This window comes from Vibrio sp. 704, assembly GCF_033339295.1.
Genome location: NZ_JAWOUH010000029.1, coordinates 1 through 48,896, shown reverse-complemented (window position 1 = coordinate 48,896; position 48,896 = coordinate 1). Strand labels below are relative to the sequence as shown.

46 protein-coding genes are annotated in these 48,896 nt (G+C 45.9%); 12 read left to right on the top strand and 34 right to left on the bottom strand.

Features of this window, described 5'->3' with window-relative positions; all coding sequences use genetic code 11:
* Positions 1–231 precede the first annotated feature (231 nt).
* The 8 genes from fusA to fkpA all read right to left on the bottom strand — a co-directional run bounded on the left by fusA (position 232) and on the right by fkpA (position 6,207).
* Positions 232–2,331 carry an elongation factor G gene (gene fusA / locus R7R24_RS23005; protein ID WP_005382794.1) on the bottom strand — a complete coding sequence of 700 codons (2,100 nt, stop codon included), beginning with the start codon at positions 2,329–2,331 and terminating at the stop codon, positions 232–234.
* A 75-nt stretch (positions 2,332–2,406) separates the two neighbouring features.
* Positions 2,407–2,877, bottom strand: coding sequence for a 30S ribosomal protein S7 (gene rpsG / locus R7R24_RS23000; RefSeq protein WP_005382796.1), 471 nt, complete (start codon positions 2,875–2,877; stop codon positions 2,407–2,409).
* 101 nt (positions 2,878–2,978) lie between these two features.
* A complete protein-coding gene (gene rpsL, locus R7R24_RS22995; protein WP_004399892.1) occupies positions 2,979–3,353 on the bottom strand; it encodes a 30S ribosomal protein S12 in 375 nt (124 codons plus the stop codon).
* Between the two features lie 177 nt (positions 3,354–3,530).
* Complete coding sequence (tusB, locus tag R7R24_RS22990) at positions 3,531–3,806, bottom strand: sulfurtransferase complex subunit TusB (protein ID WP_005382799.1); 276 nt, start codon at positions 3,804–3,806, stop codon at positions 3,531–3,533.
* 7 nt (positions 3,807–3,813) lie between these two features.
* Positions 3,814–4,170 carry a sulfurtransferase complex subunit TusC gene (gene tusC, locus R7R24_RS22985; protein ID WP_005382801.1) on the bottom strand — a complete coding sequence of 119 codons (357 nt, stop codon included), beginning with the start codon at positions 4,168–4,170 and terminating at the stop codon, positions 3,814–3,816.
* Entirely contained in the window at positions 4,167–4,562 is a 396-nt protein-coding gene (gene tusD, locus R7R24_RS22980) for a sulfurtransferase complex subunit TusD (protein ID WP_017633744.1), read from the bottom strand. Before tusD ends, tusC begins: the two co-directional genes overlap by 4 nt.
* A complete protein-coding gene (locus R7R24_RS22975) occupies positions 4,559–5,281 on the bottom strand; it encodes a transcriptional regulator (RefSeq protein ID WP_005382804.1) in 723 nt (240 codons plus the stop codon). The genes tusD and R7R24_RS22975 overlap by 4 nt, the downstream gene beginning before the upstream one ends.
* A gap of 143 nt (positions 5,282–5,424) precedes the next feature.
* Positions 5,425–6,207 carry an FKBP-type peptidyl-prolyl cis-trans isomerase gene (fkpA, locus tag R7R24_RS22970; RefSeq protein ID WP_017821751.1) on the bottom strand — a complete coding sequence of 261 codons (783 nt, stop codon included), beginning with the start codon at positions 6,205–6,207 and terminating at the stop codon, positions 5,425–5,427.
* A gap of 128 nt (positions 6,208–6,335) precedes the next feature.
* Between fkpA and R7R24_RS22965 the strand changes: the two genes are divergently transcribed.
* Both R7R24_RS22965 and R7R24_RS22960 read left to right on the top strand, forming a co-directional pair.
* Positions 6,336–7,322, top strand: a complete 987-nt coding sequence (locus tag R7R24_RS22965; protein ID WP_017633742.1) for a WD40 repeat domain-containing protein — start codon at positions 6,336–6,338, stop codon at positions 7,320–7,322.
* Positions 7,319–7,546, top strand: a complete 228-nt coding sequence (locus tag R7R24_RS22960; RefSeq protein ID WP_005381455.1) for a SlyX family protein — start codon at positions 7,319–7,321, stop codon at positions 7,544–7,546. Before R7R24_RS22965 ends, R7R24_RS22960 begins: the two co-directional genes overlap by 4 nt.
* A gap of 83 nt (positions 7,547–7,629) precedes the next feature.
* On the opposite strand, the gene R7R24_RS22955 is transcribed toward R7R24_RS22960, so the two are convergent.
* From R7R24_RS22955 to kefG, 5 genes are all read right to left on the bottom strand, one after another.
* Positions 7,630–8,571: an isoaspartyl peptidase/L-asparaginase family protein gene (locus tag R7R24_RS22955; protein ID WP_054579335.1), complete on the bottom strand. Its 942-nt coding sequence runs from the start codon at positions 8,569–8,571 to the stop codon at positions 7,630–7,632.
* Positions 8,572–8,702: 131 nt separating this feature from the next.
* Positions 8,703–9,254 (bottom strand): peptidylprolyl isomerase, encoded by a 552-nt coding sequence (slyD, locus tag R7R24_RS22950; protein WP_005381451.1) that lies wholly within the window; start codon positions 9,252–9,254, stop codon positions 8,703–8,705.
* Positions 9,255–9,346: 92 nt separating this feature from the next.
* A complete protein-coding gene (locus tag R7R24_RS22945) occupies positions 9,347–9,547 on the bottom strand; it encodes a YheV family putative zinc ribbon protein (RefSeq protein WP_005381449.1) in 201 nt (66 codons plus the stop codon).
* A 33-nt stretch (positions 9,548–9,580) separates the two neighbouring features.
* Entirely contained in the window at positions 9,581–11,377 is a 1,797-nt protein-coding gene (kefB, locus tag R7R24_RS22940; protein ID WP_318119652.1) for a glutathione-regulated potassium-efflux system protein KefB, read from the bottom strand.
* Positions 11,361–11,954: a glutathione-regulated potassium-efflux system ancillary protein KefG gene (kefG, locus tag R7R24_RS22935; protein ID WP_054579313.1), complete on the bottom strand. Its 594-nt coding sequence runs from the start codon at positions 11,952–11,954 to the stop codon at positions 11,361–11,363. The genes kefB and kefG overlap by 17 nt, the downstream gene beginning before the upstream one ends.
* A gap of 209 nt (positions 11,955–12,163) precedes the next feature.
* Between kefG and R7R24_RS22930 the strand changes: the two genes are divergently transcribed.
* From R7R24_RS22930 to crp, 6 genes are all read left to right on the top strand, one after another.
* Positions 12,164–14,083 carry an ABC transporter ATP-binding protein gene (locus tag R7R24_RS22930; protein ID WP_318119653.1) on the top strand — a complete coding sequence of 640 codons (1,920 nt, stop codon included), beginning with the start codon at positions 12,164–12,166 and terminating at the stop codon, positions 14,081–14,083.
* Positions 14,080–14,568 carry a TIGR02444 family protein gene (locus R7R24_RS22925; RefSeq protein ID WP_033907158.1) on the top strand — a complete coding sequence of 163 codons (489 nt, stop codon included), beginning with the start codon at positions 14,080–14,082 and terminating at the stop codon, positions 14,566–14,568. Before R7R24_RS22930 ends, R7R24_RS22925 begins: the two co-directional genes overlap by 4 nt.
* An 87-nt stretch (positions 14,569–14,655) precedes the next feature.
* Positions 14,656–15,663, top strand: a complete 1,008-nt coding sequence (locus R7R24_RS22920; protein WP_054579315.1) for a hydrolase — start codon at positions 14,656–14,658, stop codon at positions 15,661–15,663.
* Between the two features lie 33 nt (positions 15,664–15,696).
* Positions 15,697–15,909 carry a YheU family protein gene (locus R7R24_RS22915; protein WP_054579316.1) on the top strand — a complete coding sequence of 71 codons (213 nt, stop codon included), beginning with the start codon at positions 15,697–15,699 and terminating at the stop codon, positions 15,907–15,909.
* 125 nt (positions 15,910–16,034) lie between these two features.
* Entirely contained in the window at positions 16,035–16,904 is an 870-nt protein-coding gene (locus tag R7R24_RS22910) for a phosphoribulokinase (protein WP_005381434.1), read from the top strand.
* 240 nt (positions 16,905–17,144) lie between these two features.
* Positions 17,145–17,777 carry a cAMP-activated global transcriptional regulator CRP gene (gene crp, locus R7R24_RS22905; protein WP_005381432.1) on the top strand — a complete coding sequence of 211 codons (633 nt, stop codon included), beginning with the start codon at positions 17,145–17,147 and terminating at the stop codon, positions 17,775–17,777.
* A gap of 136 nt (positions 17,778–17,913) precedes the next feature.
* On the opposite strand, the gene R7R24_RS22900 is transcribed toward crp, so the two are convergent.
* The 6 genes from R7R24_RS22900 to R7R24_RS22875 all read right to left on the bottom strand — a co-directional run bounded on the left by R7R24_RS22900 (position 17,914) and on the right by R7R24_RS22875 (position 26,870).
* Complete coding sequence (locus R7R24_RS22900; RefSeq protein WP_054579317.1) at positions 17,914–18,705, bottom strand: DUF1338 domain-containing protein; 792 nt, start codon at positions 18,703–18,705, stop codon at positions 17,914–17,916.
* 248 nt (positions 18,706–18,953) lie between these two features.
* Positions 18,954–20,411 (bottom strand): succinylglutamate-semialdehyde dehydrogenase, encoded by a 1,458-nt coding sequence (astD, locus tag R7R24_RS22895; RefSeq protein ID WP_054579318.1) that lies wholly within the window; start codon positions 20,409–20,411, stop codon positions 18,954–18,956.
* Positions 20,412–20,439: 28 nt separating this feature from the next.
* Positions 20,440–21,459, bottom strand: a complete 1,020-nt coding sequence (astA, locus tag R7R24_RS22890; RefSeq protein WP_005381422.1) for an arginine N-succinyltransferase — start codon at positions 21,457–21,459, stop codon at positions 20,440–20,442.
* 109 nt (positions 21,460–21,568) lie between these two features.
* Entirely contained in the window at positions 21,569–22,780 is a 1,212-nt protein-coding gene (locus tag R7R24_RS22885; RefSeq protein ID WP_005381420.1) for an aspartate aminotransferase family protein, read from the bottom strand.
* Positions 22,781–23,141: 361 nt separating this feature from the next.
* Positions 23,142–23,729 (bottom strand): aminodeoxychorismate/anthranilate synthase component II, encoded by a 588-nt coding sequence (locus R7R24_RS22880; RefSeq protein ID WP_053303043.1) that lies wholly within the window; start codon positions 23,727–23,729, stop codon positions 23,142–23,144.
* A 189-nt stretch (positions 23,730–23,918) separates the two neighbouring features.
* Positions 23,919–26,870: an ExeM/NucH family extracellular endonuclease gene (locus tag R7R24_RS22875; RefSeq protein WP_206947095.1), complete on the bottom strand. Its 2,952-nt coding sequence runs from the start codon at positions 26,868–26,870 to the stop codon at positions 23,919–23,921.
* 544 nt (positions 26,871–27,414) lie between these two features.
* Between R7R24_RS22875 and R7R24_RS22870 the strand changes: the two genes are divergently transcribed.
* Positions 27,415–27,789: a hypothetical protein gene (locus R7R24_RS22870; protein ID WP_042523632.1), complete on the top strand. Its 375-nt coding sequence runs from the start codon at positions 27,415–27,417 to the stop codon at positions 27,787–27,789.
* A gap of 57 nt (positions 27,790–27,846) precedes the next feature.
* Here R7R24_RS22870 and trpS read toward each other — a convergent pair whose 3' ends face one another.
* From trpS to nsrR, 5 genes are all read right to left on the bottom strand, one after another.
* Positions 27,847–28,863, bottom strand: a complete 1,017-nt coding sequence (trpS, locus tag R7R24_RS22865; protein ID WP_042523630.1) for a tryptophan--tRNA ligase — start codon at positions 28,861–28,863, stop codon at positions 27,847–27,849.
* A 116-nt stretch (positions 28,864–28,979) separates the two neighbouring features.
* Positions 28,980–29,666 carry a phosphoglycolate phosphatase gene (locus tag R7R24_RS22860; protein WP_005382834.1) on the bottom strand — a complete coding sequence of 229 codons (687 nt, stop codon included), beginning with the start codon at positions 29,664–29,666 and terminating at the stop codon, positions 28,980–28,982.
* Positions 29,667–29,776: 110 nt separating this feature from the next.
* The gene (gene rlmB, locus R7R24_RS22855) at positions 29,777–30,520 is read right to left on the bottom strand and encodes a 23S rRNA (guanosine(2251)-2'-O)-methyltransferase RlmB (RefSeq protein WP_025768791.1); all 744 of its coding nucleotides are present in this window, start codon (positions 30,518–30,520) and stop codon (positions 29,777–29,779) included.
* A 67-nt stretch (positions 30,521–30,587) separates the two neighbouring features.
* Positions 30,588–33,095 (bottom strand): ribonuclease R, encoded by a 2,508-nt coding sequence (rnr, locus tag R7R24_RS22850; protein ID WP_017821742.1) that lies wholly within the window; start codon positions 33,093–33,095, stop codon positions 30,588–30,590.
* A gap of 115 nt (positions 33,096–33,210) precedes the next feature.
* On the bottom strand, positions 33,211–33,636 hold the full coding sequence (gene nsrR / locus R7R24_RS22845; RefSeq protein WP_005381392.1) for a nitric oxide-sensing transcriptional repressor NsrR: 426 nt from the start codon (positions 33,634–33,636) through the stop codon (positions 33,211–33,213).
* 157 nt (positions 33,637–33,793) lie between these two features.
* Here nsrR and hmpA point away from each other — a divergent pair, with 157 nt between their 5' ends.
* The gene (gene hmpA / locus R7R24_RS22840) at positions 33,794–34,978 is read left to right on the top strand and encodes an NO-inducible flavohemoprotein (protein WP_005381390.1); all 1,185 of its coding nucleotides are present in this window, start codon (positions 33,794–33,796) and stop codon (positions 34,976–34,978) included.
* A gap of 80 nt (positions 34,979–35,058) precedes the next feature.
* On the opposite strand, the gene motX is transcribed toward hmpA, so the two are convergent.
* Together motX and R7R24_RS22830 are read right to left on the bottom strand one after the other, a co-directional pair.
* Entirely contained in the window at positions 35,059–35,694 is a 636-nt protein-coding gene (motX, locus tag R7R24_RS22835) for a flagellar protein MotX (protein ID WP_005381388.1), read from the bottom strand.
* 216 nt (positions 35,695–35,910) lie between these two features.
* Positions 35,911–37,227, bottom strand: a complete 1,317-nt coding sequence (locus R7R24_RS22830; protein ID WP_005381385.1) for an adenylosuccinate synthase — start codon at positions 37,225–37,227, stop codon at positions 35,911–35,913.
* Positions 37,228–37,399: 172 nt separating this feature from the next.
* On the opposite strand from R7R24_RS22830, the gene R7R24_RS22825 reads away from it, so the two are divergent.
* Positions 37,400–37,585, top strand: a complete 186-nt coding sequence (locus tag R7R24_RS22825) for a DUF2065 domain-containing protein (RefSeq protein WP_005381383.1) — start codon at positions 37,400–37,402, stop codon at positions 37,583–37,585.
* A 63-nt stretch (positions 37,586–37,648) separates the two neighbouring features.
* On the opposite strand, the gene hflC is transcribed toward R7R24_RS22825, so the two are convergent.
* The 8 genes from hflC to tsaE all read right to left on the bottom strand — a co-directional run bounded on the left by hflC (position 37,649) and on the right by tsaE (position 46,796).
* Complete coding sequence (gene hflC / locus R7R24_RS22820; RefSeq protein ID WP_005381382.1) at positions 37,649–38,629, bottom strand: protease modulator HflC; 981 nt, start codon at positions 38,627–38,629, stop codon at positions 37,649–37,651.
* Between the two features lie 2 nt (positions 38,630–38,631).
* Complete coding sequence (hflK, locus tag R7R24_RS22815; RefSeq protein WP_005381381.1) at positions 38,632–39,837, bottom strand: FtsH protease activity modulator HflK; 1,206 nt, start codon at positions 39,835–39,837, stop codon at positions 38,632–38,634.
* A 45-nt stretch (positions 39,838–39,882) separates the two neighbouring features.
* A complete protein-coding gene (gene hflX, locus R7R24_RS22810; protein ID WP_005381380.1) occupies positions 39,883–41,172 on the bottom strand; it encodes a ribosome rescue GTPase HflX in 1,290 nt (429 codons plus the stop codon).
* 38 nt (positions 41,173–41,210) lie between these two features.
* Positions 41,211–41,474 (bottom strand): RNA chaperone Hfq, encoded by a 264-nt coding sequence (hfq, locus tag R7R24_RS22805; protein WP_005381379.1) that lies wholly within the window; start codon positions 41,472–41,474, stop codon positions 41,211–41,213.
* A 194-nt stretch (positions 41,475–41,668) separates the two neighbouring features.
* Complete coding sequence (miaA, locus tag R7R24_RS22800) at positions 41,669–42,601, bottom strand: tRNA (adenosine(37)-N6)-dimethylallyltransferase MiaA (RefSeq protein ID WP_005381378.1); 933 nt, start codon at positions 42,599–42,601, stop codon at positions 41,669–41,671.
* Positions 42,598–44,610: a DNA mismatch repair endonuclease MutL gene (gene mutL, locus R7R24_RS22795; protein ID WP_005381376.1), complete on the bottom strand. Its 2,013-nt coding sequence runs from the start codon at positions 44,608–44,610 to the stop codon at positions 42,598–42,600. Before mutL ends, miaA begins: the two co-directional genes overlap by 4 nt.
* A gap of 18 nt (positions 44,611–44,628) precedes the next feature.
* Positions 44,629–46,338, bottom strand: a complete 1,710-nt coding sequence (locus R7R24_RS22790) for an N-acetylmuramoyl-L-alanine amidase (RefSeq protein ID WP_005381374.1) — start codon at positions 46,336–46,338, stop codon at positions 44,629–44,631.
* Positions 46,332–46,796 (bottom strand): tRNA (adenosine(37)-N6)-threonylcarbamoyltransferase complex ATPase subunit type 1 TsaE, encoded by a 465-nt coding sequence (tsaE, locus tag R7R24_RS22785; RefSeq protein WP_005381372.1) that lies wholly within the window; start codon positions 46,794–46,796, stop codon positions 46,332–46,334. The genes R7R24_RS22790 and tsaE overlap by 7 nt, the downstream gene beginning before the upstream one ends.
* A 276-nt stretch (positions 46,797–47,072) precedes the next feature.
* Here tsaE and queG point away from each other — a divergent pair, with 276 nt between their 5' ends.
* Positions 47,073–48,200: a tRNA epoxyqueuosine(34) reductase QueG gene (gene queG, locus R7R24_RS22780; protein WP_005381370.1), complete on the top strand. Its 1,128-nt coding sequence runs from the start codon at positions 47,073–47,075 to the stop codon at positions 48,198–48,200.
* The last annotated feature ends 696 nt before the right edge of the window (positions 48,201–48,896 follow it).

The following is a 48,896-nucleotide window of genomic DNA, read 5'->3' as shown; positions in this document are numbered from 1 at the left end:
TGTTTTACCGTGGTCAACGTGGCCGATAGTACCAACGTTAACGTGCGGTTTCGTACGTTCAAATTTTTCTTTAGACACGATCGTGTTCCTTCCTAGTTATGATTCGTCGTGATCATTATTGATCGACGACGCGCCAGAAATTGTTATTTTATGCGCCAACGCCCGTTAGCGCAATATTTGGACGCCCTGATCTCGCAAAAAGTCGTAAACTTTTTGCAGTTCAATCGTCAATTAGTAACCACGCTCTGCAATAATTTTATCTGCGAAGTTTTTCGGCACTTCAGCGTACTCGTGAAACTCCATAGAGTAAGACGCACGGCCTTGAGTTGCAGAACGTAGATCAGTTGCGTAACCGAACATTTCGGATAGTGGTACTTGAGCACGGATGATCTTAAGACCAGCCACACCTTCGTCCATGCCTTCAATGATACCGCGACGACGGTTTAGGTCACCAACAACGTCACCCATCCAGTCTTCCGGAGTGGTTACTTCGACATTCATCATAGGTTCTAGAATCACAGGTTGTGCTTCTAGTGCACCTTTCTTGAATGCCATCGAGCCAGCGATCTTAAACGCCATCTCGCTTGAGTCTACATCGTGGTAAGAACCATCAAATAGTGTAGCTTTAATATCTAGTACAGGGTAACCCGCTAGAACACCACTATTCATTTGCTCTTCGATACCTTTCGATACCGAACTGATGTATTCCTTAGGAATCACACCGCCCACGATTTCGTCTACGAATACGAAACCTTCACCAGGCTCAGAAGGCTCAAGTTTGACCCAAACATGACCGTATTGACCACGACCACCTGATTGACGAACAAACTTACCTTCAACTTCCGCTTTACCACGAATGGTTTCACGGTAAGCAACCTGAGGTTTACCAACGTTACAATCAACGCTGAATTCACGCTTCATACGATCAACGATAATGTCTAGGTGAAGTTCACCCATACCTGAGATCAGAGTCTGACCTGATTCGTCGTCCGTTTCCACGCGGAATGATGGATCTTCCGCTGCTAGTTTACCTAGCGCGATAGCCATTTTCTCTTGGTCTGCCTTAGAACGAGGCTCTACAGCAATCTGAATAACTGGTTCAGGGAACTCCATGCGCTCTAGAATCACTTTGTGGTTCTGATCACACAGCGTGTCACCTGTGGTTACGTCTTTCAGACCGATAGCAGCTGCAATATCACCAGCGCGAACTTCTTTCACTTCTTCACGCTTATTCGCATGCATCTGAACGATACGACCGAAACGCTCTTTCTTCTCTTTTACTGAGTTGTAAACAGCGTCACCCGAGTTTACAACACCGGAGTAAACACGCATGAAAGTTAACGTGCCCACGAATGGGTCAGTCGCAATCTTAAACGCTAGCGCAGAGAAAGGTTCGTTGTCGTCAGCATGACGCTCAACTTCATTTTCTCTTTCGTCGACACCTTTAATTGCAGGTACGTCAACTGGCGATGGCAAGAACTCAACTACTGCATCCAGTACCGCTTGAACACCTTTGTTCTTAAACGCACTACCACAAGTAGCCAGTACGATTTCGTTATTTAGTGTGCGAGTACGTAAAGCTTGTTTGAGCTCAGCTTCAGTCAATTCACCTTCTTCAAGGTACTTGTCCATCAGCTCTTCGCTAGCTTCAGCAGCGGATTCAACCATGTGGTTGCGCCACTCTTCAGCAAGTTCAATCATGTCAGCTGGGATGTCTTCGTAAGTAAACGAAGTGCCTTGATCGGCATCATTCCAGTTGATCATTTTCATCTTGATAAGGTCGATGACACCTCTGAACTCATCTTCCGCACCAACGTTCAGCTGGATTGGAACAGGAGTCGCACCAAGACGATTCTTAATTTGGTTCACAACGCGTAGGAAGTCTGCGCCCGCACGGTCCATCTTGTTTACAAATACCAAACGTGGAACGTGGTATTTGTCTGCTTGACGCCATACAGTTTCAGACTGAGGTTCAACACCAGATGAGCCACAGAACACAACCACAGCACCATCAAGTACACGAAGAGAACGCTCTACTTCGATAGTAAAGTCAACGTGTCCAGGGGTATCAATGATGTTTACGCGATGCTCAGGGAACTGTGCTTCCATACCACGCCAGAATGTAGTAGTCGCAGCGGATGTGATAGTGATACCACGCTCCTGCTCCTGCTCCATCCAGTCCATGGTTGCTGCACCATCGTGAACTTCGCCGATTTTGTGAGAAAGGCCAGTGTAGAACAGAATACGCTCAGTTGTGGTTGTTTTTCCTGCATCTACGTGAGCACAGATACCGATATTACGGTAGAGCTCAATAGGAGTTTTACGAGCCACGATTGTATCCTCTTACTAAGGTGTACCTTAGAGTATAGAAAAGTGCTGCGAGAGAACCTCGCAGCACAGAAGGTATTACCAACGGTAATGAGCGAACGCTTTGTTTGCGTCAGCCATGCGGTGAACGTCTTCACGTTTCTTAACCGCAGTACCTTTGTTCTCAGACGCGTCTAGCATTTCAGCAGCTAGGCGTTGAGCCATAGATTTTTCACCACGCTTGCGCGCAGCTTCAACCAACCAACGCATAGCAAGTGCGTTACGGCGAACCGGACGTACTTCTACAGGTACTTGGTAAGTTGAACCACCAACACGGCGAGATTTAACCTCTACCGCTGGGCGAACGTTTTCAAGAGCTTCTTCAAAAATAGCTAAGTGGTCTTTACCAGACTTTTCAGCCATAGCATCTAGTGCAGTGTAAACGATTTTCTCTGCAGTAGATTTTTTACCGTCAACCATTAGGATGTTAACGAATTTTGCCAGCAATTCAGATTTGAATTTTGGATCTGGAAGGATCTTACGCTGACCAATGACGCGACGACGTGGCATGGATTTATCTCCGTTGTCTTCTTCAGGTTTTATCCAAAACTTTTCAGTTTTTTCAAAAAATTAAAAATAATTTAGTGTTTGGCCTTACTTAACGGAATCCATTAAGACTTAGGACGCTTCACACCGTACTTAGAACGACCTTGTTTACGGTCATTTACGCCAGCACAGTCTAGTGCGCCGCGAACAGTGTGGTAACGCACACCTGGAAGGTCTTTAACACGACCACCACGGATTAGAACAACTGAGTGCTCTTGAAGGTTGTGACCTTCACCGCCGATGTACGATGTAACTTCGAAGCCGTTTGTCAGACGTACACGACAAACTTTACGAAGTGCTGAGTTAGGTTTTTTAGGTGTAGTAGTGTAAACACGAGTACATACACCACGTTTTTGTGGGCACGCTTCTAGTGCAGGCACGTTGCTTTTAACAACTTGCTTTGCACGTGGCTTACGTACCAACTGGTTAATAGTTGCCATTAACTAGCTCCTGATTTACTTGAAAGTAAGCTTTGTGAAAAATCTATCCCCAACTGCCAATGCAGTTAGGGACGCAAAATTCTATGCAGCAGTGAGAGGTGTGTCAAGAAATATACGGATCTTTTTTGTTCAATTAGAACAATTCATCCGTAAAGCTTTGTCGACAGCAAATCTTGTTCAATCCCAAGTTAGGGATTTATCCTGTTTTGCTGTTAGTTCAACGAAGCCTGAATAATTCACAATCGTCAGCGATGGACTGATACGATTTGCAATACCGCGAGCTTGCGCATCGCTCTCTAACACAAATACGCTGCGGTTTTTTAGATGGGAAAATGCTTTATGTTGCGAGTTAGCAGCGTACACTGCATCTTCTATAAGTAAGATGTCATCCTGTTCACTGCATAAGGGCATGGCGTCTTCTAGAGCAGAGACTGTTTTTATGATGTGTAACATAACTTCCTCAAAAAGACAGTAGCTTGCCAGCGTGTTGTAACTTATCTTTGAGCTGTTCTGAGCTTAACGCTTGGGCTTCAATGACTAAATCCGCTTGCGCCAAACCTCGCTGGGTTAACGACTCTGAACACACAAAGACTTGTTCGATGTCGTATAAATCGAAAAGCTTTAACATCGGCGCGTAATCTTTACTCAAAATATTGTTGGGGTCTTGTCCGAGTAGAAGCTGGTATACCCCGTCCCCCATGAAAATGACGCTGATATCTTCACAGTAAGCCGACGCGGCTAACAGTGCATCCACACCTTCACGACCAGCTGCACTGCCATGTGGCGCACTACGAAATAGATAAGTTAACTGACTCAAAACTGTACCACTCTGTCTTGGGTTAACATCGCTTCAGCTAGGCTACCTAAGCCTGCTTGTTCAAAACCATCGGCTAGATTGTTCTGAACCAAACCATGTTGATTCGCTTCTTCTTCACTTACAATCCCGCGACGCAAAGCGGCCGCGACACAAGTTTCTAGGCGAACACCATGCTCTTTAGCCAAAGACTGCCACGCCTTATTGAGATCAAATTCATCGTTGGCTGGCACACTCAAAGCAGTACCATTAGTCACACCATCTTGATAAAAGAAGACGCTCACTAGCTGATGGCCTTGCTCTATCAACGCTTTGGCGAACTGATAAGCACTGCGCGCTGACTGGCTGCCATAAACGGGACCATTCACCACTAACGTGTAAGTCAGTTTACTCACCTTTCATCATCCTCGGTTTTACGTTGACGAATGTACAAGTAAACGGTGTGTTTTGAAATATTAAGGCGATCCGCAACACGGTTGATGGCATCTTTAATATCGAAGATACCTTTGTCGTACAACTCCATCACGATCTGGCGATTTTTGGTGTTGTTAGACACGGATTTATCCGCATTGATCTCTTCGATGGTGCGTTCAACAGTTTGGTCCACCAGCTCTTCTACGTCACTAGCAAAGTTGACCGAGGAAGCCGCTTCTTTCGCTTCTTGCGTCGGCATGAAAGACTGAAGAACTTGCGAGAAAGGCGCATCCAAGTTGACGTTGATACACAACAAACCAATCACGCGATTTTCGCCATTACGAATGGCGACAGTAATCGACTTCATCAACACGCCACCTTTTGCACGGGTAAAGTACGAACGTGAGAAGTTGCGCTCCGAGCCTTCGATGTCTTTTAGCATCTTAAGCGCTAAATCAGTGATTGGTGAGCCGACTTGGCGCCCCGTATTTTCACCGTTAGCGATTTTAATTGCAGAGGTATTTAAGTCTTCTAGAGAGTGAAGAACGATTTCACAAAATGGACCTATCAGGCTGGCGATACCATCCACGACCGCCTCATAAGATCTTAAAATGATTTTGTCGTGCTCGGTAAACGGCATCACGTTAACGGATTCCATTTCGAGCAACATCTCCGCGTTTATTGTTTCTGTAGTTGTCATAAGCCTTCGAGCGAAAAATCAACAAATTGGTGTAAGTTTATCAGAAAATTTGAAAAGCAACCTAGCAAACTCACCAACTAGTGACCTAGAACAAAAAAGGCCCGTTAAACGGACCTTTTTCAATAACTTATCGCAGCTTATTGTTATTGCTCTGCGTTGTCGTTCTCAACTTTTAGCAGCTCAACTTCAAATACTAGCGTTGAGTTAGCAGGAATGCTTGGTGTGTCTTGGTCACCGTATGCTAGCTCTGGCGGGATAACGAATTTGAATTTAGAACCCACAGGCATTAGCTGAACACCCTCTGTCCAACCTGGGATTACACGGTTAAGTGGGAACGTTGCAGGTTCACCACGATCGTATGAGCTGTCGAACTGAGTACCGTCGATCAGAGTACCTTTGTAGTGTACTTGAACCGTATCAGTGTCTTTTGGCTTCTCACCTTCAGCTGGTGTCATTACTTGGTATAGAAGACCTGTATCTGTCTTCACTACGCCTTCTTGCTTCTCAAACTCAGCACGGAAATCATCGCCAGCTTTTTTCGCTTCAGCTGCTTTCTCAGCCGCTTGTGCTTGCATCTTTTCTGCAACACGCTTGTCTAGAGATTCTAGTGCTGCACGTGTTTCTTCTTCATTCAATTCAGCATTGCCTTTGAAGACGTCTTCGATACCTTTTAGTACCAAATCTTTGTTAAGATTAATGCCGATTTCGCTTGGCTTGTCGATGCTTGTGCTTAGGTAGTTAGCAAATGAAACACCGATTGCGTATGCCGCTTTGTCGTCGTCGGTTTTAAAGTGAACCGCTTTACCGGTTTCTGCTTGAACTTGTTCTGCTTGAGGTGCGGTTTCTGTTTTAGTTTCTTCTTTCTGACAACCTACCGCTAGCATAACTGTTGCAGCAAGTAGCGACACTTTTAAAACTGATTTCATTAAATTCTCCCAATAATGGCTCTGCCATTGGTTGTTGTGCACAAATCTTCTATGAGACTAGTGAAGACAATCGTTATACCAATATACTAGCTATATGTCTTAAGACACAAACCGGATTATTAGATGTGATGCAAAGAATTTTTCATTTATTCCTATATTTAATTGTCATCACCACGTTAAATGGTTGCTTTTTCGCCGAGCGTGAAGTGCAGCGTTGGCCGATAGAACCTCAAGGTGCGACGAGCTTCGCACTTAGCAGAGATGGACGGTTTGCTCTGCTCTATTCTCAACAACGTCATTTGATGTTGTGGGACCTAGAGCAAAATGAACAACTAGCCAACCTGGGTGAACTCGATGCCGATGCCAATGTGGTTTCCCATATCCGCATATCTGACAATGGTCGCTACGCAATTACAGCAAGCCAAATGAACTTCGCAGTTTGGGACCTAGGCTGGACGCAATCCGAAGGCCTTTGGTCTATTTCTGATGCGCTCATTCGCGACGTTGATATCACCAGTAATGGTGAACAAGTTCTGCTTGGGTTATCCAACGGTAAAGCAATTTATGTCAACTTAGTCACCGGGCGTCGCATGGAGTTCCTTGCGCATCGTGAAAAAGTCAATTCCGTGGCCATTTCTCCTAATGGGCGCTTCGCCCTAACCGGAGGTAATGACTATAAAGCGTATCTGTGGGATACCGAAACCGGACAAGTACTACGAACCTTCGAACATGAACAACGAATTGTTCGCGTGGCCCTGCAAAGAGATGGAAAATTAGCAATGACATCTGATGGCGGAAACCAAGCGATTGTTTGGAATTTAAAAACTGGACAAGAAGTCACACAGTTGAGCAGTTGGTCACGCCAATTAATTTTCTCTACCGCACGATTTTCTGACGACGGGACTCAACTAGTCACAGGAAGCCCTTCTGGCCGTGTGTCGATATGGGATACTCAAACCGGAAAACGAATGAGTGGATTTGAAGTGGAGCCCAAAAAAGACACTCGCCCTCCCCGTGCGGTCGTGTATGATGCAGCCTTTGATTCAAAACAACGCGTAATTACTGCTACTTCAGCAGGTATTGCCCAAGCTTGGCAGTTAGAGAACGGATCATGACAGAAAAAATCATTCAGCAATTGGAAGCACGCATTAATGACTTAGAATGTCAGCTTGCGTTCCAAGAACAGACTATTGAAGATCTGAACGGAGCTTTATCGCAGCAACAACTGCAAATTACCAAGATGCTCGATCAGATGAAATATGTGGTAGGTAAAGTAAAAAATATGGACTCGTCGAATTTAGCCGATCCGTCAGAAGAAACCCCACCACCGCATTATTAAAATGCAGGCTCAAATAGCATAAAGCCCAGAACATGTTCTGGGCTTTGTTGTATTAATTACTTAAGAAGGTACTCAAGAGGAAGCTATTCGTCGGCGTAGATTTTAACGCTCAGCTCGCCTTGCGTATTAATGCCTGCTCGGTACATGCCAGAACTGTTCATCGCAAAGTGCATCTCACCTTTAGCATCAATGGCAATCAAACCGCCCTCTCCGCCCATCTGTTTGAGATCACCTTGGATAATGTGTTCACAAGCCGTATGAATATCTTCTTGTAAGTAACGCATACGTGCTGCAACGTCTTCCGCAACACGTTTACGAATAAAGAACTCGCCGACACCCGTAGTGGAAACTGCCACGACGCCATTTTCGGCCACCGTACCACAACCAATAAGAGCCGAATCTCCGACTCGGTTGTATTTCTTATTCGTCACGCCACCCGTACTGGTGGCAGCGGCTAAGTTGCCTTGTTGATCTAACGCTACCGCACCAACCGTACCGTGCTTACGGTCATCTGGGTAACGAGATTCCGACAAAGCAAACAGTCCTTTCTCACGCATAGACAGCAACTGCTCATAACGGCGATCAGTAAAGAAGTAATCTTGCTCGGTATACTCATGGTCTTGCTCAAAAGCAAACTTCTCTGCGCCCTCACCCACCAACAGCACATGATTGCTGTTTCGCATCACGTCACGAGCGAGCTCAATTGGGTTTCTGATATGACGAACCCCAGCGACCGCGCCTGCTGCAAGGTTTCGCCCATCCATCACAGAAGCGTCCATTTCAACCATTTCGTTGTTGGTCAGCACTGAGCCTTTACCCGCATTAAAGTTAGGAGAGTCTTCCAATACTTTCACTGCCGCTACGACGGCATCTAAGGCTTCACCGCCCGTGTCTAGAATTTGATGTCCCGCTTTTACCGCAGCTTCTAAATCCGCCAAGATGGATTGTTGCAGCTCATCGCTCATCTGTTCACGCAAGATGGTGCCCGCACCACCATGAATGGCAATCGAGAAAGGTTTCGTCATCACTTTGTCCAACTGTTATTCCTTGTATGGTTGGCACTACACCTTAGATAAACAAAAAGCGCAAGTTGAAAACTCAACTTGCGCTTTTCAAAGCTTTGCTAGATAAGATTATCTAGTGAAGGAGCTTATGATTAGTGAGAACCACAGCTACCGCCGCCACAGCAGCCGCCTTCTTCTTCGTGATCGTGGTCATGATCGTGACCACCACAACAGCCACCACCTTGGTGGATGTGACCGTGTTCGATCTCTTCTGCTGTTGCTTCACGTGTAGACATAACTTCTACTTCGAAAGTTAGTGTTTGACCAGCTAACATATGGTTACCGTCAACAACCACTTCGTTGCCGTCAACTTCTGTTACTTCAACAGGGATTGGACCTTGGTCAGTGTCAGCTAGGAAGCGCATGCCCACTTCGATTTGCTCAACGCCTTGGAACACGTCCGCAGGAACGCGCTGTACTAGCGCATCGTTGTGCTCACCGTAAGCTTCTTCAGGAGCTACCGTTACTGAGAACTTGTCGCCAGCCACTTTACCTTCAAGTTCTTTTTCAAGACCTGTGATTAGGTTGTTGTGACCGTGAAGGTAATCTAGAGGTGCTTCTGCTGTTGATTGATCAACAACGACACCATCTTCCATCATTACTTTGTATGCAAGGCTTGCAACAACGTTCTTTTCAATTTTCATACTAACTCCAGGGAGATTAATTGACTTAACCTGAATGGGGTTAAGTACTGAGATATCTGGGTGTATTATGGGGATCAATTATCGAAGTTCAATTACTCCGGCTTAAAAATTCCGATCATTTCCTGATCTGAGTGTTTATTTTTCTCTACAGATTGTGGTTTACGCTGCTCTGTAAACTCACACTCGACACACTCAACTAATTCGATGTTATTTTCAATCCACCAGCGCAGGGTATCTTGCTGGCTGCAATTTGGGCAGCTAGCGCCGGCAATAAAACGTTTCTTGATTTTCACGCTATTTCCTTAGCTTGAGTCTTGGCTCAAGTACTACTTCCAATGATTAGGTGACTGATGGTCGCTCTCCATTTCACGACCAAATATTTCTTCTAGCTCTTTGCGGGCCTCTTTCGCTCTTTGAGCTAATTTCTTATCTTCATTGTGTTGAGGCAATAAGTCCTTAAGCATAGCATTATCTAACTTGCGAAAATGTGCTTCTGCCCGCTTTGCTTGATAAGGATGCATACCCAGTTCTACGAGCGCTTGGCGACCGAGATCTAGCGCCCCTAAAAATGTTTCACGAGAGTAATTCTCTACACCATGACTCATTAACTGGTAAGCCTCGACACGGCTTCTTGCTCGGGCTAACAACTTAAGTTTCGGGAAGTGCACGCGACAAATGTCCACGATGGCCATCACCTCATCAGGTGAATTAGTACAAATAATCAATGCTTCCGCTTTATCAGCGCCAGCAGCCCTCAATAGGTCAATTTGTGTAGCATCGCCATAAAACACTTTGTAACCATACTTACGTAATAGGTGGATTTGGCTGGCATCACTTTCTAATACTGTCACTTTGATTTTATTGGCATACATTAAACGTCCGACGATCTGACCGAAACGTCCAAAGCCTGCAATGATAACGCGTGGTCGGCGATCCACGACTTTCGTGGTCATGCCCTCTTCTTCTTGATTCAGGGTATGAGCAAACCACTTCTTTTGTCCCATCAGCAAAAGAGGAGTCGTCACCATGGATAGACTGACCACCACCAACAGAAACGCCACTTGCTCTTTGGACAAAATGCCCTCTTGGCTCGCCGCGGTAAATATGACAAAGGCAAACTCACCGCCTTGGCTCAAAATTGCAGCCATACGGCTTCTCGCTTTGGCTCCGACACGGGCAGCTCTCGCCAATGCATACAAAACCAAACCCTTAACCACGACCAAAGCCACCACCGCACCGAGAATCTCTAAAGGATGTAATGCCAATAACCCCAAGTTTACCGCCATGCCCACCGCAATAAAGAATAACCCCAACAACAGACCTTTAAATGGCTCGATAGCGATTTCCAACTCATGGCGATACTCACTCTCTGCCAGCAAAACGCCTGCTAAAAAAGTCCCCAATGCCATCGAAAGGCCGAGCTTTTGCATCACGACCGAAATGCCAAGCACGACTAAAAGTGCAGCAACGGTAAAGAGCTCACGAACGCCGCTCATCACGACAAAACGAAATAGCGGACGTAGTAAAAAGTGACCACCAATCAACAGTGCTACCACACTGCCTAAAATAGTGAAGACATCCAACCAACTTCCACCACTATGCCCGCCTGCTAGCAAGGGCAACATCGCCAGCATCGGGATCACTGCAATATCTTGAAAGAGCAGCACCGCAAAACCAGATTGCCCCGTTTCGGTACCATTAAGCCCTTGCTCTTCAATGACTTTAAGCGCAATCGCCGTCGAGGATAGCGCCAACCCCATCCCGATCACTAAACTCACTTGCATGCTTACGCCAAACATACTGACGACACTACCAATCACGGCGGTCGTGACCACAACCTGCGCACCGCCTAAACCTAAAATCGGCCCTCGCATCTGCCACAATTTTTTAGGGTTTAATTCCAGCCCTATCAAAAACAGTAACAACACAACCCCAAGCTCGGCAAAATGCAAAATGGCATCAACGTCGCTAATTAAGCCAAGCCCCCATGGGCCAATCAACACACCAGCGAGTAAATAACCTAAAACCGAGCCAAGCCCAAGGCGCTGAGCAATCGGCACCGCAATAACCGCAGCCGAAAGAAAGACCACACTGCTTTGAAGAAACTCACTGGTGATCGCCATACTGACCTCCTCGCTCTGCCGCTTGCCAGTTTTCAAGTGGGTTACTCAGCCATCCACGGTATAACTCGGCATGTTCGTAGCGTTCAATATCCGAAACATTTCTTGACCAATACAACACCAGTGGTTCAATCCAGTGCATTTGACATAGGGCTGCCGTCAGTTCAAACGGTTGCAAGATTTGCTCAAGTGGGTATTTGTTGTACCCCTTCGCGCTGAAGGCTTCTTCTTTACCACCTGTTGTAATGACACTGCGCCAGTATTTTCCTTCTAGCGCCGCACCTCCGCCAAACGCAAAGCCTTTACCTAACACTCGGTCTAGCCACTCTTTTAATAGGGCTGGACATGAATACATATAAAGTGGGTGGTGAAATGCAATCACATCGTGAGCGAGCAACAACTCATGTTCGTAATTCACATCAATAAAGAAATCGGGGTAAACACCGTAAAGATCGTGCACAGTGACGTGATCAAGCGACTGAGCTTTTTTTATCATCACTTGATTGGCAATCGAGTTATGTGGCTCTGGATGAGCATAAATGACCAGAACTTTTGGGAGAATAGACGGTGCAACAGCCAAATGGTCGTCCTTGTGGTTATTTTTATCCGTTATCAAATTGTTATACTTTTTTGTACAGCATAATGCAATTAAAGCGAATCAATCGACTTTTCCGGCCAATACCCCTACTATTCACCGCTAGATATATACCCAAGTGGCTTTAAAAACGATTGAAACCACTTCGCTATGTAACCAAGCAACGCGCACTGCGCAAAGTGAATGAAAACTTTATGATTACCTTCTCTGATATTCAGTTACTGCGTGGCGGTAAACCTCTTTTAGACCAAGCATCTGCGACTATTCACCCTGGCGATAAAGTCGGTCTTGTGGGCAAAAACGGCTGCGGTAAATCAACGCTGTTTGCCCTACTGAAAGATGAACTGTCAATTGATGCAGGCTCATTTAGCCAACCTCAACATTGGGAGTTGGCCTGGGTCGCACAGGAAACGCCTGCGCTAGAGCGCACTGCACTGGAATACGTCATTGATGGTGATCGCGAATACCGCGCTCTCGAAAAGCAGTTAGCTGAAGCAGAAACACAAGACAACGGAACCCTAGTTGCCGAGATACACGGTAAAATTGAAACCATTGGTGGTTACAGCATTCGCGCTCGCGCGGCAGAACTGCTCGATGGTTTAGGGTTCAGCCAAGAGCAAATGAGTTGGAGTTTGACCCAATTCTCGGGTGGTTGGCGTATGCGTCTTAACTTGGCTCAAGCGCTATTGTGTCGTTCTGATCTACTGCTACTCGACGAACCAACCAACCACTTGGATTTGGACGCGGTAATGTGGCTTGAACGTTGGCTACAAAACTACCCTGGCACGCTGATTCTGATCTCGCACGACCGAGACTTCCTTGATCCAATTGTTGGTCGCATCATTCACATCGAGAATCAGCAGCTGAACGAATACACGGGTAACTACTCGTCATTCGAAAACCAACGTGCGCAAAAAATGGTGTTACAACAAGCGATGTTTGAAAAGCAACAGAAGCAGATGTCGCACATGCAAAGCTACATCGACCGCTTCCGTTACAAAGCATCAAAAGCACGCCAAGCCCAAAGCCGTATCAAAGCTTTGGAGCGCATGGAAAAAGTACTGCCAGCTCAATTCGATAACCCATTTAGCTTTCAATTCCGTGAGCCAGCTGCGCTGCCAAACCCAATCATGATGATGGATGAAGTATCTGCAGGTTACGGTGACAACCTCATCTTAGAGAAGATCCGCTTGAACTTGGTTCCTGGCAGTCGTATTGGTCTACTCGGCCGTAATGGTGCGGGTAAATCGACCTTAATCAAGCTGCTCTCTGGTGAACTTAACGCGCAAGGTGGTGACCTAACTTACTCACAAGACGTGAAAATTGGTTACTTCGCTCAGCACCAGTTAGAAACGCTTCACCCTGAAGAAACGCCGCTGCAACACATGATGCAAATCGCACCCGATCAAACCGAACAGCAGCTACGTGATTACCTAGGTAGCTTTGGCTTCCAAGGTGACAAAGCACTAGAAAGAGTTGCGCCGTTTTCTGGTGGCGAAAAAGCCCGTTTGGTATTGGCTTTAATTGTGTGGCAAAAGCCAAACCTGTTGCTACTTGATGAACCGACCAACCACTTAGACTTGGACATGCGCCAAGCATTGACGATGGCACTGCAAACATTCGAAGGTGCGATGGTGATTGTTTCACACGACCGCTATTTACTGCGCGCTACGACCGATGACTTGTATTTAGTGCATGATAGACAAGTTGCTCCGTTCGACGGTGACTTAAATGACTATTACAAATGGTTAACCGAACAACAAAGAGCGGAACGCAAAGAAGCACAAGCCGCACAGCCAGCCAAAGATAGCGCCAACAGCGCGGCAGCGAAAAAAGAGCAAAAACGTCGCGATGCAGAGTTTCGAAAACAGACAGCGCCAATTCGCAAAACGCTGACACAACTAGAAAATAAAATGGATAAGTTAGGTGCTGCACTGGCCGAAGCTGAAGAACAATTGGCGGACAACTCACTGTATGCGGCCGAAAATAAAGCTAAACTTAACCAAGTGCTGGCACTTCAAGCTTCTAGTAAGGCTGAGCTCGAAGAAATTGAAATGGAATGGATGTCTGCTCAAGAAACATTGGAGCAGATGGAGCTAGAGTTTAATCAATGAGTAATCAACACGCTGAATACACACTCACCCTAGAACACCTTTGGCAGTTCAGTCTGCAATTTTATGGTGTGCGAGAAGTGAAGGAAGCGTGCTTATCATTGCAAAACAACTACCACGGTAACGTGAACCTACTCCTGCTGCTCAGATGGCTCGATGAGCAGCAACTCATTTTCCAAGAAAAAGACTGGCCCTTGGTGCAAGACTGTCTAGGTAGGAGCGAAACTTTACTTCACTCCTTTCGCGACCTTCGTCGCCACCTTAAGTCTCAAGTCAATGACGCTTTGTATCGTGAGACCTTGCAGTTTGAGCTGCAACTAGAAAAGCAGCAACAAGCGGATTTGGTGGACTGCATTAACTCACTTGCACTACTCAAAAATGATGGTGACCCACTGACGTTGAGATACTGTCGTCAACTCGGTGGGGAACATTTGCAGCAAGCCTTTGCTATTCCGGTGCCAAACATTCAACCACCAAAACGCCCATAAATCTGTAGAATACCTATAATCTTTATAAAGGATTATATTAATAAGTTCTTCAACGGACACCGAAGGACCGCATAAGAGCAGTTAGGTATGACACAATTTTTCCCAGCCGCCGGGATCAAAAACCCGCATCTCCAAACGCTTTTACCGCGTTTTATTCGCAAAAAAGCGTTATTTACGCCGATTTGGCAAACCCTCGATACATCCGATGGCGACTTTCTCGATCTCGCGTGGAGCGAGGACCCAACCCAAGAGCCTGCACAAAAAAAGCCGATTTTTGTTTTATTTCATGGATTAGAGGGGTGCTTCTATAGCCCTTATGCCAATGGGCTAATGAATGCATTTGCTCAATCTGGATGGCTGTCGGTGATGATGCATTTTCGTGGCTGCAGCGGTAAACCAAACAAAAAAGCACGAGCTTACCACTCGGGTGAAGTGACGGATGCTCGTTACTTCCTAGAGCACCTTGAACAACGTTTTCCTGATAATCCCAAAGTTGCAGTTGGTATTTCTCTTGGTGGTAACATGTTGGCGAATTATTTAGCCCAGTATAAAAACCACCCTATTTTGAATGCAGCGACTATTATCTCAGCGCCTTTAGACCTAGCGGCGTGTGCAAACCGTATAGAACAAGGCTTTTCAAAAGTGTATCGCCGTTACCTGCTTTCTTCACTGAAACGTAACGCGTTACAAAAGCATCATCTATTGCACGGCGAGCTTGCGCTGTCCTACAACTCAATAAAACGTGTCACTCGATTGTATGAATTCGATGATTTGATCACGGCACCACTGCACGGTTTTAAAGACGCACAAGATTATTACGATCAATGTTCTGGCTTAAGTAAACTACAGCAAATCACGCTACCCACACTGATCATCCATGCCAAAGACGATCCGTTCATGACCGATGATGTGATACCGAAGTTTGTTTTGCCAGATAACATTGATTACCGTCTCTTTGAACACGGTGGCCATGTTGGCTTCCTAACAGGAACGGCGTTAAAACCTAAGTTTTGGTTGGAGGAAGCGCTGCCCGCGTATTACGAAAGTATCGCCGCAGATTACCTTTCTGCTGTATCCAAGCAACGAACGCAGTAAACTAGCCGCTCATCATAAAAGTTAGAGGTATTTATGGTCATTCCATGGCAAGACATTGCGCCGGAAACATTGGAAAACTTAATTCGTGAATTCGTCTTACGCGAAGGAACGGATTACGGAACCGTCGAGGTTTCTTTGCAAGACAAAATTGATCAAGTTAAAGCTCAATTGGAAAAAGGTGAAGCGGTTATCGTGTTCTCTGAGCTACACGAAACCGTCGATATTCAGCATAAAACAAAATTTTAGACCCTTCACATTTTACCGTATCCCACTCGATGACAAGGTATTGTTACGTGCTATAGTGGGATATCGACCGTGCAGTAGTAACTCTACTGCACATTACAGGTAAGTAATTTTCGACAAGGTTTGTCATGTCAGCGAAACACCCAATTATTGCGGTTACTGGTTCGTCCGGTGCCGGCACGACCACTACATCTGAAGCCTTCCGTAAAATGTTCAATATGATGAACGTTAAACCCGCATGGGTTGAAGGCGATAGCTTCCATCGCTTTACTCGCCCAGAAATGGACATCGAAATTCGCAAAGCCCGCGAGCAAGGTCGACACATTAGCTATTTTGGCCCACAAGCTAATGACTTCCCGGGATTAGAAGAGTTTTTCCGTAAGTTCGGGCATGATGGTACTGGCAGCGTGCGCCGTTATCTGCACACGTTTGACGAAGCGGTTCCCTACAATCAAATGCCAGGCACGTTTACACCGTGGCAAGACTTACCCGAAAACAGCGACGTGCTGTTTTATGAAGGGTTACATGGTGGCGTGGTCGATGGCGATGTTAATGTTGCTCAACATGTGGATTTCTTAATCGGCATGGTGCCGATTGTGAACTTAGAGTGGATACAAAAATTCGTACGTGACACTCGCGATCGCGGCCATTCGCGTGAAGCGGTAATGGACTCAATCGTGCGATCCATGGACGATTACCTCAACTATATCACTCCGCAGTTTTCTCGTACTCACATCAACTTCCAGCGCGTACCGACCGTTGATACTTCCAACCCACTTAATGCAAAAGGCATCCCTAGTTTGGATGAGAGTTTTGTAGTGATTCGCCTACGCGGTATCAAGAATGTCGACTTCCCATATCTGCTGGCCATGATTGATGGCTCATTCATGTCACGCCACAACACGATTGTCGTACCCGGCGGTAAGATGAGCTTTGCAATGGAGCTCATAGTTCGGCCTATCCTACAACAGCTCATCGAAACAGGGAAAATTGGCTAAAAACCTGCCTGCGAAGATGTTTACTTTTCATACCGTGATCATGTGCACAGTTTTGCTTACAAAATCTCAATCATGGCACGATTAAAATCAAGAAATCGTTTTCGAAAAAGGATACTATTTCTTACCGAAACACAAGAGAGCTTGCAGCATATAAAAAGTGCTCTTATTCTAGTAGGCCTAATTCAGGCTTAGCTAAAATATGGATAGCGCAAGCGTACCCTGCAGAGGAAGTGAGATATTATGGTTCTAGGTAAACCTCAAACCGACCCAACATTAGAGTGGTTTCTTTCACACTGTCATATTCATAAGTACCCTTCAAAGAGCACGCTAATTCACGCGGGCGAAAAGGCAGAAACTTTGTACTACATCGTTAAAGGTTCTGTTGCGGTTCTTATCAAAGACGAAGAAGGTAAGGAGATGATCCTTTCTTACCTAAACCAAGGAGACTTTATTGGTGAACTTGGTCTATTCGAGGAAGACCAAGAGCGCACAGCTTGGGTTCGTGCTAAATCTCCTTGTGAAGTTGCTGAAATTTCTTTCAAGAAGTTCCGTCAGCTTATCCAAGTAAACCCAGACATCCTAATGCGCCTTTCTGCGCAGATGGCTCGTCGTCTTCAAGTAACTAGCCAAAAAGTAGGTGACCTGGCGTTCCTAGACGTAACTGGTCGTATCGCTCAGACGCTTCTGAACCTTGCAAAACAACCAGACGCAATGACTCACCCAGACGGCATGCAAATCAAGATCACTCGTCAAGAAATCGGTCAAATTGTTGGCTGTTCTCGTGAGACAGTGGGTCGTATCTTGAAGATGCTAGAAGAGCAGAACCTAATCTCTGCTCACGGTAAAACCATCGTGGTTTACGGTACTCGTTAATCTCGAACTAGAGTGACACGAACAAAATTATAAAAGCCACCAATGGCAACATTGGTGGCTTTTTATTTACTCATGACCAAATGAGATAGGGTGCAGCGAACACTAATGAGTAAGCTTAACAGGTTAACCCTAAAACTTAGCCATTCGTACTTTCAAAGATTTTGTCAGCTGAAGCGGCCACGAAACCTGGGTACAAATCACCATTTTCCATCGGATAGCGCTTAGCAAATTCATAAAACCCGCCAGGGATAATTTCAGTGCCTTCGCTAAAACGAACCGCTACTTTATCTGCCATGGTCGATGACTGCTCTAGCAACACCTCAGGAGTGCCCTTCACTTCACCACCATTTTCATTAATGGTAAACCCAGCGGTACGCAGATGATCGTTTACCTGCTTCACTTCTTCATATTCATTGAGTTGGTTAACGCTCACCGTGAAGTGGTTTGCTCCGTAACCATGCGCCGCAAGCCAAGATGCGTACTCACTTTCTTTAGCCAACGTTTGGTAATCAGCAAAGCTTAAATCCCACAAGCGTCCACCATGTAAGAATGCGCTATCGTTCAGCTTGTCAGCATCGACTTGTGCCACCAAATTTTTCACAATCTCTTGTAGCTCAGGCGAGCACTCTTCAACTTTTAGCTCACTAATAAATACTTTAGGTTGCTTCGGATCTGGGTGCTCATAGTGCTTAGCAATCAGCTTTTTGCTTTCGAAAACGTAATCACCACACGCCTTGTAACCAATAGCTACAAATGGCTTAGCTAGAGTTTCAATACCAAGAGGCGCGATATTGAAGGTACGTAAAGCTATATGATCATTAATCAGAGGCTCATCTTCTTGAAGCAGCTGATGCACTTTAGCCGCCGAAGGGCAAAGACGTTGAATGTAATCTTGCCATAGCGATTCAAATAACACATCGGGCGTCATAACGACTCCTTGTTACGAGATGTAGAGTTTAAAGGTAAGCGGAAGTTGGCTGCTCGTTCACAACAAAAGTTGTCCAGAATAATGAACGAGCAACCATCAACCTGTGACGGTAAATGCCAGTCAGTCAACACGCTTTTCCGAGTCTTTGCTCACTTTTCGTGTTCTGCCAACGATCACTACAACCCATACCTAAATGATGCGCCGGCAAGGTGAGCCGCAATGCATAGTTGCGACTCTATTATTAAAACTTATAGCGCTACACCTGGACTCAATGTTGCAGGCAAGACAGTCTCTTGACCTTCCATTGATGCCATTGGGTACGCACAGTAATCTGCTGCGTAGTAAGCGCTTGGGCGCAAGTTACCCGACGCCCCCGGACCACCAAATGGCGCATCACCGCTTGCACCAGTGAGCTGGCGGTTACGGTTCACGATACCTGCACGAATGTGGTCAACGAAGTATTCCCATTCTTGGTCGTCGGTTGAAACCAAACCAGCAGATAAGCCAAAGCGCGTATCGTTTGCTAGCGCCACGGCTTTGTCTAATCCTTCGTAGCGCACCACTTGCAGAAGTGGGCCGAAGTACTCTTCATCTGGTAACTCAGCAATGTTCGTTACATCAATGATGCCTGGAGAAACAAACGCCGCCTCTCCTGCTTTCGCTTCAATCAAGCTTTCACCGCCAAGAGACTGTAGATTAGCTTGTGCATCAAGAATAAACTTGGCTGCCGCGACCGAAATTTGCGGTCCCATAAATGGCGCAGGTTCTGCAAATGGTTGGTCTACGCGAATATTGCGTGTCGCTTCAACGAGCTTGGTGATAAGCGCATCGCCTTTTTCACCCAATGGTACATACAAACGACGAGCACACGTACAACGCTGCCCAGCACTGATAAACGCTGACTGGATGATGGTATAAACCGTGGCATCCAAATCACCGTATTTATCAGAGATCACCATCGGGTTATTACCCCCCATTTCTAGTGCGAGCATCTTGCCCGGTTGACCAGCAAATTGACGGTGTAATACATGCCCCGTATTCGCGCTACCCGTAAACAGTACGCCATCAATGCCTTTAGCGTCAGCGAGGGCGATACCAGTTTCTTTCGCGCCTTGGACAAGGTTAATCACGCCTTTCGGCAGACCGGCTTCTTCCCATAGCTTCATTGCCAATTCACCCGTCCATGGCGTTTGCTCAGACGGTTTGAAGACTACCGTGTTACCAGCCAGTAGCGCAGGCACAATGTGACCATTTGGTAGGTGGCCTGGGAAGTTGTAAGGACCAAACACCGCCATCACGCCCAATGGGCGGTGGCGCAATACGATTTGGTTGCCTGCTGCTTCACGGCTCACCTCACCAGTGCGGTCATGATAAGCGCGAATCGAAATGGCAATTTTACCTGCCATGGCTGCTGCTTCAGTGCGCGTTTCCCAAATCGGCTTACCGGTTTCTTTGGCAATCACTTCGGCGATTTTTTCGCTGTTCTCTTTTACTTTCTCCGCAAAAGCCAACACGATTGCCTCACGCTCTGAAAATGGGCGCTTTTTCCAGTCAATAAACGCTTCACGCGCTGCAGATACCGCCTGGTTCACCTGCTCTGCCGTTGCACCTTTGCCTTGCCAGATCACTTCTTGGTTGTACGGCGACAGAGACGTAAATGCTTCACCCTGACCTTGTACCCATTCACCTGCAATCCAATGTGTCATTGTTTCTATCCTTAAATTCTGTCGTCTGTTACTGCGGAAGAAGGCGAACGAAATCCCCTTCTTCAACCGAAAGTGCATCCGCAACGTCTGGTGCGATCATTACGCTCTGTGTCTCTGCGTCATACGCCGCCTTAGTGACTGTCGCACGGAAGTTCTCGAAAGATGAATTACACATCAAGAAGTCTTGTGTGCTGGAATGTTCAGAGATTTTGACTTGCGCGCGGAATGAATGACGTACCGACTCAATATTACGCAGATCACACTCAACCGTTGGGCCACCATCGAAGATGTCGACGTAGCCTCGGTTGGTAAAACCTTCACGCTCAAGCAGCTTCAGCGCTGGACGCGTGTTGTCATGTACTTGACCAATCACGGCTTGCGCTTCTGGGCTGAGCAGGTTGATGTAAATAGGCAGTTTCGGCATCAAGTCGGCGATAAAGCCTTTCTTGCCGATACCTGTCAGGTAATCTGCAAGCGTGAAATCGATAGAGAAGAAATGCTCTTGAAGCCATTGCCAGAATGGTGAATTACCCTCGTCGTCTGAAACGCCACGCATCTCCGCAAAGATCGTTTCAGAGAAGCGCTCTGGGTGCTCTGCCATCATTAGGAAACGACACTTCGACATTAGACGACCATTCAGACCTTGGCGGAATTTCTCACGCAAGAACAAGGTACAAATTTCGCTGTTACCCGTGTAGTTATTACCAAAAGTAAGCAGTTTAACGACGTTGTTAACGCCAAGCTTTGGCGACGAGTGCACGACTTTACTAATGTGATATGAGTAAAATGGGACATCCCAGCCGATAGATGCTTCGATTCCGGTGGTACCCGCAACCTCACCCGTTTCAGAGTCAAAGCCAACCATCAGGTAGCCTTCATCGCCTGGTTCTGCCACATCTGGCTTACCAAAGCTGTACTCTGAATGTTTGATTCGATTGGTTAACAGTTCTTCGTTAACCGGTAGAGATGTAAATCCGTGACCAGACTCCACCGCACAAGTGTGCAGTGCGTCGTAATCCGACATCGCGATAGGGCGAACTACTAGCATCAATACTCCCTCCAGATGCAAGAAGATCCTAACTATATTGTAGGAACAATTCCCCCATCAGAGATCCTTGACGGGGGTGTCTGCGTTGACGTTTAAACTGATATCGCGCTTAAACTAAAGTCGCGATCGCTTTATCCAGTTTCGCCAAGCCTTCTTCAATTTCTTGTTGTGTGATAACGAGTGATGGTGTGAAACGTACGACATTGGCACCCGCAACCAATACCATGAGACCTTGTTTACCTGCAGCAACCAGCACGTCACGCGCACGGCCTTGCCATTCTTCATTTAGTGCAGCGCCAAGTAATAGGCCTTGACCGCGCACTTCTGAGAAGATGTTGTACTTCGCGTTGATCTTCTCTAGACCTTCACGAAACATTGCTTCGCGTTCTAGCACACCAGCCAACACCTCTGGCTTAGTAACTTCATTTACAACCGCTTCTGCAACCGCACACGCTAGTGGGTTACCGCCATATGTAGAACCGTGAGTGCCCACTTTCATGTGCTCTGCCAATTTTGCTGTCGTTAGCATTGCACCGATTGGGAAACCGCCACCAAGTGATTTCGCAGTACTTAGAATATCTGGCGTGATACCTAAACCTTGGTAAGCGTAGAAGTTACCTGTACGGCCATTACCAGTTTGCACTTCATCGAAGATCAGTAAGGCGTTGTGTTTGTCACACAGCTCGCGAACCGCTTGAGCGAACTCAGGCGTTGGTGGCACGATGCCGCCTTCACCTTGTAGTGGCTCCATCATGACCGCACAAGTACGATCAGACATGTGTGCTTGTAAAGCTTCGATATCGTTGTAAGGAAGGTGTGTCACGTCGCCTGGCTTAGGACCGAAGCCGTCAGAGTATGCCGCTTGGCCACCAACCGTTACGGTAAAGAATGTACGACCGTGGAAACCTTGTTTGAATGCAATGATTTCAGATTTCTCAGTGCCATGAACGTCTGCTGCATAACGACGTGCCAGCTTCAAAGCGGCTTCGTTTGCTTCTGCGCCAGAGTTAGCAAAGAACACTCGCTCAGCAAAACTCACTTCTGTTAGCTTTTTCGCCAGACGAAGGGCTGGTTCGTTCGTCATAACGTTACTTAAGTGCCAAAGCTTGTTAGCTTGCTCTGTTAGCGCGTTTACCATTACTGGATGACAATGGCCAAGACAGCTCACTGCAATACCACCAGCAAAGTCGATGTATTCATTACCTTCCTGATCCCAAACACGTGAACCTTCACCTTTAACAGGGATCATTTCCATCGGGTTATAGCAAGGTACCATTACCTCATCGAATAAACCGCGCTCTACTTTAATTTCCGTTGTCATTGCACATTCCTTCTTGATACCGCATGCGTAGCAGATAAGCGAATTTAACCGGCTCTCTTTGCCAGCAAATAATGTTTTGCATTTAAGCTATTGCGGCATTGTATTTACATTTAATTAACCATTTCAATAGTGATTTATTCTTTTCGTTCTCGAAAGCAACTTCCATTAATCACTGCTTATGACTATTTATGCATCAAGAAAGTAAAATAGAGAAGTGATTTTTTATAAATGTTATGTAATACAGGGGATAGAAGGTTTAAAAAGACATGAATAGACAAAGAGACTCGAGAGAATCGCATAGTTTTGCAATCCGCTCACCTCAGCAAAAAGATGAATGATTTGTTAAGAAAAGTGATCGCGATCAGATCGCTTTGCGTGCTAAAAAGTTCGCAAGCAACTCGTGACCTTGCTCAGTTTTGATTGATTCTGGGTGGAACTGCACCGCATCAATTGGCAAGGTTTTATGTTGGTAACCCATTATTTCATCCATGCTTCCGTCAGGCAGTTCTGTCCATGCGGTCAGTTCAAACACGTCGGGTAAAGTACCGTTTTTCACCACAAGAGAGTGATAACGGGTTACCGTGAGTGGGTTATTCAGATTTTTAAACACACTGCGACCGTTGTGACGAATTGGTGAGGTCTTGCCGTGCATCACTTGTCGAGCACGTACCACTTCCCCTCCAAACACTTGTGCAATCGCCTGATGACCAAGACAAACTCCTAGGATCGGCAACTTACCAGCGAAGTGTTCTATCGCTTTCAGTGAAATACCTGCTTCGTTCGGCGTACATGGCCCTGGCGAGATCACCAAATGAGTTGGGTTGAGCGCCTCAATGCCTTGGATATCGATTTCATCGTTACGCACCACCTTTACGTCTGCACCAAGCTCGCAGAAGTATTGGTAAAGGTTGTAGGTAAAAGAGTCGTAGTTATCGATGATCAACAACATAAAGGGTCGGTTGCTCCAATCCGTTTTGGCAATGCTTACGTAGTGAATCGCCACGTTCGTGACAATCAAGGGCGGTATTTTGCTATACCAAGCAAGAAAGGCAAGTTTTTGCTGAATAAAAAGGCCAGCATAGGCTGGCCTTTGGTCTTTACAGCTATTTAGGAACTGTTTGTCAGGAAGTAAATTCGCTTAGCGGCGACGACGGAATAAGCCGAGACCTAGCAGCGCAAATAGCGCGCCAAAGCCAAATGAACCACCATCATCATCATCGTCTGATGGGTTAGTGCTCGACGGCTCTAGCGTAACATCGCGAGAATCACTGAACTTAACCGTGTTACCGGTAGAATCTGTCACTTTCTCTTCTAGAACGTACTGACCTTCCGTTGGTGCTTTGTCGAATTCCACACTCACGCTACGAGCATCAATGTCTGTTTGTGTCAGAGTTGCACTCGCTTCGTAATCATCAGTATCAGACGTTGACGACGCCGCTTGAGTTGCTTCCGTTAGGCTTACCGTCACGATATCACCGACAACTGCGTTTGGTGGTAGACGAACTTCCACTGCTAGGTTTTCACCTGAGCTTGGTAGATCGATATCTGTATCTGGTAAATCAATCGCGATGATCACTGGATCGTGGTCAGAGGCAGAGAACGCATCTTTGTACTTCGGCATATCACCTGTGTACTTGCTGCTGTATTCGAACAAGTTACTCTCTAGTGAGTTGATGTGCCAATCTTCAATTGCTACCACTTTTTGCGCTAGGCTGCTGCTTGCCAATGCGTGGTCCAAATTACCCAGCTCGCCCGAATAGGTGTAAGAAAACGTATCAGTGCCGTGCAGCAACGTGTTTAAATTGTGCAGACCGTAACCTTTTTCAATTTTGGTCTTCTCTACTTGAAGTTCACCATCACCAATGGTTGTGTAAGCAGCAGTATAAATGTCACGGCCGTATTTCTCTTTCGAGTAATCAGTCAGTGTCAGAAGTGGGTCTTCCATGCCATAAGCATTGAGGTCGCCCATGAGCAATACATCGCCTTTCACCTCTTTCAACGCTTCACCCACTGCGTGCGCAGCAGAAACGCGGAAGTTGTTACAGTTGCCTTGCAGATCCGCTGGCTCAGAATCTTCTACACCAGCAATCCACTCTTCAATACACTCAGAGCCTTTCGACTTAAAGTGGTTTACGACAATAGACAAATCTTCACCCGTCTCTTTCACCGTAAAGGTCTGAAGTAGACTATGGCGTTGGTACTTATCGTAAGCAGGGTTACTTTCTGTGCCCTCTTTACGAGTAATTGTGTTTTCTGCAATGTGCTGCTCTGGCGTGATGATCACTTTTGCAGCGTCTTTTGGCGTTACTGCGTTAGCACGATATAAAATCGCCACCATGATCGCATCACTGCCAAAGTATTCGTCTTGGTATTTGTCTTGCTCTTCGATTTCGACATACGTGTAATGAGCTTCAGCGTCATCAATCTCAGCATTTAGGGCATCAACTAAGTTTTGGATAGCACTGCCATCACCAAAGCCGTTGTTTTCCACTTCCATCAAACCAATGATGTCAGCGTCCATCTTGTTCATCGCCGCAACGATTTTCGCTTGTTGGATCAGGAACTCATCTAGGTTAGTCGCACCACGGTTTTGTCCGGTTGGGTTTTCATGGCCACTGTCAGCCACGGAGTTGAAGTAGTTCAGTACGTTGAAGCTTGCAATACGCAAATCTGAGTTCGCAATCGCTGGGGCATCTTTACGAGCCACATCGAAGCCTTCACCTGAAGTCACAAAGTTGGTGTTATCGACTTCATTGGTCGCAATCAGGCGGTATTCGTTGTAGCTGTAAGCCACGACACCCTGAAGACCTTCTACTCGAGAACCAAGGCGAATGTGCTGCTCTGAAGAGCCATCTTGGTCTGCATCTTTAGCAAAATCTGGGTAGTATGGGATTTGGCCGTTTGGTGCTTTGCCATCTGATTCTAGGTATACGCGGTTTGCTGCGTTGTCTTTTGCTAGCTCAACGGCTGCATCGCTCTCTGCCGCGTGTAATTGAGTCGGCTTTAACAATGGCGCTTCATGAGAGAGCATCATATTGTTACGACGTGAATCGTAGTCGTAAGAGAAGTTGCGAGTTACAAACAAGTCACTTGCCGAGGTCAACTCAACTTGCATCCCTTCATGACGCTCAAGCGCATCACGTAGTGTCTCACCTTCTTTGATAACAAGATCGGTAACTCGAGAGGTTTCAGAGGTGCCTGTTTTCACATAGCTGTTAGCATCAGAAGCAAGCTGAGTATTGCTGTAATACTCTTGAACTTTACCTTTCACACAAACAACGTCACCAGCTTTCAGCGCCGTGTCTGCCGCGTCAGTATGAATGAACAAGCCTTCTGAGGTCTTGTCGTTGTTGTCGCTTTCTAATGCTTGTAGGTAGAAACCTTTGGTTAGGCCAGTGGTAACAGCAGTCACGACACCCGTTACGAAATGATCTTCGTCAGTAATGTATGGGTAACCATCAATGAATGGAGACGTATCGCCTTCACCTTGAATATCTTGGATGGTAGTGAAGTTAGGTTGCTGACCGTCGACTTCACAAGCGAATGGTGCTGGTGGCTCAGTCGCATTTAGCTCACCAAGGCCGTCAATGTTGTCTTTCTCAAATGCCGTCCACTGAGATGCATCATAAGTAGCAGAAGGGGTTAGTGCATCACTGTTACGAACTAATGTGGTGTCTTTACCAAAATCTACGTCACCCATCACACCGATGATGTCGTGCACTTCACCATCTTTAAGCAGTGCGATCGGGTCGTCACCGTTAAAGTTCGCAACGCTTTTATCTGTGATATCCGAGACAGCTTTGATGGTATCGCTCGCGTCACCATGCGCCAGTACATACACTTGGTTAGCTTGTAGCGTCACTTGGCTAAGGTCGAATGTGCTACCCCAAGTACCACCACCGTTTGATGATTTCGCCAACTCGTAGCCAGTGAGTGTCACCGCAGTATCACCCGTATTAGCGATCTCTACCGCTTTATTATAAGCGCCGCCTTCTACGTATTGGGAAATAATAATCTCTGCGTTCGCGTTTGCACTAAGTGCACTGGCGATGGTTAATGCGAGTATTGAGGGTTTGATTAACGTGTCCATTGTCATACCTGATATTTATGTAAATGCAAACTTAGCTCTGGTTAGAGCCTGCCATTTGCGTCTACTATCAGGTTTATTTATGAAATAAATAAGAATGAGTAATTAAAGCCGTGAAATGAATCACATGTGAATATAAGAAAATATGCCAGAGCATCCCATTCAAACATTTTTTGTAATAAATACAGAGCGCTATTGATAAACAAGTCAGAATTTAGATTGATTACTCAGTTTACTTTTTCACTTCATGTTAAGGAGTAGAAAATACATCACTTGTTGAGTTGCTTATTAACCCAACCATTCCTGTTACAAATAAAAAATATAATTAGTCACTAATTTAGAATGCTTTAATTTTCACTTGTATCACTGTTCAAGCCCAAGAATCTATTACTCGCTTCGCTCTCTCTTTTACAGGCCCCTCATACTTCAAAGTTTTCATGATTTATTCAATAACTTTTCATTACTCACTAGCCAAAAACATACACAAAAGATATAACACCTGCGCGAGACAATAAGATCTCATTAGCTGTAAACCCAGGAACGACAAATGAAAAAAATTCAACGCAGTGTGCTAGCTCTCTCCCTACTTAGCTTAATAGCGGGGTGTCAGTTGACCGCCAGTGAGCCACTTCAACCTACCGCGAATCAAGACATCATCGAATCAGCCAAAAATGAACTGGATGGTATTGAAGAGCTAGAAGTCAGTGACGAGGGTGTTATTACCTTTACTCAGCGTCTAAGAACGCCAGGAACCTACTGGATTCCAGCGAGAATTAAAGAACTGAGCTACGATATATCATGCGTACAGCTTAGTTACTTCATTGATAGAGGCATGGTTGTGAAGTCTGCCTTTCTAGGGGCTCGAGGACGTGTTGAATATTACGACATGGAACGCTGTATGAAAGACACGCCATTTCAATAATACAGGCATAAAAAAGCTCCACCAAAGTGGAGCTTTTTCGTATTTGTTCTTAGCCGACTATGGGCGAGCTACAAAACCTACTGCTTCGTATGCTTTCTTAAGCGTTTCAGCCGCACGTGCCGATGCTTTCTCAGCGCCTTGCTTCATCACTTCGTTCATGTAAGCGCGGTCAGCACGGATACGGTGGTATTCAGCTTGAATAGGCTCAAGCATAGTAACTAGAGCTTCACCAACATCTTTCTTAAATGGGCCATACATTTCTACGCCTTGGTATTTCGCTTCAATCTCTTCAAAGCTCATACCTGTTGCCGCAGAGTACAGACCCATTAGGTTAGAGATACCTGCCTTGTTGTCCCAATCGTGAGCGATACGAGGTGGCGTTTCTGTGTCAGTTTGCGCTTTGTTGATCTTCTTAAGGATCGACTTAGGCTCTTCCAGCAGCGTGATAACGTTCTTACGGTTGTCATCAGATTTAGACATCTTCTTCGTTGCGTCTTGAAGGCTCATTACACGCGCATTTACTGTCGGAATGTAAGGCTCTGGAACTTGGAAGATTGGCTGCTCTGGCGAGTAAATATTGTTGAAACGCGTTGCGATATCGCGCGCTAATTCTAGATGTTGCTTCTGGTCACTGCCTACAGGTACTTGGTGTGCACCGTAAAGCAAAATGTCAGCCGCCATCAACACCGGGTAGTCAAATAGACCGACGTTTACGTCATTCGCGTAACGTGCCGATTTGTCTTTAAACTGAGTCATACGGCTCAGCTCACCCATTTGAGTGTAGCAGTTAAGAAGCCAACCTAATTGAGCATGCTCTGGTACATGTGACTGAACAAATAGCGTGCTCTTCTTCGGGTCAACACCAACTGCCAGACAAATTGCCAGTGCGTCTAGAGTTGCTTCATGCAGCGCTTTAGGGTCCTGACGAACCGTAATCGCGTGAAGGTCTACCACACAATATTGGCAATCATAATCGTCTTGCATCTGCTGCCATTGACGTAGAGCACCCAAGTAGTTACCGATACTTAGTTCACCTGAAGGTTGAACACCACTCAATACAATGGGTTTGCTCATTAGAATGATTCCTTTGACTTCTTAATCTAATTAAATGAAAAAAACCGTGCAGTAATAGGTGCACGGTTTACTCAGTGTACTCATTAACGAGTATTTTGGAAGCTCTTTTGTAGCCGTTATGCAGAAACCGCTACAACGTCCAATAATTCTGCCAAACTGTCAGCGACGAAATCTGGATTTGATGCTGAAATAGGTTCACCGTGGTTGTAACCATATGTCAGACCAAATGAGGCACAGCCTGCATTCTTTGCTGCGAGAATGTCGTTTTTCGAGTCGCCAACCATCAGCATTTCACTTGGTTGGATTTGGTGCTTTTCCATTAGCCAGTTCAATGCTACTGGGTTTGGTTTTTTCTCTGGGAATGCATCACCGCCAAGGACATCAACGAAGTATTTTGCGATGTCGTGCTTTTCCAAAACGTCAGGCACAAACTTTGAAGGTTTGTTGGTCACCAGCGCCATAACAAAGCCCGCTTTGTGCAGCTCTGCTAGTGTCTCTTTTACCGTTGGGTAAAGATGACTTAGCTTGTGACCGCTTTGCTCGTAGTAATCATCAAACAATACACGCGCTTTAGCACGAAGCTCTTCACTCAGCTCTGGGTTGATGGTCAGGCTTTGGCTTAATGAGCGACCAATAAGCACGTCTGCGCCGTTACCCACGTAATCACGAACTTGTTCTTCTGAAACCGATGGAAAGCCAAGCGCCTGTACTGCTTGGTCTGCCGCGACAGCTAGATCTGGCACGCTATCAAGCAAAGTGCCATCTAGATCGAAGGCGATGAATTTAATGTCTTGTTGAGTCATAACTTCCCTGAGGATTTTTATTTATAAATCGGTGAAAACGACAAAGGATGGCACCCCATCCTTTGTTTTTATCATTATGTCTGATTCGGCAGTAACTGTTTGTTTCGTCGTTACTTTGCAGCAATACGCTGACGAACTGCCTCAAACAAACAGATGCCGGATGCCACAGATACGTTCAAGCTTGAAACGCTACCAGCCATTGGGATCTTAATCAAATCGTCGCAGGTTTCACGAGTCAGACGACGCATACCGTCACCTTCTGCCCCCATTACGATAGCAAGGGGTCCAGTCAGTTTTGCTTGGTAGATGTCGTGCGTTGCTTCGCCCGCCGTACCAACAAACCAGATACCTTGCTCTTGCAGTGTACGCATAGTACGAGCCAAGTTAGTCACTCGGATCAATGGCACGACTTCAGCTGCACCACAAGCCACTTTACTTACCGTCGCATTCATTGGCGCAGAACGATCTTTCGGTACGATGATCGCCGCAGCACCTGCCGCATCTGCGTTACGTAAACACGCACCAAGATTGTGTGGATCGGTCACGCCGTCTAACACTAATAGCAGTGGTGATTCGTGCTTTGCAAGGATGTCATCTATATCGTTCTCATTCAGCTGCTTCGCTGGTTTCACACGAGCGATGATGCCTTGGTGATTTGCACCGCGCGCTTTGTCATCCAAGGTTTTACGTGTCATCTGCTGAATAGAAACACCACAAACCTGAAGATCATTTAGGATTGGCATTAGGCGATCATCTTGACGACCTTTTAAAACGTACGCCTCGATAAAACGCTCTGGTTCGCGCTCCAATACCGCCTTCACTGCGTGAATGCCGTAGATAAATTCGTTACTCATTGTTTAACCTGTTGTTCTGGTCGTATTGCCTGCGCCAACCAAGTTTGAACTAAGTTGGCGCTTCAACCTACTGCGCTTCTTTTTTAGTGCGCTTGGTTTTCTTCGGCTTACTGTGCGGCTTCTTTTTACGTGCTTTTTTCACTTTAGGCTTCTCGTTGCCTTCGGCGTCACCACGTTTTGGGCCATTACGCTTACTCGTTGCACCCGTTTCTTCTGGGCGTTTAGTTGGCTCTATCGCAGGAACTGCACGAGCCGCGCCACCTTCTTTCGATGAAGAGCGAGTCGCAGCGCGTTTTTTATCTTTCGCTTTGCGTTTTGCTTCCGCTGCGCGTTTCTTCGCAGTCTTACCTTCGCCGCGTAGCTTACGACTTGTTTCGACCAATTCAAAGTCAATTTGCTTATCATCGAGGTTAACAGCCAGTACTTTTACTTTTACTGCATCACCTAAGCGGTAGATGTTACCGAAACTTTCACCAATAAGTCGTTGACCAATCGGGTCAAATTGATAGTAGTCGTTCGCAAGGGTAGAAATATGTACCAAACCATCGATGTGCAAATCCGTTAAACGTACAAAGAAGCCAAAGCTAGTGACATTAGCAATAACACCGTCTAGTTCGTCACCGACGTGGTCTTGCATATATTCACACTTTAGCCAATCCGCAACATCACGTGTTGCATCATCAGCACGGCGCTCTGTCATCGAACATTGTTCGCCGTAAAAATCCATGTCGTCAAACGAGTAATGATAGCCACCTGTTGGTGTCCAGCGATCTTGATTACGACCTTCTTCTTTAGCAATCAGATACTTGATTGCACGGTGAAGTAACAAGTCAGGGTAACGACGAATTGGCGACGTAAAGTGCGCATAGCGTTTCAATGCCAACCCAAAGTGCCCCGCGTTATCTGCGTTGTATACCGCTTGCTTCATTGAGCGTAGCAGCATGGTCTGAATCAACTCTTGATCTTGACGCCCGGAGATTTGACGTGCGAGATCAGCATAGTCCGTTGGTGAAGGCTCTAAACCACCTTTTAGCTCAAGACCAAGTTCACTTAAGAAGTCACGGAAACCTTGCAGGCGTAATTCACCTGGAGATTCGTGGATACGATAAAGCGCGGGCTCTTTCGCTTTTTCTACCAGCGATGCCGAAGCAATGTTGGCTAAAATCATACATTCTTCGATGATCTTATGCGCGTCATTACGAATTACTGGCTCAATGCTTTCGATTTTACGTTCCGCATTGAAAATAAATTTGGTTTCAACGGTTTCAAATTCGATTGCACCGCGTTGATCTCGTGCTTCTTTCAGCACTTTGTACATCTTGTGCAACTCTTCTAGATGAGAAACAAGCGGCTGGTAGCGCTCACGTAGTTCTTCATCCCCTTCTAGAATCGCGCTCACTTTGCTATATGTGAGACGAGCGTGCGAGTTCATCACCGCCTCGTAATGCTTGTAACCAGACAGCTTACCTGTATCGGAAATGGTCATTTCGCACACCATACACAAGCGATCTACTTGCGGGTTGAGCGAACATAGGCCGTTCGATAGTACTTCTGGCAACATCGGCACAACTTGCGACGGGAAATATACTGAGTTACCACGATTTATCGCTTCTTTGTCCAACGCAGAGTCAGGACGAACGTAGTAACTGACGTCAGCAATCGCTACCCATAAACGCCAACCACCTTCTTTGTTCTTTTCACAGTAAACGGCATCATCAAAGTCTCGTGCGTCTTCGCCGTCAATGGTCACTAGTGGCAAATCACGTAGATCCACACGACCAACTTTGGCTTCTTCTGGTACTTCTTCGCCTAAGTTTTCGATTTGTTTATCGACGGCTTCTGGCCATTCGTGAGGGATTTGGTGTGTACGAATCGCAATTTGTGTTTCCATACCTGGTGCCATGTTTTCACCAAGGACTTCAACCACTTTACCCATCATGCCGCGTGAGCGTGAGCCACGATCAGTAATTTCAATTACGACTACGTTACCCATGCGTGCACCCGCTTTGTGCTCATTTGGGATCAGGATATCTTGGCTGATACGCGAGTCATCTGGGACAACATAGGAGTATCCATATTCAAGGAAGAAACGACCAACGATTTGATCATTGCGCTCCTCTAGCACACGCACCAAACGTCCTTCACGGCGGCCGCGCTTGCTGTTGTCTGTCGGTTGCACTAAGACAAAATCACCGTGGATGATGTTCTTCATCTGATGGTGCGGTAACAGAATATCATCATCCTTGCCGACGCTGCCTTCTGGACGTACCCAACCATGGCCATCACGATGACCAATCACGTAACCTTTCACCATTTCAAGTTTTTCAGGCAATGCATAGCACTGACGGCGGGTAAACACCAGTTGGCCATCTCGCTCCATCGCACGTAGCCGACGACGCAACCCTTCGTATTGCTCTTCGCCCTCAAGCTTTAGTGCCTCAAACAAGTCGTTACGATTCATTGGAACGCCCGCTTGCTCTAGAAACTCGATGATAAACTCTCGGCTTGGAATTGGATTTTCGTAATTTTTGGATTCACGATCTGCAAAAGGATCGTTTGGAATATTGTCTGACATAGGCACGCCTATCTAGCAAGGAAGGTATATGGCTAGTATATCTGAGTCTCTCGATAAGCTACAGAATTGCTTTGAAAAAAGAATGATCGAGATCGACTCTAGGCATGCAAATGAGTTAAGGACGAGCCAGCAAGATCAAAAGTTCAGAATTGTCACTGAGCAAGGATTCAATCGTGCAGTCATCCAACTCCGCCAGAAAGGCACTTTTTGCTTTCGCCAATTTATCTTTGAGGCGGCAAGCAGGGGTAATATGGCAAAAATCCACACCACAGTTGACTAAATCTAACGGCTCTAAATCGCGCACAACACCACCGACTGTGATTTCAGACGCTGGCTTCATCAGCCGGATACCACCGTTTTTTCCGCGCACGGTATGGACATAACCCAACTGCCCTAACCGATTGATAACTTTAACCATATGGTTGCGCGACACACCAAATAAATCCGTCACTTCGGTAATGCTGGTTAACTCATCTTCCGGCAACGAAGCCAAGAAAATTAAGGTTCTCAACGCATAATCAGTGAAACTAGTTAACTGCATATTCTCTCCCAAAGTGCGACTCAATAACCCGCTGGTGATGCTAAAACCCCAAACTTGAGCTATCGATAAAAGTGTAAATCTTTTCTTGATCGAAAGATACATTTGAGATACAACTTTAAACATGCATTATAAATACAACTTAAAGTAGGAAGCCCTTATGCTCAGCAATCAAACTATCGAGATCGTCAAAGCGACCGCACCACTCATCGCCGAAACAGGACCAAAACTGACCGCGCACTTTTACGAGCGTATGTTTACTCATAACCCTGAGTTGAAAGATATTTTTAACATGAGTAACCAGCGTAACGGCGATCAGCGTGAAGCATTATTCAACGCTATCTGTGCCTATGCTGCCAATATTGAAAATTTGCCAGCTCTGCTTGGCGCAGTAGAGAAAATTGCGCATAAGCACACGAGCTTTTTGATCACAGAAGATCAGTACCAAATCGTTGGTAAGCATTTACTTGCGACAATCGATGAGCTTTTTAATCCAGGTCAAGAAGTGTTGGATGCTTGGGCTGAGGCTTACGGCGTACTTGCGAATGTATTTATTCAGCGCGAAGAACAAATTTACCAACAAAATGAAGCTTTGGAAGGCGGCTGGCGCGGTCTACGCGAATTTGAATTAGTCGATAAAAAGATTGAGAGCGAACACATTTGCAGCTTTGTGTTCAAGCCAACCGATGGCCAAAAAGTGGCGCCGTATAAACCGGGACAATACCTTGGCATCTACATCAACAGTGACCAGTTAGAAAACCAAGAAATTCGCCAATATAGCCTGTCTTCTGCGGTCCAAGAGAACACCTACCGTATCTCAGTAAAACGTGAAGAAGGCGGAAAAGTGTCGAACTACCTGCACGATAGCCTGAACATTGGCGAAAAAGTGCAGCTTGCGGCCCCTGCCGGTGATTTCTTTATGGATGCCGAACCACAAACACCCGTTGTTCTAATTTCTGCTGGTGTGGGACTTACTCCAACGCTGTCAATGCTAGAAAGTCTCTCAGCACATCAAGCACCTGTAACTTGGGTTCATGCAACAGAAAATGGCCAACAGCATGCTTTCAAGCAACACGTAAACCAACTCGTTGCAGAAAAAGAAAATATGAACGCGCTCGTTTGGTATAACCAACCAACGGCAGAAGACAAGCTAGGCGAAGACTTCCACTTCACGGGCTTTGTCAATCTGTATGAAATTGAAGCTGCATTAAAGCAAGATAACGTGCAGGTATACTTCTGTGGTCCTGTAGGATTTATGCAGCACGTAGCGAAACAGCTATTAGAACTTGGCGTACCAGAAGAGCAATTCCATTACGAATGCTTCGGTCCACACAAAGTGGTTTAAGCGCTACCAACTATCGGGAAAACAACAAAGCCCACGTGACGTGGGCTTTGTTGTATGAAGTTGTTTGCAATATTGAAGCGTTACCAAAAGGTGTCTCGCCGTTTAGCTCGAGCAATAACGTTTTGTGGCATGCGCTGTTCAAGGCCGTTTCTCAATACAGTTATGCGCTTATGCTGCCGCTTATCTGCTGTGACAGAGTTATATAACCAACGATACGCATCTTCGTAATCGAGTGGACTGCCATAATCACGTAAAAGCAACTCGGCCAGATGAATACGCGCGTTTAGGTTTCCCATTGACGCAGCTTCTCGCAAATATGGAATTGCACGTTCTTTATCTTGCTGTACTAAAGTGCCACGCGAATAGTATCGGCCAATCTGCTCTAGTGCAGCTGGTAACCCCTGATGCGCTGCATTTTCGATGTAGTAAAGACCCAGTTCGACATCTTGCTCGACACACACCCCCCAAGCCAACATATCTCCGTACAGAAATTCATAAGCGGGTAAGTTAATTCGAGTCGCACGAGCTACGATATCCTCCACCAGCTGGCAGTTATCAGCGCGCACACGTTGTAAGTGCTTATTTTGCTCAATAAGCTTTATCAGCTCTGCTTCGGTATAGATCGGAACTGGTGCCCCCACATCAGCAACATTGGCTTTCACTGTGGTAGCAACCAAGGTCAACAACAGTGAAGCAGCCACTGTTCGTAACTTCATAAACGTACCCTTAAGGTATCTAAGAAACCAAAGATCGGTGAAGGATCTCCTCTGCTTGATAACCTTATCGGCAAAAAACAGCTAAGCTTTAGACAATTTTTGCCTCTGATTTAGGCTCAGCGGCAAAAGCTTGCCATATGAGAGTCACGCTGTTTTTGTTCAGATACAAAAAAGCCGACCAGAAGGTCGGCTTTTGCAATCTTTAACGGCTATCAATTAAGCTTCGAATGGGTGAACTTTGATGATAGTTTCGTTACGGTCAGGACCTGTAGAGATGATGTCTACTGGAACGCCAGTTAGCTCTTCAATACGCTTGATGTAGTCAAGAGCGGCTTGTGGTAGAGCATCTAGTGACTTAGCACCAAATGTGTTCTCAGACCAACCAGGCATTGTTTCGTAGATTGGCGTTGCTTTTTCGAATGCTTCAGCAGCCATCGGAGAAACTTCTAGCACAGAGCCATCTTCCATCTTGTAACCAGTACAGATTTTTAGCTCTTCTAGACCATCTAGTACGTCTAGTTTAGTTAGACAGAAACCAGATACAGAGTTGATTTGGATTGCACGACGCATAGCAACAGCATCGAACCAACCTGTACGACGTAGACGACCAGTTGTCGCACCGAACTCGTGGCCAACTTCACCTAAGTGCTTACCAATTGGATCTTGCTTATCTAAACCGTCGTATAGTTCAGTCGGGAATGGACCAGCACCAACGCGAGTACAGTACGCTTTTGCGATACCCAAGATGTAACCGATGTGACGAGGACCAAAACCAGAACCTGCAGCAACACCACCAGCAGTCGTGTTAGAAGACGTTACGTACGGGTAAGTACCGTGGTCGATATCAAGTAGTGTACCTTGTGCACCTTCGAACATGATCTTGTCGCCGCGCTTACGTGCTGCGTCTAGTTCGTCAGTTACGTCGATAACCATTGACGTTAGTAGTTCAGCGTAGCCTTTCGCTTGCTCAAGTACTTCTTCGTAGCTTACTGGTTCCGCTTTGTAGAAGTTAACTAGTTGGAAGTTATGGAACTCCATGACTTCTTTTAGCTTCTCTGCGAAAGTCGCCATATCGAATAGGTCGCCAACGCGTAGACCGCGACGAGCAACTTTATCTTCGTATGCTGGACCGATACCACGACCAGTAGTACCGATAGCTTTTTTACCGCGAGCGATTTCGCGAGCTTGGTCCATTGCAACGTGGTAAGGAAGAATTAGCGGACATGCTTCAGAAATGAAAAGACGCTCGCGTACTGGAATACCGCGCTCTTCAAGAGGCTTCATTTCTTTAAGTAGAGCTTCAGGTGATAGTACAACACCGTTACCGATAACACATTTTACGTTATCGCGAAGGATACCTGATGGAATTAAGTGAAGAACGGTTTTTTCACCGTCAATTACGAGAGTGTGACCTGCGTTGTGACCGCCTTGGTAGCGTACCACGTATTTTGCATCTTCAGTTAAAAGGTCTACGATTTTACCTTTACCTTCGTCACCCCATTGGGTGCCTAGAACGACTACGTTATTTCCCATCTTTCCAAGTCTGATTGCTAGTTAAAAATGGATTCTAGCACCGAATCACGCTTCTTGCAGTCATTTTTTGTTCACAGAGTTGCTACCAGAATGTCATCTTGCCGCTTTGTTCATTTTGAAATCAGCATATCACTGATAGTATTTAGCTTTCTCTATTCGACTGGAAAGCGCTATGTCTGAATCCATATGGTTGGCGATTGGGCTCGTCTTGATCGTGGAAGGCATTGGGCCACTGATTGCTCCTAACGGTTGGCGGAATATGGTGGCTCAATTAAGTGAACAACCCAACAATCAGCTACGACGCATCGGTGGCTGCCTAGTAGTTGCTGGAGCCGTAATCGCCATCATGATGAGCTAGCACTTAGCATCAGATACAAAAAAGGCTCCCTAAGGAGCCTTTTATTTCAATGAGAAGCGGAGATTATTTCTCCATGCTGCCCTTCGACTGGTTCATGTATTGGAAGAACTCACTCTTCGGATCAAGCACCAGAATATCGCTCTTAGAGCTGAAGGACTTCTCATACGCACGTAGCGAGCGTAGGAAGCTAAAGAACTCAGGGTCTTTGTTGTACGCTTCAGCATAAATCTTCGCAGCTTCAGCATCCGCCTCACCTCGTGTCACACGCGCAGTTTTATCAGCTTCAGCTAGAATAGTTGCTACTTCTAGTTCTGCTTGAGCACGAATAACTTCCGCTTTTTCACGACCTTGAGAACGGTGCTTACGAGCAACGGACTCACGCTCCGCACGCATACGACGGTAGATAGACTCACTGATTTCATCAGGCAGGTTGATTTTCTTCATTCGGAAATCAACGACACGAACACCCAAGTCTTTCATTGCGCTTTCACGCGTGTCTTTCAATACTTCAGACATGATTAGGTCGCGTTCACCATCAATCTCAAGCGCCTCACGAGCCGCTTCAGTTGCGACAACATCGGCACTTGCGTCTTCTGGTAGCACATCATCGTTACGTGGACCAGATACGATCTGTTTGATTTCACGAGCACCGATTTCAGAACGAAGCACGTCCGTCACTTTACGCTCAAGTAGTGCCTCTGCCGTTAGCGAGTTACCACCGCCTGTCGCGAGGTAGTAGCGACCAAAATCTTCAATACGCCACTTCACGTAGGTATCAATGATAACGTCTTTTTTCTCAGACGTTACGAAACGGTCTGCACGGCCATCCATTGTTTGGATACGTGCATCAAGTTGTTTCACACGGTCAAACAAAGGCATCTTGAAATGCAGACCAGGCTCGTAAATTCGAGTGATGTCGTTGTTGTCTTTCAAGACACGACCAAATCGAACCACGATACCGCGCTCACCTTCAGGAATCACAAACAAAGACATCAACATTAATGCCAGTGCGATTACCAGTACAGGGATCATTAACTTACGCATTCTTAGTATCTCCCTTGACGTGAACCTGTTGAACGAGACTGCGAGTTCGAAGTGTCTTCTTGTGTACGATCAGACTCAAGTTGAATTTGATCATAGGTTGAAGATGACTTCGATTTACGTTTGGTATCTGCTTTACCCTCTTGTCCCGCCAACTTATCAATTGGAAGGTAAAGAAGATTGCCGCTTGATTCCGAGTCAATCAACACTTTCGAAGTACTTGAGTACACCTCTTCCATTGCGTCAATGTACAGACGATCACGCGTTACACCAGGCGCTGCTTGGTATTCTGGTAATAGTTTTTCGAACTGTGCTACCTGACCAAGAGCCTCGTTAGTGACACGCTCATTGTAACCTTGTGCTTCTTTCTTCAAACGCTCTGCTCGACCCGTTGCCTTAGGCAAGATTTCGTTCTTGTATGCTTCAGCTTCACGAATGAAACGCTCTTCATCCTCACGTGCTGCGATTGCATCATCAAACGCATCTTTCACTTGCTCTGGTGGACGAGCAGACTGGAAGTTCACATCAACAAGTACCAGACCCATATCATAGCTATCAATGATTTGGTTCAGTGTTTCTTGCGTAGTTTGACGAATTTGCTGACGACCACTGGTTAGAATGCTATCCATCAATGAGTCACCAATTACTGCACGTAGTGCAGAATCCGTTGCTTGACGCAAGCTGTCGTCTGCATTGGTTACACGGTACAAGTATTTGTATGGGTCAGTCACTCGGTACTGCACATCCATCGCAACTGTTACAACGTTTTCATCTTTGGTCAGCATTAGACCAGATGCACGTAGTGAACGAATCGCTTGTACGTTTACCGCTTCGTACTCATCAATAAAGCGAGGACGCCAGTTAAGACCTGGGTCTACGATACGATCGTATTTACCTAAACGCAGTACAACACCACGCTCTGCTTCACCGATGGTGTAAAAACCAGCGAAGAACCAAACTGCAACAGCAATCAGAGCAATCACGCCAAAGCCAATTGCACTACCACCACCGCCGCCGATTGGAGAACCACCGCCGCCTTTTTTACCAAACTTGCCGCCCAGCTTTTGACTCAGTTTGTTGAACACTTCATCTAAATCTGGCGGACCTTGATCTCGGCCACCAGGACGCTGGCCACCACGATTATTATTACCCCAAGGGTCATTATCGCGGCCATTGTTGCCGTTGTTATTTCCAGGCTCATTCCACGCCATTAGAAAGCTCCATCATTTGATATGACGTTATACTGTAGCAGTCCTTTAAGTGACTATAAAGCCAGTCAAAACTGCCCCTTCTCTTTTTTCAAGTCTAGACCAATCTACTTGCTGCATTCGAATATCGATCAACAAGTTACCATCCTGGTCATATTCCTCACGTTGAATACACTTCATTTGGAAGAAGGTACTACGGAATCGTCCTTGATACTGTGGAGGAATTCGCAACTGATGCTCGACCATTTGTGACGCCAGACGTTCCGTCAGCGCCTCAAACAGGACATCAATGCCCAACCCATCCATTGCTGAAACCCAAACTGCGCGAGGTACGCCTTCCTCGTCTCGTTCTATACGTGGTTTCTGCGAATCTAGATTGTCGATTTTGTTCATGACAACCAGAGTCGGCACTTCATGCGCGTCGATCTCTTCTAGTACTTCATGAACAGCTTGAATATTCTCACGAAAACGCTCATCACTGGCATCAACAACATGTAACAAAATGTCAGCTTCTTGCGTTTCCTGCAAGGTTGCCTTGAAGGCCGCAACCAAGTCGTGTGGCAAATGTCGAATAAAACCAACCGTGTCTGCCAAGATGGCAGGACCAACATCTGCTAACTCTATCTTACGTAAAGTCGGGTCCAAAGTAGCAAATAATTGATCAGCCGCGTACACGCCAGCTTCTGTAATACGGTTGAAGAGTGTCGACTTACCCGCGTTGGTGTAACCCACAAGTGAAACCGTTGGGATTTCAGCTCGATTTCGGGCGCGGCGCCCTTGTTCACGCTGCTTCGCTACTTTGTCTAAGCGTCGCAGGATGGCTTTGATTCTGTCACGCAATAAGCGACGGTCGGTTTCCAGCTGGGTTTCACCCGGGCCACGTAAACCGATACCACCTTTCTGCCTTTCAAGGTGTGTCCAACCACGAATCAAACGAGTAGAGATATGACGAAGTTGAGCCAGCTCTACCTGTAGCTTACCTTCGTGTGTTCGAGCTCGTTGAGCAAAGATATCGAGAATAAGACCAGTGCGGTCGAGAACTCGACATTGGCACAGTGCTTCGAGGTTACGTTCTTGGGCAGGAGAGAGGGCGTGATTAAAAATCACAATTTCGGCACCAGTTGATTGTACCGCTGTAGCAATCTCTTGGGCCTTACCCTCTCCGACATAGTATTTCGGGTGTGGGGATTGACGACTACCAGTTACCACTTGTAGCGCCTCTACCCCAGCAGAAGAAACCAGCATTTCGAACTCAGCCAGATCTTCCCATTCACCTTCTTGCGTGAAGTTGATATGAACAAGTACGGCTCGCTCACCGGATTCATAACGGTCAAACAAGCAATCAACTCCTTATTTTAAAAATACTCGATGAAGAATTAATCTTCAGATTTCTCTTGTGGACGCTCACCTTGTGGACGTTCACCGCTGTGATGGCTCACTGGACGAGCCGGCACAACTGTTGAGATCGCGTGCTTGTACACCATTTGGTTAACAGTATTCTTCAGCAGGATCACAAATTGATCGAATGATTCGATCTGACCTTGTAGTTTAATACCATTCACAAGGTAGATAGATACCGGGATACGCTCACGACGTAGCGCGTTTAGAAATGGGTCTTGTAGAGATTGCCCCTTAGCCATTTTTATTTTCCTTATTTAATTTGTAGTTGTAATTATTTAGCTAGTGGTGCAATGCAAAAGATACGGCTTTTGCATCTGAGCTAAACGAATCAAAAATGCACTCTAAGTAATTAGCAGCATAGTATAAAAACCGCCAACAACAGATCCTTTGAGAGTGCGTTCACGCAAAAACGATCACATTATACACAGCTATGTCAATCAGATGCTATTGCTTCCGACATCGTTTCTAATGCCTGTTCAATGTTCTCGCTATCCAACCAAGTTAAATCATCCCAGCTGCGTAACCAGGTGATTTGACGCTTGGCCAATTGACGAGTCGCGCATACGCCACGAAATACCGCTTCGTCACGTGTACACTCCCCATCTAAATACTCCCACATCTGTCGGTAACCGACGCATCGTATGGAAGGAAGATCGGGGTGAAGATCTTTTCGCGAATGTAACGCTTTCATTTCTTCTTCAAAGCCCGCTTCCATCATCTTCTCGAAACGGAGTTCAATCCGACGGTGAAGCTCTGCCCTATCCTTGGGAGCTATTGCAAACTGCTTGACTCGGTATGGTAGGCTTTCACCTTTCGTTTGAGTCAATTCAGTCAAAGTTTTACCTGAAATGCGAAAAACTTCCAATGCCCGAGATAAACGTTGGGGATCATTGGGATGGATTCTCGCGGCTGACACAGGATCAACCTCTTTGAGTTCATCGTGCAACACTGACCAACCTTTAGTCAATGCCTCTTGTTCAATTTGCTGACGAATTTCAGGATTTGCAGCAGGAAGTGGTGATAAACCTTCAAGTAACGCCTTGTAATACAGCATTGTTCCACCCACAAGAAGTGGAATTTTTCCTTCTGCAACAATATCATCCATCGCTTTCAATGCATCTCGACGAAAGTCGGCGACAGAGTAAGATTCACTTGGATCCAAAATATCTATCAAGCGATGAGGCGCCAAACTTAACTCTTTTTCATCCGGTTTCGCCGTACCGATATCCATCCCTTTGTAGATCAAAGCAGAATCAACACTGATGATCTCAATCGGAAATTTTTGACGAAGACGAATCGCCAGCTCAGTTTTGCCTGATGCAGTTGGCCCCATTAAAAATAGCGCCAAAGGTAGTTTATCTGTCATGGTTTTAATTTGGCTATCGTGGCAGAGAAATCAACAGCGGATACGAATTTTGTATCTTCTAATGGCAATTGACCATGTCTTAGCTGTTCAAGTTCCGCAATAATTTGAATGGCTTCAGAAAAAGTATAGTGACTCTTCACTGTCGTGACCTGTAATGCGAGCCAATCTATCAACTCAGACAGCATCTGAGCCGCTGCTATACCTTCGTTCACACAAGATTGCGCGTAAGATAACAGATCTGGTACTAAATTTTGTAAGTTTTGTTGACGCAGCGGAGCTGGGACGCCCATCACCATTAAGGCGTGCTCGTTTCTCGCTTTCAATTGAATACCAAGCAATGCCAAATCTTGTTGATAATCTTGGGCCAGTCTCACTAATTCGGCCTCTAACTTAATAGATAGAGGAACAAGCAGAGGTTGTGCCTTGAGTGCACCATCGCTTGGAGAAAGCTGGCCTTTTACACGATAAAATTCTGCTCTAGGTAACGAGACTAACGCCGCCCCACTGTCACTGCTCATCAAAACAAATTGTTCATCGACCACCATCAGCGCTTTGCCTAATGCAGTAATCGATGGCATTGATGTGTGCGAAGTTATCGTTTGGGGCGCTATTGGAGTGACTGCCTGAGCCTCAAACTCTAGCGTTTTCAACAGCTCGTGATAAGCGCGTACTTCTTGTTTAGTTGGCGCTGGTTCTACGTGGCGCTCTTTACTGTGACTTGGCTTTGGTGCAGGTTTGGATTCCACCCAATCATTACGTTTGAATGACTCCACTACGCGCGCCTCTCGCACGGAGGTTTCACTAGGACCGCTATTACGAGGCTTCACTTCATAATCACTGCGTCCAGGATAAGCCGGTGTACTCTCTATCGCTTGATAAACCCGCTCTGGTACTGGTGAAGATGCTGGCTCTTGTACTTTTTCAGGCTCTGGCGAATGCTCAATCTCTTCGGATTCAGTCGGTTCCACGCGATGAAATGCCGATTCATTCACCTGTGGTTTATCAATCACAGCGCTTTGTGAAAGTGCATCCGTCAAAGCTTGATAGATGAAATCATGCACCAAACGAGCTTGGTGGAAACGCACTTCATGCTTAGCAGGGTGAACATTCACATCTACTTGGTGCGGATCTAGCTCAATAAAGAGCACATACGCAGCAAACTGATCTGGCTTTAAGCTCATTTCATAGCTTTGACGAATCGCGTGATTGATTAATTTGTCACGCATCATTCGGCCATTCACATAGCAATATTGTAAATCGCTTTGCTGCCTTGCTCCCTCTGGTGTGGTAATCCACCCATGTAACTTTAACCCTTGATGCTCAAGCTCGATTCTGAGCATATGCCGCACAAACGCATTACCGCAGACAGCAGCAATACGCTTTTCGGTTTGAAGCTGATTTTTCGCCGCGCGATATTGACGGATGATCTTGCCGTTATGACGCACATTGATGGTGACATCAAAGCGGCTTAACGCAATGCGTTTCAATAACTCATCAATATGAGCAAATTCGGTTTTCTCCGTACGAAGAAACTTGCGACGCGCTGGAGTATTAAAAAATAAGTCCAACACCTCAACGGTAGTGCCAATCGGGTGAGCTGCTGGCTTAAGCTTCACCTGCATATCACGCCCTTCGGAGTAGGCACTCCAGGCTTCTTCTTGTGCCGCAGGACGCGACGTGAGCGTCAAACGCGAGACTGAGCTAATACTGGCTAACGCTTCACCGCGAAAACCTAGACTCATAATGGCTTCGAGATCATCTAAGGTATGTATCTTAGATGTCGCATGACGACTGAGCGCTAAGCCGAGTTCATCTTTCGCGATACCTTTTCCGTTATCACGAACACGAATCAGCTTTGCGCCTCCTTTCTCGATATCGATATCGATTCGAGTTGCGCCAGAATCAAGACTATTTTCAACCAGCTCTTTAATCACAGAAGCAGGTCTTTCGACCACTTCCCCTGCGGCGATTTGGTTTGCAAGTCTGGCTGGCAAAATTTTAATCGTCATAATGAGTTAGAAGCTCACCTACTTGTTTGGAATGATCAGGACTTGCCCAACCGCTAGCTGATCAGAGCGTAAGTTATTCGCTTTACGAATGCTCGATACGCTAACGCCGTATTTGGACGCTATTTTGCCAAGGAACTCACCCCGAGAAACCTTGTGCTTACGAATCGGTTTATCTTTTACCGCGACCGTTATCTTCAACTTTTGCCCTACCCACAAGGTATCTGACTTCAAGTTATTCTCTCGGCGGATATCTGAAACCTTCACTTTATAGTGATTCGCAATCTTACCTAAGAACTCACCAGACTTAACCTTGTGCGTAATGGTTTCTGTCTCAACAGTAATCGGTTTACTTGGCACTTTAATCGTACCAGCAGAAGGAATGTTGAGCTTCTGACCAATTGCCAAGCCTGTCGACTTCAAGTTGTTTGCCGACATCAGCGCTTTAGAGCTAAGCCCATATTTGTTCGCGATCACCGATAATGACTCGCCACGCTTTACAATATGTACCATTGGCTTCGCTGAAGGCGAGAACACCGTACCCTCTGGTGGGTTATCTTTTAAGTACTTGACGACCGCCTTAGTGATAGCCTGAGCTAACTTATCTTGGTGCGCTCGTTGAAACAGTAAACGCTCTTCTGTTGGGTTAGAAATAAAGCCCGTTTCCACTAGCACAGACGGAATCTGTGGAGAGCGTAAAACCGCAAGGCTGGTGTTGATCGGTTTGGTGTTATGCAGGTGCGCAACACGTCCCATCTCACCTAGGATTTCTGTTGCCAGTTTATAGCCTTCTTTTTGTGAGTGACTAAACTGCAAGTCCAGCAAAGTTTGGTTCACATTACGATCTTTTGTCTTCGTGAAGAACGCATTACCCGAGCCGCCCAATAACTCAGACTGTTTCTCATGGTTCTCGACCCAACGAGCAATTTCGGTATTTGCACGACGAGTATTTAGTACGAAGACCGAACCACCGCGAGGCTTCGGTGAGGTAAACGCATCAGCGTGAATGGAGATCAGTAAGTGTGCATCATTTTCACGAGCAATCGCGACACGACGGTTTAAGTTTACAAAGTAATCTCCCGTACGAGTCATGCGCGTTTTAATACCAGGAGTCGCATCGAGCTGAGCAGCAATTTTTCTTGAGATACTCAATACCGCATCTTTCTCGTACTTACGACGTGAAGGGCCAATAGAGCCTGGGTCTTCCCCACCGTGACCAGGGTCGATAACAATTAACACTTCTTGAGCTCGTTGAACTGAGCTCATGTCTTTGCTGGCCGCAGCTGGCTTACTCGGTTTAGAGGTCGATGCCTTCTTACCGTGCGGTAAATCAATCACCAAGCGGTGACCATACTGCCCACCTGGTGTTGGGCTTAATTTAAATAACTCCGCTTGAACGCTCTTTTTTAGTTCAAACACCAAACGATAAGTGCCCTTCTCTGGAGGCGAGCTTTTTCGTACCAGTTTTAAAACAGGGCTATCCGTAACAGTAACAGGTAGTTTGGCCTGCATCGTCGTGCTTTTTAAATCCACGACAAGGCGATCCGGCCCTGATAAAGAGAAATAGGAATAGTCAGCTTCCGAGCCTAAATCGATGACAACACGCGTTTCATCAGGTGAAGGCCAAACTCGAAAACTCTTAACGACGTTAGCAAATGCTAAATTGGGGATGAGAAGGAGAAAAGTGGCGACAAACGTCGCCACCACTCTAAAATTTGAAAAACTCAACATAGCTCCAATCGACTGAGTAACTGCACACCATAATCATTATTAGCTGTTAGTTCGGCTACACGTTGCTCACCTTGGTAGCGAATGTTTACATCAAGATCCGGTTGTGGCAGTAAGCCATGCCCTTTTTCAGGCCATTCAACCAAGCAAATCGCATCGTCTGTGAAATAGTCTCGAATCCCCATAAACTCAAGCTCTTCAGGATCCGCAAGACGATAAAGGTCGAAGTGATATACTTGCCACTGATCCAACTGGTACGGTTCGACTAGAGTATAAGTTGGACTTTTCACGTTACCTTGATGACCAAGAGCACGGACAAAACCACGACTAAAGGTTGTTTTACCTGCACCCAAATCACCATGCAGATAAATTGTGGTTTGCTGGGAACAAAGCTGAGCCAGAGCGGTGCCTAGTGCAACCGTTTCATGCTCATCTTTTAAATTGAATTGTTTCGTGCTCATTGATGCTTCTCTAACTAATGATCGTTGACTATATAAAAATCAAAAGAACAGGAATAGTAAACCGTGTTGGTTTTGAGAGACAAGCTTTCAAATGTCATATGTGCGAAAAAAGTATCCAATAAACGGTATCTTAATCATCTTAGTATCGACCTAGATTTAGAATATATGCAAATGACTTCAATAAGCAGTATTCACAACATCAAAAACGTACCTAACTGGGTAGCACCAAAGCCAGAGATCCGTTAAGATCCGCCCCCCTTTATTCCGGTGGTTAACATGAACTACGAACAACTCGCACAACAAATCAAAGTTTGGGGAAAAGAACTCGGCTTCCAAAAAGTTGGGATCTGCGACGTTGATCTGAGTGAACATGAAGCAGCACTACAAAAATGGCTTGATGCAGGCTATCATGGCTCAATGGATTGGATGGCTCGTCACGGCATGATGCGTGCTAGACCCCATGAGCTACTCCCGGGAACCGTTCGTGTTATCAGCGTCCGGATGGACTATCTGCCACCAGAGGCTCAATTCGCTTCAAACCTCGCGAATAAAAGTCATGCCTATATTAGCCGCTACGCACTAGGGCGTGATTATCACAAGCTCGTCAGAAAGCAGCTAAATAAGCTCGGCAAACTTATTGAACAAGAGGTTGGTCAATATGGTTACCGACCTTTCGTTGATTCCGCACCAATATTAGAGCGACCTCTCGCCCAAAAAGCGGGCTTAGGTTGGACCGGGAAACATTCCCTGATTTTAGATCAAGACTGTGGATCGTGGTTCTTTTTAGGTGAACTACTTATCGACTTACCACTACCCGTAGATGAGCCAAGCGTTGATCAGTGCGGTAAATGCAAAGCATGCATTACATCATGCCCAACACAAGCCATCGTTGAAGACAAAGTTGTCGATGCCAGGCGTTGTATCTCTTATCTCACCATCGAGTTCGATGGCGTGATTCCTGAAGAGTTTCGAAAGCCAATGGGTAACCGCATTTATGGTTGTGACGACTGTCAATTGGTTTGCCCATGGAACCGCTACGCCGACATAACGGAGCAAGATGATTTCCACCGTCGTGACAGTTTCAAAAACCCTGACCTCGTCGACATGTTTAACTGGGATGAAGCGACTTTTCTAAAAAATATGGAAGGCTCCGCTATCCGTCGTATTGGTCATATACAGTGGCTACGTAACATCGCTGTCGCACTTGGTAATGCAGAATATAGTCAGCGAATCATAGATGCGCTGGAAAGTCGGCAAGGTGAAAATAAATTACTTGATGAGCACATTAAATGGGCTTTGACAGAGCAACTGAATCAACTCCCCACTGAGAGTAATTCATCTATAGAGACGAAAAAGCAACGCTTAATAAGGATAGTCGAGAAGGGACTGCCGAGAGACGCATAGAGCGTAGTCTATATGCAAGAGATTGAAAGTACTTTTGCATGTTCAATTCATGACCTTGTTCTCAATTTTGTAATGTGGAAAAAAATTTGAGATTCAAGAAAAACAAGCTAGCAGAAAAAAGTTAAACACAGCTCGGAGAAATGACTAGGATCAAAAAAATACCAGTTAATGATCGTATTTTAACGTACTCGATCCGACAAAAAACTTATTTTTTCTTTATATAACAAAGATTTAATTGATATTTCTTTGTTGTTTCCACTTCACTTTAGAGAAAAGATCTTTCTTCCCCATCATAAAAAGTCAAGCTAAAAACACTTTATCAACCAACTTATCCACAGAACGACGTATGTGGATAACTCTGTTAATTAAAGTAGATAAAACACGCGAAGCCTCATCATACTTGTACGTCAGCCGATTCATATCGTGTTTTAAACACAAACGAAATCGTCCGACATCATATGATGCGGATAAAAGTTTAGCTTTTGGGGATTCATGCTTCGCAGCATTATGAAAAGAGCGATGTGATTGGTTGCGAGAAGCAGGCGTTGAATCAAGCGGCGCATCCGTAGACGACTTAACAATTGTATACTAAATAAGTACTCAATCTATCGTCTTGTATTTGGTTGCGGGGGCCGGATTTGAACCGACGACCTTCGGGTTATGAGCCCGACGAGCTACCAAGCTGCTCCACCCCGC

Bases quoted from the DNA above. Each gene is read 5' to 3' on its own strand.
- R7R24_RS22870 (WP_042523632.1), top strand. From the start codon at position 27,415: ATGAAAAAAATTCAACGCAGTGTGCTAGCTCTCTCCCTACTTAGCTTA.
- hflK (WP_005381381.1), bottom strand. From the start codon at position 39,837: ATGGCGTGGAATGAGCCTGGAAATAACAACGGCAACAATGGCCGCGAT.
- rnr (WP_017821742.1), bottom strand. From the start codon at position 33,095: ATGTCAGACAATATTCCAAACGATCCTTTTGCAGATCGTGAATCCAAA.
- rpsL (WP_004399892.1), bottom strand. From the start codon at position 3,353: ATGGCAACTATTAACCAGTTGGTACGTAAGCCACGTGCAAAGCAAGTT.
- R7R24_RS22875 (WP_206947095.1), bottom strand. From the start codon at position 26,870: ATGGACACGTTAATCAAACCCTCAATACTCGCATTAACCATCGCCAGT.
- R7R24_RS22910 (WP_005381434.1), top strand. From the start codon at position 16,035: ATGTCAGCGAAACACCCAATTATTGCGGTTACTGGTTCGTCCGGTGCC.
- hmpA (WP_005381390.1), top strand. From the start codon at position 33,794: ATGCTCAGCAATCAAACTATCGAGATCGTCAAAGCGACCGCACCACTC.
- astA (WP_005381422.1), bottom strand. From the start codon at position 21,459: ATGCTAGTAGTTCGCCCTATCGCGATGTCGGATTACGACGCACTGCAC.
- rpsG (WP_005382796.1), bottom strand. From the start codon at position 2,877: ATGCCACGTCGTCGCGTCATTGGTCAGCGTAAGATCCTTCCAGATCCA.
- tsaE (WP_005381372.1), bottom strand. From the start codon at position 46,796: ATGAGCACGAAACAATTCAATTTAAAAGATGAGCATGAAACGGTTGCA.
- R7R24_RS22915 (WP_054579316.1), top strand. From the start codon at position 15,697: ATGGTCATTCCATGGCAAGACATTGCGCCGGAAACATTGGAAAACTTA.
- R7R24_RS22975 (WP_005382804.1), bottom strand. From the start codon at position 5,281: ATGACAACTACAGAAACAATAAACGCGGAGATGTTGCTCGAAATGGAA.
- astD (WP_054579318.1), bottom strand. From the start codon at position 20,411: ATGACACATTGGATTGCAGGTGAATGGGTACAAGGTCAGGGTGAAGCA.
- mutL (WP_005381376.1), bottom strand. From the start codon at position 44,610: ATGACGATTAAAATTTTGCCAGCCAGACTTGCAAACCAAATCGCCGCA.
- R7R24_RS22880 (WP_053303043.1), bottom strand. From the start codon at position 23,729: ATGTTGTTGATCATCGATAACTACGACTCTTTTACCTACAACCTTTAC.
- R7R24_RS22790 (WP_005381374.1), bottom strand. From the start codon at position 46,338: ATGTTGAGTTTTTCAAATTTTAGAGTGGTGGCGACGTTTGTCGCCACT.
- hflC (WP_005381382.1), bottom strand. From the start codon at position 38,629: ATGCGTAAGTTAATGATCCCTGTACTGGTAATCGCACTGGCATTAATG.
- R7R24_RS22825 (WP_005381383.1), top strand. From the start codon at position 37,400: ATGTCTGAATCCATATGGTTGGCGATTGGGCTCGTCTTGATCGTGGAA.
- R7R24_RS22900 (WP_054579317.1), bottom strand. From the start codon at position 18,705: ATGACGCCCGATGTGTTATTTGAATCGCTATGGCAAGATTACATTCAA.
- R7R24_RS22925 (WP_033907158.1), top strand. From the start codon at position 14,080: ATGAGTAATCAACACGCTGAATACACACTCACCCTAGAACACCTTTGG.
- R7R24_RS22830 (WP_005381385.1), bottom strand. From the start codon at position 37,227: ATGGGAAATAACGTAGTCGTTCTAGGCACCCAATGGGGTGACGAAGGT.
- R7R24_RS22860 (WP_005382834.1), bottom strand. From the start codon at position 29,666: ATGACTCAACAAGACATTAAATTCATCGCCTTCGATCTAGATGGCACT.
- trpS (WP_042523630.1), bottom strand. From the start codon at position 28,863: ATGAGCAAACCCATTGTATTGAGTGGTGTTCAACCTTCAGGTGAACTA.
- kefB (WP_318119652.1), bottom strand. From the start codon at position 11,377: ATGGCGATCACCAGTGAGTTTCTTCAAAGCAGTGTGGTCTTTCTTTCG.
- crp (WP_005381432.1), top strand. From the start codon at position 17,145: ATGGTTCTAGGTAAACCTCAAACCGACCCAACATTAGAGTGGTTTCTT.
- slyD (WP_005381451.1), bottom strand. From the start codon at position 9,254: ATGAAAATTGAAAAGAACGTTGTTGCAAGCCTTGCATACAAAGTAATG.
- R7R24_RS22930 (WP_318119653.1), top strand. From the start codon at position 12,164: ATGATTACCTTCTCTGATATTCAGTTACTGCGTGGCGGTAAACCTCTT.
- R7R24_RS22955 (WP_054579335.1), bottom strand. From the start codon at position 8,571: ATGACGAAACCTTTCTCGATTGCCATTCATGGTGGTGCGGGCACCATC.
- R7R24_RS22920 (WP_054579315.1), top strand. From the start codon at position 14,656: ATGACACAATTTTTCCCAGCCGCCGGGATCAAAAACCCGCATCTCCAA.
- nsrR (WP_005381392.1), bottom strand. From the start codon at position 33,636: ATGCAGTTAACTAGTTTCACTGATTATGCGTTGAGAACCTTAATTTTC.
- R7R24_RS22965 (WP_017633742.1), top strand. From the start codon at position 6,336: ATGCAAAGAATTTTTCATTTATTCCTATATTTAATTGTCATCACCACG.
- fkpA (WP_017821751.1), bottom strand. From the start codon at position 6,207: ATGAAATCAGTTTTAAAAGTGTCGCTACTTGCTGCAACAGTTATGCTA.
- queG (WP_005381370.1), top strand. From the start codon at position 47,073: ATGAACTACGAACAACTCGCACAACAAATCAAAGTTTGGGGAAAAGAA.
- tusB (WP_005382799.1), bottom strand. From the start codon at position 3,806: ATGTTACACATCATAAAAACAGTCTCTGCTCTAGAAGACGCCATGCCC.
- hfq (WP_005381379.1), bottom strand. From the start codon at position 41,474: ATGGCTAAGGGGCAATCTCTACAAGACCCATTTCTAAACGCGCTACGT.
- R7R24_RS22960 (WP_005381455.1), top strand. From the start codon at position 7,319: ATGACAGAAAAAATCATTCAGCAATTGGAAGCACGCATTAATGACTTA.
- rlmB (WP_025768791.1), bottom strand. From the start codon at position 30,520: ATGAGTAACGAATTTATCTACGGCATTCACGCAGTGAAGGCGGTATTG.
- R7R24_RS22885 (WP_005381420.1), bottom strand. From the start codon at position 22,780: ATGACAACGGAAATTAAAGTAGAGCGCGGTTTATTCGATGAGGTAATG.
- motX (WP_005381388.1), bottom strand. From the start codon at position 35,694: ATGAAGTTACGAACAGTGGCTGCTTCACTGTTGTTGACCTTGGTTGCT.
- miaA (WP_005381378.1), bottom strand. From the start codon at position 42,601: ATGACAGATAAACTACCTTTGGCGCTATTTTTAATGGGGCCAACTGCA.